The sequence below is a fragment of the Indolivaga capnocytophagoides DSM 22835 genome (genome assembly GCF_000426485.1).
In the GTDB taxonomy this organism is placed as follows: Bacteria; Bacteroidota; Bacteroidia; order Bacteroidales; family Dysgonomonadaceae; genus Dysgonomonas_A; species Dysgonomonas_A capnocytophagoides.
Genome location: NZ_KE384530.1, coordinates 227,565 through 278,806 on the forward strand (window position 1 = coordinate 227,565; position 51,242 = coordinate 278,806).

Below are 51,242 nucleotides of genomic sequence, written 5' to 3' on the forward strand. Positions count from 1 at the left end.
CTTCGATTCTCCGTCCTTTATATCTTCCGCTGATAATTCTCATTTTGTTGATAAGATTAATAGATCTAAGGGTGTTTTACGCCCATCTTCCCCTAAGAATTCGACTTCGCTGGGTAATCCCAATGATTCAATCCGACTGATATAGTCGCGAAGAAGAGGGTGTATTTGCTGCGATACCGGAGACTCGGATTCTACAAAGTACATAAAGTCCTTGTTCTGATCGAAGTCGCATTTATCCCATAAGTTTAATATATGGTACACTATATTCTGAACAGGCTCGTTGTGATATGATATCGCGTGTAAAAAATGTCCCAGACTATCAAAACATACGATATCAAGAAACCTGCCATGAAAATTCAGGTACATCTTAGCTCCTTTTTCGGCAACACGGTTTTTACGGTCTGTATATCCGAGTAAGAGATCCGTATGATGCCAAAACTGAGGGTTATATAAACTGCGTGACAAGAATTGATATATTTCATTGTCGACACTGTATAGCAAGAGGTTGTTTTGAGTTTTTTCCGCACCTATCAGTATCCGGTCTGCTTTTTTTGAATGCGAAATATTATAAAGTTCCGATTTCTTTTTTTTCTCAAATAAATATTGCGGAACTACTTCGTATTCGGTTGATACAAATACTACATTTGTTTGTTTGAAAGGCTGAGACAGGAAGTTAAAGTCAAATATCATCCTTTGGATGTTATTTAATATGTCGGAGTCTTTCGAAAAAGATACTTCTCGATAACAATATTCTCCGCCTATTTCGGGCTCATGTATCGAAAACGACCATCCGTCAGGTTTTATCCTGAGTGACAGCACATATTTCTCAGATTGAGCAAAGTCTATTGTATCTGGTAAAAACATATGTATATAGTTCAATTAAGGTCTCAGACCCTTTTATTATCCATTCAAGCATAAGATCAACAGTCTGTTATCATATTGATATACGACATTAAATACCTACTGTTACTTACATCTGCTAATTATAAAGATTCATCGAAATTATACAAATTTAGAAAAAGAAATTCTATATCATATTCTTATAGCTTAATTATTGTGATTTTAAGGGCGGAGACCTTTTTGTGTTTTTATCTAGAGACAGAGATCTTTTTTCCCTTTTTATCTATGGTAAAAGAGTTCTTTAAATAACAGTAAAAATTATAGAAAAGGAAAAAGGTATCATCTGAAAAAATGTAATTTTGGCGTAACCTTTGTCACCTTTTTAGGTAATTGAGAATGAATAATTAATAATGATTGCTCACAATTGCTCATTAATCTTGTAACTTTTGTTACCTTTTCGGGGAGAATGGTCACAAACCTCTGAAAGGTTTTTGCCGGTGGTAGCCAACCTTCTTTAGACCAGAGGTATAAAAGTAACAATAGAAAGTGTGCAATTTTGCTGTAACTTTTGTCACCTTTTTAGTTGAAAGTTGCAGACTGATAACTGATTTTGAGATGTCTTTAAATAAATTCTTTCTAAAACAAATAATTGAAAATTTTCAATTCGAACCAACTTCGCAACAGGCAGAAGCATTGGAATTGATTACGAATTTTTTATTTCAACCTCAATCCGACGGTTTGTTTTTATTAAAAGGTTATGCCGGAACCGGAAAATCGTCTCTAATCGGGGCTTTGGTAAAAACAATGACCGAACTGAAACAGAAAACCGTTTTGTTAGCCCCTACGGGACGAGCTGCTAAAGTGTTCGGAGCCTATGCTGATCATCCAGCTTATACTGTTCATAAAAAAATATACAGACAGAAGCGATTCTCCGATCAGGCGACGGACTTCGTTCCTATGGATAATCTGTATAAGGATACGCTGTTTATAGTGGATGAGGCTTCGATGCTGAGTAATGACGGTATCGATTCTTATATTTTCGGGTCGGGTCGAGTTTTGGACGATTTGATCCAATATGTATATGGTGGGGAAAATTGTCGTTTGTTATTGATCGGAGATGAGGCACAGCTTCCTCCCGTAATGCAGGAAGTAAGTCCGGCTTTGCAGATAGATACTCTTAAGGGATACGGATTGGATGTCTTCAGTACTACGATGACTCAGATTGTACGTCAGGGCGAAGGGTCAGGTATATTATATAATGCTACGGAAATTAGAAATGCGCTGTTGAATGAAACCACAGGATTATTTCCTAAGATTAAGCTGAATGATTTTCCGGATATAAAAAATGTCGGAGGAGACGAACTGATTGATACGATCAACGCCATGTACGATCGGGACGGAATAGACGACTGTATGGTGATCACCCGATCTAATAAGCGTTCGAATATTTATAATGATGGTATCCGTAACCGCATACTGTACAGGGAAGAAGAATTGTCGGCAGGAGATATGTTGATGATTACAAAAAATAATTACTTTTGGACAGAGAATATCGATCAGGTTGATTTTCTGGCAAACGGAGAACTGGTAGAGGTATTACGGGTACGTAAAACTCAGGAGTTATATGGTTTCAGATTTGCCGATGTACTGGTAAAGCATCCCGATTACGATATAGAGTTGGAGTTGAAGATTTTATTAGATACCTTGCATTCCGAAACCACAGGGCTGTCGAAAGAAAAGAACGGTGAACTGTTTTATAATATTCTTGAAGATTATTCCGATATAAGATCTAATGCCGCTAAAATGCAAAAGATGAAAACAGATCCTTTCTATAATGCGGTTCAGGTAAAATACGGTTATGCGATAACATGCCATAAGGCTCAGGGAGGGGAATGGAAAAATGTATTTCTGGATATAGGATATATATCAGAAGAGCATTTAGGTATAAACTTTTATCGGTGGTTGTATACTGCGATAACGCGGGCAACGAAACAGCTTTATTTCGTGAATCTGCCCGAAGAGTTCCTTTAATCGCGAAGAATGTTAATAAGTGCAAAATGAAAGCTTCAAATGCAACATTTTGTAAATATATTCATCTTATAATTGAATGTTAAATCTGAATGGAAGAGTTGCAACTAATAGAAGGATGCAAAAGACAAGACCGAAAATCGCAACAGCTTGTATACGAAAAGTATGCGAGGGTGATGTATGGTATATGTCTGCGTTATGCATCTGAAAAGGAAGCTGCTCAGGATTTATTGCAAGACGGATTTATCAAAGTATTTATGAATATCAACTCGTTCGAAAACAAAGGTTCATTCGAAGGCTGGATGAAAAGAATCTTTGTAAATCTTGCATTAGAGAATATCCGGAAAGATAAAACAAAGAAAATGTACAGTGATGATATCGAAAATGTGTCGGATCTTGATATTATAGATGAAGCAGAAGGAGATATCGATGGAATTACTGAAGATGAATTATTGAAGATGGTTCAGGAATTACCGCAAGGATACAGATCGGTATTTAATTTATATGCAATAGAAGATTACTCACATAAAGAAATAAGCGAAATGCTAGGCATTGCCGAAGGTACATCACGCTCACAATATATAAGAGCCAGGGCTCTGTTACAAGAAAAAATAAAAGAATATTTTAAGCAATAATGGTTCCAGATAAAGATCATATAAAAAAGGTTTTTGCTTCAAAGCTGAAAGGCATTGAGCAGGATCCTCCTGCATTTATGTGGGAGAGGATCGAGTCTGGTCTTATCGCTCAGGAGCGTAAGCCTAATACACGTAAACTGATATACAAAATTGCAGGATGGAGTACTGCGGCCGCAGCCGCTGTTGTCGCTTTTGGTTTATTCTTATTCTTGCCAAAAGGTGGTGAAGAGGCTCTGACAAACCATGTAGCAATAGTACAACCTATGCCGGAGCCCGCAGTTCCAGAGTCTCAGGTTGGGGATTCTGTTCTTCCGTCTATAGAAAAAGATAGCCATTCAACAGGAAATCAGTCGGGGAAAAGATCTTCTGAAATATTATTTGCTCATAGTGATAATACGGAAAAAGATAATAATACAGGAGTTATTGGTGCTGAAGATGTAAAAAAAGAAGAATTGGTTAAACCAGCTCTTTCTTCTCCAAATTCTTCTCAACCTGAAAAAAAAGAAATGCTCGCTGCATCGGCTCCCATAAAGAAGCAGGAGGAAAAGAAGTCTGAAGAAACTGATGCTGATCTACAAAGACAAATAGATGCTTTTGCAGCAGAAGGGCTCAAAACTGAAAAATTACTGGCTGATAATGCTGAGGCAGAATCGGTAAGTTCTTCTCACAAAGGTTTAGCTTTGGGGGTTAATGGAGGAGGAGCTTTCTCTAAAGCCGATGGATATAAACGTACGGTAGTGGCGATGGCTAATGCTGACCAACAATTTAGTCTCAGATCTGAAACCGTAAAGCTGGAACATAATCAGCCGATAACTTTTGGTTTATCTATAAACAAAAGGATAACAGACAGGCTGTCTATCGAAAGCGGGATAAACTATGCTTATCTGTCGTCTAAAATAAAATCGAAGTCTGCATCTTCTTATAGCCGTAATAATGCGCAATATTTTCACTATTTAGGTATACCGTTGACTCTTAACTATAATATTGCCGAATGGAACAGGTTACGCTTATATATATCAGCCGGTGGAGCAATACAGAAAGATATTTACGGGCGGTTAAACCGTAGTGGCGGTATATCTCAATCGTCGGTTTCTGATAAGAAAAATATCTCGCAAAAAAACGTGCAGATGTCATTGACTTCTTCTGTTGGCATCAGCTATCCTATCTATGGAAATATGTCGGTATATACAACTGTAGGCGGGGCATATTATATTGATGCCAAGAATGAATATGAAACTATTTATTCGGATAAAAAGTGGCTGTTAAACTTGAATTTGGGTGTGAAATTTGGATTTTAAGGTCATAGTCTCTTTTGTTTTAGAGTAAGCATAACAGCCCGAGTATCTTACTATCTAAAAATGATCATTAAATACTTGTTGTTACTTAATATAAAATATAAAACCATATAAAAATTATGAGAAAAACATGTCTGGGCTTATTTTCAGCCGCTATTTTAGGATTGTCTTTATCGTCGTGTCTGGGAGATGGAGGTGAGCAGTCGATAACATCACAAAATGAATTTGGTGTAATTAAAGTTGTTTCGGAGAGTGGTGTGTCAGTTACTGCTGCAACTATGGCGAGAGGAGTTAATATCACAGGAGGAGATATAACCGGTTATTCTGCAGGAGATGTGGTGCTTGTGTCATATAAAGCTAATTTGAATGATTTTATAAACTCTACAACTATTAAAGCTGAATATGCAACTATAGATGCTTCGAGTGGTGTTTTTAAAGTTGCAAATCAGGTATCTGTAACTGAAGGGTCGGTAGGTGATAATACTCCGAGTGCAAGTACAGCTTTTACCGGATTTACAAGCAAATATGGGAACAGTGCACAGACTTTCTCTAACAGATGGTTGGTTTCGGTTTCTGCTAATATCAGAAAAGATCAGGAGATCAGAGGCATCGAATTGTATTATGATGAAAATGATCAGACACTACCTGCAAATTTAGGTCTGACTTTACCTGAAGATGCAATTGTATTGGATGTGAAATTGTTAAAGACAACTCCAACATCTGAAAGTACAGATACAGCTGTGAAATCGAAAGATATAGCTGTGGATCTGACATCTCTTAGAAGATTAAATCCGAAGCAGATGTCAGAAACAGCAACGGGTAAAACATTATACATCTGGTTGAGGTATCCAAAGTATACGACTTCTGATCAAAAGTATGCAGTAGCAGTTATGCAAAATGCATTTGGGATAACTTATTATACAACAAATTAAAGTTGAAAGATTTTTATAATATCCAATATACGACAGAGAGGTGCAACGATGTATCTCTCTGTTGTTTTGTAGTCCTGTTCGACTAGAATAAAAAATATTTTTTTCTACCTTTGAGGTGAAAAATACCTTATAATATGAATTTCGACTTAACTCAGATACTGAGCGCATTTGTAGTATTATTCGCATTGATAGATGTTTTGGGATCTGTGCCCCTTTTTCTTAATTTTCAGAAGAATGGAGAAGATGTGAATCCTTTTCAGGCATCGATATATGCTTTCGCTATAATGACAGCATTTTTGTTTGTCGGTGATTGGGTGCTTCAGTTATTTAATGTGGATGTATCTTCTTTTGCGATAGCCGGTGCTTTGGTTATCTTTATTATCTCGGTTGAAATGATCTTCGGGATAGAAGTGTTTAGGAATGATGCTCCCGGAGGATCGACAACATTGGTTCCTATAGTCTTTCCTTTGCTTGCGGGACCCGGAACATTTACTGCATTGCTGTCTATGCGAGCCGAATTCTTTGTCACTAACATTATTCTGGCTCTCCTCCTGAATATGGTTATCGTCTTCTTTGTACTGAAGAATTTATCATTTGTAAAGCGTTTGATGGGTGTCGGAGGAGTATATGTGATGCGTAAATTTTTTGGCATTATTTTAATGGCCATATCAGTCCGTCTCTTTACATCTAATTTATCTATACTATTGGAATCGTTTAAATGAGATTTACTGAATAAATTCTGAACTTACTTTTATCGTGGAATATATCCAAGTATTTGTTTGAATTTGTAATAGGCTGTACTTTTTACAGAGTAAAATATGGTCACATACCTATTTGTAGCTTTGTCAAGTATAACAACTTGAGCCTATTATTACATGAAAATATATCATTAAATACCTCGGTTTATTTGAATAGAAGGACATGTATACTTAAAATTGGAATACAAAGGCAAAACTATTTTTATAACCAAAAAAAAGAAGTATTTTTGTTACACTAAAGTCAGAAAGAAAGTATCATATTATATCATTTAACTAAAAATAAACCAAGCATGAAAATCGAACGTATTTTCGGTCGTGAAATTTTGGATTCAAGAGGTAATCCTACTATCGAAGTTGATGTAACTTTAGAATGTGGCGCTTTTGGCCGTGCAGCTGTTCCTTCAGGAGCATCTACAGGTGAGCATGAAGCTCTTGAACTTCGCGATGGAGACAAAAAAAGATATTTAGGAAAAGGTGTAACTAAAGCAGTAGATAACGTAAACAATGTTATCGCTCCTGCCTTGATTGGTGACTGCGCTTTAGATCAAAGAGGTATCGACTTGAAAATGATCGCTCTTGATGGCACTCCTACAAAATCTAAATTAGGTGCTAATGCTGTTTTGGGTGTATCTTTGGCTGTAGCAAAAGCTGCTGCTAATGCACTTGATATTCCATTGTATCGTTATATCGGAGGAACTAACACATATACACTTCCCGTACCTATGATGAACATCATCAATGGTGGATCTCACTCTGATGCTCCTATTGCATTTCAGGAATTTATGATTCGTCCGGTAGGTGCTGCTTCATTCAAAGAAGGTTTGCGTTGCGGTGCTGAAGTATTCCATGCTTTGGCAAAAGAATTCAAAAGCAGAGGTTTAAGTACTGCAGTAGGTGATGAAGGTGGTTTTGCTCCAACATTGAACGGAACAGAAGATGCTTTGGATTCTATCCTTAAAGCTATCAAAGCTGCTGGTTACGAACCAGGAAAAGATGTAACAATCGGTCTTGACTGTGCTTCTTCTGAATTCTTCGATAAGACAGCTAAAGTATATGACTACTCTAAATTTGAAGGAGCAAACGGAGCTAAACGTACTTCTGCAGAACAAGTAGAATTCCTTGCAAGCCTTGTAGCTAAATATCCAATCGATTCTATTGAAGACGGTATGGATGAGAATGACTGGGATGGTTGGAAACAACTTACAGACAAACTTGGCGATAAAATTCAATTAGTAGGTGACGACTTGTTCGTAACTAACGTTGATTTCTTGAAAAAAGGTATCGAACTAGGTTGTGCTAACTCTATCCTTATCAAAGTAAACCAAATCGGTTCTTTAACTGAAACTTTGGATGCTATTGAAATGGCTCACCGTGCAGGTTATACTAGCGTAACTTCTCACCGTTCTGGTGAAACTGAAGATGCTACTATTGCTGACATCGCAGTTGCTACTAACTCAGGACAAATCAAAACAGGTTCGTTGAGCCGTTCAGACCGTATGGCTAAATATAACCAACTACTTCGTATCGAAGAAGAACTTGGTTCAAAAGCTGTTTATGGTTACAAACGCGTACAACGTGTGAAATAAGAAAATTAAGAAATTTCTTTATAACAACAAGAAGGGTGGAAGCTGGATCGTTTCCGCCCTTCTTTCTTATATTGAGGATAGGTGGCTTGTGAGATGAATAATTGGATATTCTGTATTTGAATGGATAAGCTAATCAAACATATCAGCCATTATCTCGGTTTGACTGAGGTAAGTATTGATCTCTATAAATATTTTGAGGTTAGAAAGATCAGGAAGAAGACTTCTTTGTTGGAACAGGGGGAGGTTTGCAAGTACTATTATTTTGTGAATAGAGGATGTCTTAGAATGTACTTTTATCGGGATAACGGGTCTGAACAGATTACTCAGTTTGCGTTAGAAAATTGGTGGATAACAGATTATTCAGGATTGATGAATCAGTCTCCATCTGATTATTGTATTCAGGCAATAGAAGACTCCGAAGTATTGGTAATCAGTAGTTTAAACTATGAAAAGCTTTTGATGGAATATCCAATATTGGAGCGTTACTTTAGGCAGATGTATCAAAGAGCTTTAGCAGCATCTCAATTTCGATTGAAATTGATTTTTGAGATGTCAAAAGAAGATATGTACTTGCATTTTAAAGGGGCTTTTCCGGATTTCATACAAAGAGTTCCTCAATATATGCTAGCCTCTTTTTTGGGGTTAACACCTGAATATTTAAGTGAACTTCGGAAGAAAAATTTATGATTTGAAAGCTTTCTTAAACCAGCTTAAGATTTCTAATCTTATAAATTGATAGTTTTGTGATCAGAACAAAACATATATAAGATGGAAAAATCAGTTAAGCTATCCGACAAATTTTACGAAGTCCTTCAACATGAAGGTGTAGTTGCTATTGTATCATGGACTGCAGATGATGCTCATGTTGCAAATACATGGAACTCATACCTTGTAGTAACAGATGATGAGAGAATACTAATTCCGGCATATGGGTTACGAAAAACACAGAAGAATATAGACGTGAACCATCAAATAAAGCTTACTTTAGGCTCGAAAGAGGTATTGGGATATAAAGACTATCAAGGAACAGGTTTTCTTGTAACAGGTACTGCTCGTTATCTGAGCTCGGGAGAAGAATTTGATATGATGAAAGAAAAATTCTCTTTTCTTACAAGGGTCTTAGAAGTAACCGTTATCAAAGCTAAGCAAACTTTATAGGGTCCAAGCATAGACTAAAAATAAAAGCTATCCATTTGGATAGCTTTTATTTTTTATAGAATAAGATCTTTGCGATCTTTATGCTTCAGGAAGATTTTTTGTTTCATCAGTAGGTTCGAATGTTCCTGCAGCTAAGCGTTTGTAGCTTTTCCAGCGCCACATAGCATTATTCTGAGCTGCTTCATACAATTCACTTGCTTCACCTGGATTAGATTTCTGCAAAGCTGTATAACGAACTTCATTACCTAAGAATGATTGGAACTTGGTCCAGTCAGGATCTTTACTATCCATTGTGAATGGGTTCTTACCTTCTTCTTCCAACATTGGATTATAACGCCATAGATGCCAGTATCCGCATTCTACTGCGAATTTTTCTTCATCTTGCGCATGTCCCATACCTTTACGTAAACCGTGGCTGATACATGGAGAATAAGCGATAATCAATGATGGACCTTTGTATTCTTCGGCTTCTTTGAATGCCTTCAAACATTGCATCTGATTAGCACCCATTGCTACTTGAGCTACATATACATAACCGTAAGTTGTAGCAATCATACCTAGGTCTTTCTTGCGTACTTTCTTACCTGCAGCAGCAAATTTAGCAACAGCCGCTACCGGAGTAGATTTAGAAGACTGACCTCCTGTATTAGAATAAACCTCAGTATCCAGAACCAGGATATTTACGTCTTCGCCCGAAGCTAATACGTGATCGACACCACCGAAACCTATATCATAAGCCCATCCGTCACCACCAAAGATCCAGATAGAACGTTTTACTATATATTGTTTCAGCTCAACCAATTCTTTACATATAGCACATCCTTCTTGTGTACCGGCTTCGATTACCGGAAGGATTTCTTTATAAAGATCTTTTGTTTTATCAGCTTCTGATTTGTTATCAATCCATGATTGGAATAGTTCTTTAGTTGAAGCAGAAGTACCTTCCAAAGCGATTGCTTGTTTCATTAATTTCTCGATTCTATCTCGCATTGTAATGTTTGCAAGAGCGAATCCAAGACCAAACTCAGCATTGTCTTCGAACAAAGAATTAGCCCAAGCCGGACCTTTGCCTTCTTCGTTAGTTGTATAAGGTGTTGCAGGTGCTGAACCTCCATAGATTGAAGAACATCCTGTAGCATTAGCAATCAACATTCGGTCACCGTAAAGTTGAGTAACAAGTTTTACGTAAGGAGTTTCTCCACAACCCGAACATGCACCTGAGAACTCGAATAATGGAGTTGCAAATTGTGAATTTTTCACATTTTGTTTAACATCCACTAAGTGAGCTTTGCTGGTTACATTTGCAACCATAAAGTCCCAATTGTTTTGTTCCGGATATTGACCTCCGATTTCAACCATTTCAAGAGCACTTTGTCCTTTTTTACCGGGACAGATATCAGCACAGTTACCGCAACCAAGACAGTCAAGAACGTCAACCTGTATACGGAATCCCATTCCATCGAATTGTTTTCCCTGAGCTTTCAACAATGATGCACTTTCAGGAGCTTTTGCTTGTTCGTTTGCATCCAGTACGAATGGACGGATTGTAGCGTGAGGACAAACATAAGCACATTGATTACATTGGATACAGTTTTCCATGTGCCATACAGGAACGAATGCAGCTACACCACGTTTTTCGTAGAATGTAGTACCATTGTCCCAAGTTCCGTCCTCGCGACCAACGAATGCCGATACCGGAATATCATATCCTTTTTGAGCATTAACAGGACGAACAACTTGTTTGATGAAATCAGGAGCATCATCATCTGTAGGTTTACCTACTGTGATGTTTGCCCATTCTGCAGGTACTTCTACTTTTTCAATTTCGATACCTCTGTCAACTGCCGCATAGTTCTTATTGATTACATCTTCACCTTTACGTCCATAAGACTTAACGATGAATTTCTTCATTTGTTCTACTGCTAATTCGTAAGGAATTACATTAGAAATCTTGAAGAATGCAGATTGAAGAATTGTATTTGTACGTCCTCCAAGACCAATTTCTGTAGCAATTTTAGTTGCATTGATGATATAGAAATTGATGTTGTTAACAGCAAGATATTTTTTTACATTATCAGGTAAATAGTTGCCTACATCTTCCTTACTCCATACAGAATTAAGAAGGAAAGTTCCGTTTTTCTTCAACCCTTTAGTTACATCATAAAGGTGTAGATAAGCAGGAACGTGACATGCTACGAAGTTTGGTGTATTCACCAAATAGGTAGAACGGATTGGGTGATCACCAAAACGAAGGTGAGATGATGTGAAACCTCCTGATTTTTTAGAGTCATAAGCAAAGTATGCCTGACAATATTTGTTGGTATTTTCACCGATGATTTTTACAGTATTTTTATTTGCTCCTACTGTACCGTCAGATCCTAATCCATAGAATTTTGCTTCGTAGTTTGAATCGTCTACAGAAACTTCATCTTTCAATGGAAGTGATTTGAAAGTAACGTCGTCTACGATACCGATTGTGAAATCATTCTTAGGAAGATTCATCGCAAGATTTTCGTATACAGACATAATTTGAGAAGGAGTGGTGTCTTTTGAAGACAAACCATAAATACCACCGACAATAGTCGGAGCATCTTCTTTTCCGTAGAAACAGTCTTTAACATCTAAATAAAGAGGTTGTCCTAGAGCACCAGGTTCTTTGGTACGGTCAAGAACTGCGATTCTTTTAGCTGTTTTAGGAACAGCAGCCATGAATGCTTCAGCTTTGAACGGACGGTATAAGTGAACTGCAACAAGACCAACTTTTTCACCTTTTTCGTTAAGGAAGTCAACAGTTTCTTTTATGGCTTCTGTAACAGAGCCCATCGCGATAATTACTCTTTCTGCATCTTCTGCTCCGTAGTAATCAAATAAACCATATTTACGTCCTGTGATTTTTGCTATTTCAGTCAGATATTTTTCAACAATCTCAGGTACAGCATCATAATATTTATTAGATGCTTCACGAGATTGGAAGTAAATATCATCATTCTGAGCAGTACCTCTTGTTACCGGTTTTTCTGGATTAAGAGCTCTATCTCTGAATTCTTTAAGAGCTTTTTGATCAATAAGAGGAATTAGGTCTTCCTGATCCATCAATTCGACTTTCTGTATTTCATGAGAAGTACGGAATCCGTCAAAAATATTCATAAAAGGAATACGAGCTTCGAGTGTTGCCAAATGAGGAACAGCTGAAAGATCCATTACTTCTTGTACAGAACCTGAGAAGAACATCGCAAAACCTGTCTGGCGTGCAGCCATAACGTCTTGATGGTCTCCGAATATTGATAGAGCCTGAGCCGCAAGTGCACGGGCTGATACATGAAATACAGAAGGCAACAGCTCTCCTGCAATCTTGTACATATTAGGAATCATCAACAAAAGACCTTGTGATGCGGTATAAGTAGTGGTTAGTGCTCCTGCCTGAAGCGATCCGTGTAAAGCTCCTGCAGCACCTGCTTCAGACTGCATTTCTTGTACTCTGAGCAATTCTCCGAAAATATTTTTTCGGCCGGCGGCAGCCCATTCATCAACGTACTCAGCCATAGTTGATGAGGGTGTGATAGGATAAATCGAAGCTACTTCACTGAACATATATGATATGTGTGCAGCAGCTTGGTTACCATCACAGGTTAAAAATTTTTTTTCTTTTGCCATACTCTGTAATAGTTGATTATTTAGTTGTTTACTTAAACTGTTTAAACCTGAGTCTTTGGCTCTAAGTGCAGGATTATGTTTATTAATCAATTATCCTCAGTGCAAAATACTCATTTCTTTATTGAACTATATTTTTTAGCCTTTCTTCAATTGGCACAATCATTTTTCGTGCCTATATACCTGACGAATTATAATGGTAAGGTCGGCGACCTTAATATAAGAACCCGAACAACCACAGAGGGATAGTATTATTTTCACCTATCTCCATCATTTCGGCTGTTGTGTACAAATCCGTTTTTTTATTGTTCTTGGGTTTCGAATCATCCACTTTGAAAACAAACTTTTTATCTTCATCTTCAACTATAAATACACCAGCTTTGCTTCCTTTCTTCAAACGAGAGTTGTTGTGATGCAGTTGGTTGTAGAAAAAAGTTTCACGTAATGCGTGATCATCTGCCACTCCCGGTTTCATTGCGAAGATCAGGTTTGTATTGTGCATATAAACCAAATCAGGCTTTTTGGGAAACTCTTCGCCTTCTCTATACAGTAAGTTGATTAATCGGGCACTTTTCAGATAATCCAGATAATTGGTTACTGTCGCTCTGGAAATTTCACAATCGACACTTAGCTGGCTGATATTGGGTTTCCCCGGAGCTGTTATAGACAGAAGATACAGTAGCTTTCTGAGTTTAGGCAGGTACGATTGTTCTATTTGTTTGATTGAGAGAACATCTATCTCAAGCATCATATTGATTGTCTTCAACAGGTTTTCCGAGAAATTTCTTTTCTCTAGAAAAAACGGATAATAACCATGATGTATATAGTCTCTGAAATATGCCAAAGGTTTTACTTTATTACATATTTCTGTTGCTATCGCCTTATGATTTGTGATAATATCTTCAAGCGAGATTGGTTCGAGGTTATTGTCTGTAATGATATTAAGGAATTCACGGAACGAGAATCCTCTTAAATTATAATGTTTTACTATTCCCGACAGGTCAGGGTTTTCGTCAAGTTTCATGACTGTAGAGCATGTGAAAATGATTTTCAATGCTGGAAACTTTTCATGACAGGTTCTCAGTTCGGCTGCCCAATTTGGGTATTTGAATACCTGATCGATAAGTAGAATTTTACCACCTTTAAAGAAAAATTCTTCGGCAAACTCATATAATCCTCTGCATGTAAACGAGAAATTGTTCATGTTGATATACAGGCAATCCCGTTTATCTAAGTCACAGTGTTTTTTCGCAAACTGCAATAAAAACGTAGTTTTTCCCACACCCCTGGTACCTTTGATTGCAATCAAACGGTGATTCCAGTCTATTTCGTCCATCAGACGTCTTTCTACCGGGCTTCCGAGGTGTTCAACTAAATATTTATGTGTTCTAAAAAAAGACTCCACAGATCCATTAATTTATTAATAGCAAGTACTTAATGACATATTCCAAGGCAATAACTACCTGTTCTTCTTATGCCCCAAAAGGCACAGAACCTTAATTCACACGAAGGTAATTGTTTTTTATCTTATTGCAAAGTCAACTTTGCATTTTTATTCTTTTTTCTTGTTTTTAAGTAACAGCAAGTATTTAGGAATATACTTTTAGTCTATAACAGAATTTGGTTGTTTTTACTTACTAAAGCAATAGATAAGTCTGAGACTTTAATTACGGAAAATACCGCTTTTGAATAATAAGATATTCTGGAGAGTTTTTTAATCTTGTTATCCAGTTGTTTAGAGAATCCAGAAGGATTGGCGACTGTTCTCTGACAGCCCAGCCTTCGAGGTGTGTAAATCCGATGTCTGTATTGATATCGATCTCAGGGATCTGAGAAGCCAGCTTCTCAGCCGTTTTGATATCGCATACAGTATAGTCTATATCTTTAGAAGCTACCATCATGGCTAATTGGTTGACTTCGTACAGGCTGTCTTCGGCGATGAATATGCTGTCCCCGATTTCGTGGGCTAAATTGTTTATCCGGACTTTATAAGGTGAATTGACTGGTATATGAAACGTTTTATTAGCCAGATCCAAATGATTCTTAATAGGCCCCATCCCGTCATTATATTCAGCCTTTCGTTGAATTAGTACCAGTTTGTTGTATAATATAGTTGATGTGAATTTGTATTGACTTCTCAGGTTTGTATTGATCGGAATGTTTCTTGCAACCAAATCGTATTTACCCGATTCGAGGCCTTCGAAGCATTTGTCAAGGCTGTTTTCCAAAGATATCTCAAACTTGAGGTTTGAATATTTTTCAATGGCAGCTAATATATCGTGATTGTATCCGGCTATGGTATCCGATGATGGGTAATATCCTACCGGATCCATATTTGTAACTATCCGAAGTACTCCGGATTTTGCTATATCGGGGTAGTCCGGGATTTTTTTGTCAGCCATAAGCTTATAAAGAGACGTGCCTATACCAATAATTAAGACGGCTATTATTGTCAGTCTGATATATTTGCTCTTCATATTATAATCCGATTAAGTTAATCTGTGAAATTCCATGATAAGCCCATTTTGAAAATCATAGGGTTGACCGGATAATGGGCTGCAGAGAAGTATCTCGAATTACTAAAGTCTTTACCTATATTATACATCATTACAAATATGCGGGTTTTCTTCAAATGAAAATTTGCATAGGCGTTGATAAGAGGGAAATTACCGACTTTGGTTTCTGTTTGGTTTTGAAACTGAAGCAAAACAGGATCGTATCCGGGGCCATAGTATTCTGTGAAATACCTGGCGTCGACACCTAGCTGTATGCCTAATACTTTAGCTAACTTTAAGTTTAAATACAGGTTACTGTATATGTTTATTTTCGGTAGGGGAAGTACATCTTCGTTTGAACTGGTCTGGAATACTACCTGATTATCCCAATGTAAGGCTTTGAATTTTAGATTCTGATCTAAACTCAATGATACTACCTGAATATTTTTATCAGCTTGTAGGATATCTGTAGTATTATTTCTTATTTTGGATGCAGGTGTTGTCGCAGATGTGTAAGAATAGTAAATATAGTTTTGCAGATTCTCGACACCTCCTTTTATTCGGGTTTGGGTTTGGGGAATAATGATTTCACCTCCTATATATATTCTTCTTATATCACTGAAATCGTTGTCATAGTTATATAATTTCGATCTGTAATGATTCTCAAAGAAGGTCGGTTTTAGATTCTTTATATACGCTTCGGCTTTTATTATGGCATCTTTACCTTTAATGTTGATTCGTGACGAAATATCTGCTGTTAGTCTGGATTCTCCTATGTTGTATCCTAGTACGCCGAAAGCTGCCGAAAGGTTGTAGCGCAAGAGGTTTCCTTTGTCTTTGGATAGTACTCCTCCTATTGTAGTGGAATTTTGCGAAAATTGCTGACTGCTATAAGCCGGATATTTGTCTCCTGGAGCTTGGTATTTCCGCATATCTTGTTCGATAAACGCTTTTAATCCGAATTTTACCCAAGGTCTGAACCCTTCATTTAATGCGATAGCCAATGTGTTCTTGAAAGACCAGTAAGACATTCTGTCGCTGATAGACCCATTGTCTAATTCTAATTCAGGATCTACGACATAGTTGTACAGAGAATCTATTCCGTTAGAATTGGATAGAAAGTGGCGTTGTTGATCGGTATAGTTGTTCGTCAATATGATGCTTGCTACCGGAACGAAGGTTTCATCATCATCGTCTTTTCTGTAGCCTACACTGTATTTGTTGGTTAAGAAAATATGTCTCCCCCGCATCTTGTTCCATGTTTCATCCAGAGCGGTTAAGAATTCCTGTGTTTTATTAGTGTTGACCTGTTTACCACCAACATTACCCGAAAGATATCCATCATCGGCGAGACCTCCGTTTTCTGAATTAGTGTAATTATTATTTGCGATAAAGGCATGCATTTGATAGTTATCAGTCCTATAGCTTGCCCAGATGTCGTAGTTGTTTTGTTTATTAGCAAGAGATGCATAGTATCCACGGGCATAGAGGTAATCGATGTTGAATCCGAAACTGAGTTTTTTATTCAAACTGATAGCCATCTCTCCCGAAAAGCATTCTTCTTTACTTATACTACTTCCTCCTGATTGGTAGAAGATATTTGAGTATGGACGTTTGGTGTCTATAAACCTCTGATTTCCGGGTCGCTTATACATATAGCTGAAAGCATCGAGGAAATTGAACTGAGATGTTTCATCCCTGTCGAAGAATATTCTCGATTGAGCAGGAGACCCTATATTACCCAAATATGTCATTGCTACATCAGATCCTTCAACCAGCGTTTCGTTATGAAAATTAGTGAACATTGTATCCATTGGTATAGGTATACGTTCGCCAAATCTTTCATCGATATTCCATGCGGGGATAGCAGGCGGGACTTTGCTCAAAGAGTCAGCCATGTTTGCTCTTGCTAAAGAGTCGCTTGGTATTACAGGTCGAGGGCGGGATTGCTGCTTGGGCTCGATCTGCTGCATAAGACTGTCATTGTCAAAGATAAAACGAGGGGTTTGTGCACTTGCATTAAGTACACTTATATATATAATAGCTAATATAAAAGCGAATCTTTTCATCGGCGCAAACTTACATAAAAAAACGAAAAGGTTTATGGCTTTTTTCGTGAATTGTAGTTAAAGGGTATTCAGTCCTTTTTGCTCGATTTGTCATGGATGGCCAATAGGGCAATGATTCCGCAATTGAGTAATTTATCCGGATCTAATCGATTCTTTTTGTTAATACAAGCCTTTGAGTAACTACATCAGGTATTTCGTCTTCGTAATGAGTCACGTATATCAATGATTTTTCTTCAGTGCAGAATTGTTCTATAATTGATTTTATGTGTTTCTTGTTGTTTGCATCAAGTCCATGAAGAGGTTCGTCAAGAATTAAAAGATCAGGGTTTTTGACAAATACTCTGGCTAACAATATAAGCCGCTGCTCGCCCGTTGATATATTTAGGAAAGATGTGTCTTTTATATGGTCTATGCCAAAGGATTTCATCCATTCGAGAGCAACCGCTTCTTGTTCTTCGTTACACTTCCGGTATAGGCCTATTGTGTCGAAGAATCCGGAGCCGACTACATCAAGGCATTTCACATTCTTGAGATAATACAAGTGCATTTCCGGAGATACATATCCGATTCTTTTTTTTATGTCCCAAATGCTTTCTCCGGATCCGCGTTTTCTGTCAAATAAGGTTATGTTATTTGCATAAGCTTGAGGGTTATCTCCTGATATCAAGCTTAATAAGGTCGATTTTCCTGCTCCGTTTTCTCCAAGTAAAGCCCATTTTTCGCCTCTTTTTACCACCCAGTTCAGATCTTTTAATATTGTGCGTGATCCATATCTGACAAGTATGTCTGTTAGATTTAGTGCTTTTTCGAAATCAGTGTTATCGATGTTATATTTAGCTTCGTTGATTAAGTCTGTTATTTCAGATCTGAATAATCCGGATTGAAATTCAAGATTGTTTCTGAAATCATCCGGATTCATTATCGGTAACAGAGTCATCTTTTTTATTGGAAGAATATGGGTTATACATTCAGGCAAGTCTTTCGGGTCGGACAAAACGAGCCCTATCTGAATGCTTTCCAGTTTTGATAACCTTTCCAGTACGTCATTAAGTATTCTTCTGGACTTTTTATCCAGTCCGATAAACGGATTATCCAGAATAAGTAGGCGTGGTCTGTTTAATAAAGATCGTATGATGAGGGTTTTACGTAGTTCGCCGCTTGAAAGCAAATTGATCGGTTTTTCTATCAGATCTTCTATGCCGAAAGAGCGAACAAGCGTTTCTACCCATTGAGGATCTCCTTTCGAGAAGAGCTCTTTAACGAATGGTACTTCATGTTCATCTCCTGCGTTCCATCGTTGTTGGTAATAGCTGTTTTGTATGTCGACAAGGCTATATATGTCACTGAAAGCAACACTCTTGACTAATTTGTTGGAGCTTTCATTTCTGAGAGTTTTGATTTCTCCCGATTTAAGTGCATGTTTAGAGGTGAGTATATCTATCAGTAATGTTTTACCAGCACCGTTTGCACCGATAATAGCCCAATTTTCACCGGCTTTGATCTTCCAATTGATAGGTGTCTTGAATGCAAGATTTTGCAAACGGGGGATTCCCCCGTTTATTTCTATTATTGTATCCTCGTTCATTAAAGCTTATTCTGTTTTATTCTACTTGTATTGCTTGCGGGTGTTTATGTCTTGTTGCAGGAAGACTGAAAGTTTGTATAACATTTTCCTCTATATGTGCTGCTAATGTTTCTACCGCAATGTGTAAGCAATCGGCAACGTTTTTATATATTTGAATTAAAGGAGTATCGGAAACATCTGTTTCACAGAAAAGCCTGTCTATCGGAATTTCCTGTAGAGCCTCGGCGTTAAATTTCTCTCCAATGGAAAAATAGAAGCCATGAGATACCAATTGTCTGGTAAGTTCGGGTTTTCCTCTGTAGCCATGTGCAATCCATGGCTGATGGGGTTTTATTGTCTTTTTTATGTGCAATAAGTCGTCCCACGCTTTAACACAATGTATAATAAGGGGTTTTTGAAGTTTCTCGGCAAGCTCTACTTGTTGGATGAAAACTTCTTTCTGAGTGTTTAAGTCCGGACCTTTGAGTTTATCCAGACCTGCTTCTCCGATAGCTACAATCCGAGGATCGTTGGCTATTTCTTGTAGAAATTTGATTTGTGGATCTGCGTCTTCTGAGTACCATGGATGTACTCCGCACGAAAACCATGGGTATTGTTCACTATCTTTAGCGTATTCAAATCCAAGTGGATATACATTTAATATATAATGTAATCTTTGCCTCGGGACGCCATCATCATCAGCCCCGCCCGTGACCGAATCGTGCGTATGTATGTCATATAAGTCCATAATTGTAAAAATCTAGAAGTTGCAAGTTAGCCAAAACTTTTAAAAAACGGATAAATAGGAACTATTTTTTTCTTGAGCCAGTCTGGATGCTTATTGAAAGTATTATTTTTTATATAAATTAGTATAATGAAAAACGCTGACAGATATTGTCAGCGTTTTTTCTTGAGGCGGCTATTAATGAAATAGCAATAAGATCAGAACCTTTATTTTCTGTTTTTTACATATTTTTCGAGCCATTGATCTTGTTCCCAAAGAGTATGTAGGATCGATTCTTTAGCGGCATATCCATGACTTTCAAGAGGTAATATGACTAACCGTGCCGGAGCTCCCAACCCTTTTAATGCCGCAAAATATCGTTCACTCTGTAGCGTAAATGTACCCGAATTATTATCGTTTCCTCCATGAATTAATAATATGGGGGTTTTCATCTTATCGGCATGCATAAAAGGAGACATTGCATTATATACATCTGTTGCCTCCCAATAGTTGCGTTCTTCAGACTGAAATCCAAATGGAGTCAATGTCCTATTATAAGCTCCGCTGCGAGCTATACCTGCAGCAAAAAGATCAGAATGAGTCAATAAGTTGGCTGTCATAAAAGCACCATATGAATGACCTCCGACAGCAACTTTTCGCCGATCTATATAACCTAAGCTGTCCACAGCATCGATGGCTGCTTTTGCATTAGCAACTAATTGTTTGATGTAAGTATCATTAGGCTCTTCATTCCCTTCTCCGATAATAGGAAAAGCAGCATCGTCCAAGATTGCATATCCTCTGGTGACCCAATAAATAGGCGATCCGTATGAAGGGTATATAAACTCATTCGGATTAGTAGTGTTTTGTCCGGCATTATCTTTGTCTTTATATTCAGTAGGATATGCCCACATTATCATAGGCAGCTTATCTTTTTTATTCAGATCATATCCGGCAGGCAGGTATAATGTTGCCGATAAATCTACGCCATCGGCTCGTTTGTATTTAATTACTTGTTTGTGTACTCCGCTTATTGCTTTGAAAGGGTTTTCGAAATGAGTAAGGGCTATAGGAGCTATTCGTTTTTTTGTATTCAATATATAATAGTTCGGGTATTCAGTCGGCGATTCGAGGCTTACCAGAATCTCCCCTGTTTTGCTATCGATAATAGAACTTATCTCTAGCTTTTTATCAGTATAACCTGACTGGAATATACGTTTGGTCTTTTTAGTATTAAGATCTATTTCATCGATAAAAGGAAATTGTCCTTTAGCTGTAAATCCTTTTCCGACCAAATATGCTTTTCCTGCATTTATAGAAAGAGTGTATTCTCCATAGAGGTTGCGTTGAGTATCAAAATCTCCCGGATCTCCATATGTATCTTCCGAACTGCGATCAAAAATGACAGAGGCTTCTTTAGTACCACTTGGGTCGAATACATATGTTTTAACGTTACGTGTATTCCACCATCTGTCATACAAGACAGCAGTATTATCATTTCCCCATATAATTCCGGCATAGCGGTTGATTGTTTTCACTACACTTTTAGGCTCTCCCGAAAAAGGAGCATCTAGAGTAAATACTTCATCTCTATAATCGGCTTTTACTGCCGGGTCTCCGTTGTCTAAAGCTTCTACCCAATATATAGTCGAAGGTTTGTCTTTTCGCCAGGTTATGTTTCTTCTGCCTTGTTGTACAGCCATAAACCCTTTTGGTAATTCTTCAACTAATGGTTTGTCATTGATTTCTTTAACTAGAGATCCATCCAGATTATAGATTGTGCTTTTCATCGGAAACCGCGAAAACGGCACAAGGTAAGAATACGGACGATGCAATGTTGTAAGCATGATATAACTTCCATCCGGAGAAATAGACTCATCAACATAAAGATCCTTGGCTTTCCATAGTGTTTTTTGTCCATTCAGATCTAATTTATACAACTCTGAATAAACTAATGTTTCGAAGTTGTCTTCGTCATTCTTGTTTTTCAACAAATCCTGATAAGTGCGATTTTGTGCTTTAGATCCGGCTTCACTTACAGATACAGTCGGACCGCTAGGGATAGTTTCTTTGGTATTGATCAATCCCTTCCTGTCTGTCGGTAATACTTTGATAAGAAATCCCAGACCATCCTTTAGCCAAGTAAAGGGGCTCCCCATATTGGCGTTGAGTATGCCTTCGGTTAGTTTAAACGCTTTCCCCGTCGAAAAATCAAAGCACCACAGTTCAATACCTTTATCTGATGTATTTGTAAATGCAACTTTTGACTCATCGGGTGAAAATGAGAAATATGCTAATTGGGCATCCGTCGGCAGGCCTTGAACTTGTTGAAGTGCCGCCATACGTCCATGTTTGTATTTTAGATTGGTATTATAAATTACCGTACTTGAAATATTCTTCTGAGGATCGAGTCTTAGTCCTGCCAGCTTCATCTCTTCGGCCGATAATTCGGATAGAGTCTTATATGTATTCCGATACCGAAAAAGAATATTCTGTTTTTTGCTATCCATTAGTAATGCCGGTACACGTTCATAATCTGCCAATTCCAGAATCTCTTTTGGCGGTTTTTGATACGTTAAATTCTCTTGGGCTGCAACTCCTCCAAGGTAGCCAAGTAGAATTGCTAAAAAATAAAGACGTTTCATAAGTATATTTTTTTAATTAGATAAGTAGTTTATGCTATGGGTTTGTATAGTAACCAAAGTTATTAAAAGATAACTATTAATGTATTTCTTTATTCTCTTTTTACCTTTCTTGATATTGTTTGAAAAAAGAATTACCATAGAAGGTTATTCTATGGTAATCTTGTTATCTATATTTGTCCTGACAATAATATCAATAGTTCTTCACCATTAATTCGTTATAATCGGTTTCAGCTTTAGGTATTTCATAATACCAACCATCAGCGGATTGATCTTTTTCCAAGAAACCGCAAAATGCAATATTGAAGTTCGACCCTGTACGTTTACATGGTAAATTCAAGCGTTTCAAATCGAACCAACGGAATCCTTCTCCCCAAAGTTCAATTCTACGGCTATTCATTACCTCTTCGGCAAAAGCATCTCCAGTTTTACCGCTGTCTTTGTATTCCGGATCTCTCTGATCCATTAATATCTTAAAGTACTCTTTAGCAGAAGTGGTATTTCCTGAGCGGGCATAAGCTTCGGCAGCAATCAAGTAAAGCTCTGATATACGCATGAATGCAAAGTCCCCAACTGCATTGGCTGTAGAACGAGCTCTGAATTTTCTGTTTTGATATGCACGTTTATTGTAAGCTGTTGTAGGTACAGCTGAAGTACCTGTTGGATCCCACCATTGGCGACGCAAGTCTGTAGGCGACATCAAATCGTATGTACTTTGGCTGATACATTTAATACCTGTACGTATAGCTCCTGCATTGAAGTTCCATGACATGTAAGCATAGAATGAATAAAAATATACTGTTTGATCATCTAAGGTCATTGCTGCATACAATGCTTCACTGGTAGTAGTCGTAATATCAGCAAAACCATTAGTTAACATTGCTTGAGTCATTACTGAATGACCATCAGCTTTAGCTAAAGTAATAGCTTCTGCTGCATACTCAGCTGCTTTAGGATAATTTTGTTGAGCTAATGCTACTCTTGCTCTCAAACCATATACTACAGTTGGGCTATAGTGATTTATATCATTAGGTTCATAATCTGCAAGTAATGTAGATGCTTCTTCTAGGTCGCTATTGATCTTTGTATATACTTCTTCTACAGTATTACGAGCCATATTTACAACTTCCGAAGATTCGCGATATGGTACTCCTAATTGAGTGTTTTGAGTAGTTGCATCATATCTTTTAGCATAATACTGAACCAACTGGAAATGAGCCCAACCTCTAATAGCAAGACATTCTCCTTTGATATGTTTAGCTAATGCTTCTGTTGAGTTAGGAAAATTCTGATCTAATTTTTCTAATATCTTATTTGCATTTAAGATAAATTGGTAATATGTTCTCCATACTCCCGAATTGTTTACGATATTATCATTGGTATTTATCGCCCATGTAAGATTTGTTTGGTGCCATGTCTGAGTATCCCATGTCATATCATCACCATGTGCCTCACGAGCCACAATGAATCCTGGTTCACCACCTAATCCTTGGTTTTCCAAATCTTGAGATATCATTTTACGGTGAATACCATTCAAGGCAATATAAAGCCCATCAAGGGTACTTCCTACAACCTCTTCAGAGATTGACGATGAAGGTGTCGTATCTAAATAACTTTCAGAGCAGCTCCCTAATAAGAATAATGAAGCAAATGCTAAAAAAGTAACTTTTGTGCTTTTTATATATCTATATTTCATAATTATATTCTTTTAAAAAGATAAGTTAAGACCCAATGTAATTGTTTTAGCAGGCATGTATACGTTATATGAGATACCTGAATAATTCATCTGAGGATTGAATCCTTGACGAGCTTTAATCATAAACAAGTTTTCTGCATTTACACTAAATCTTGCTTCACTTAGCTGAATTTTACTTAATAAACTTCTAGGGACTGAATATGATAGATTAACAGAACGTAAATTCAAATAGTCTGTACTTGTTAACCAACGGCTTGAATAACTTTGGCCAATGCTGGTATTGTATGTTGAGGTATTATCTAAACGAGGGACAGATGTAACATCACCTTCGGTCTTCCATGCTTTCAATACGTCTGTACTCATTGATGATCCATAGCTGGCTGTACTCATCAAGTTAGCATATACAAGGTCAAGAGCTTTGCCGCCTAATTGATATGAGAATACAGTGCCAAGAGTGAAATTTTTATAGTCTATTGTGAAGTTGAATCCACCATACCACTTAGGGATAGATGTACCACTATAATCAAATTTTGCATATGAATAAGAACTTGTAACCTGCACTCCATTAATCTCCTGCACAGTTTTTTCGATAGCTGCAGTTAAAGTTCCATCTTCTTTGTTGTAAGCATCAGTATCCAGTAGGTATAACCCATTTCCGTTTTGAGAATCAACACCATACCATTGTCTTAACCAAAATTCATAGACTGATCTTCCTTCAATAAGTTTTTTAGAGCCAGATATCAAACCATTTTTATTTACATCTGGCATTCTAATAATCTCATTTTTGATATATGTAGCATTAGCTCCAATATTTACCTTCCAATCTTTATTCTTAAATGCTAAATAATTCAAATCAATCTCAACACCTGAGTTACGTACTTTACCTATATTTTGAATGATGGAACTAATGCCATTAGATGTTGCCTGAGATACATCAAAAAGTAAATTTTTAGAGTCTTTTATAAAATATTCAATAGAACCGTTTAATTTACCAAACAAACCGAATTCGAGGGCTAAATCTTTTGAAATCTGAGTTTCCCATTTCAACTTATCATTAGCTAAGGTTGTAAAATAAACTCCAGCTTCTGTTCCATTGTTCTCTCCTAAATTATATAGAGTTTGGTATGGATAATAGTCATCTTCAGCATCATAATTAAGTATCTGGTCTACGCCAGTTTCCCCGTATGAAGCTCTCAACTTCAAATTATCAACCCAAGTCAATCCTTTCATAAAGTCTTCTTGAGAGATTCTCCATGACGCACCATATGACCAAAAGTTACCCCATCTGTTATCTCTAGAAAAACGAGATGTACCATCGCGTCTGTATGAGAACGATCCATAATATTTATTATCATAATCATAATTCAAACGACCAAAATACCCTTCTTTATTATAGGTGTCAGTATAAGACGTTAAATTGTTTACAGAAGTAAAGTTTTCAAAATCAAATACATCTTCAAATATTTGAGAAACTTTCATACCATACATATATTCATATACATATTTGTAAGACTCATGTCCTAATAAAGCTTCAAAATTATGATGCTGAATTGATTTTTTATAGTTCACCAATTGATTTAGAGTCTGAGTAGTAGTTCTACTTGAAGTCAGAGCTAAACGACCTGGTCCTGCCTGTCCATCACCAATAAATGGATTTTCATATACCTTTGCTCTATAATCGTTTGTTTCTAAAGCGTAGTTGCTAGTAATATCTAGACCTTTAATTGGCGATATTGTTACATATGTGCGTCCTACGAGACTGTTTCTATCATATTTTCTTGAGTTCATTTCTGTTTCAGCAATTGCATCACGCCCAGTGCTTGATAGTCTACCGCCTTCATAGTCATATACATATTCATCTTTGTTTGTAGTTACATTACCATTACTGTCAAGATATGCTCCGGTTTCTTTGTCGTGTTTATGTATCGGATAGATTGGAGCCATATTTCTGATAAAACGGGTTAAGTTACTCGAAGCACTTGAATTATCTGCTGTAGACGATGAATATGTCGCAGAAGAACGTGTGTAACCAACGTTAACACCTGCCTTAAACCAATCTACAGGATTTATATTATGATTTAAACGTGCTGAATATCTTAAATAGCCAGTGTTTAACATGTAACCCTTATCATCTAAATACGATATAGAAGAGTATGTATCACTCTTTTCTGTTTTAGAACCATACCCTATGGTATACTCCTGACGATAACCCGTACCGAAAGCAGCAGCATCCCAATCAAGGTCATCACCCCATTTCAAAGCAGATGCTCCGGAGTTTAATTTACCATCTGTACCTACAACCTCGCCATCAGCTATACCAACATAAGGATTATATTTTAGTGTACTTACTATATTTGCAGAAGCAAGTGAAGCAGCCTCTGTTTGAGGCTTACCTGCAGTAACATATGCATTTTTCAACATTTCCCATTGAAGTGGATAATATTGTGAGATACCTACTCTTGCATAATCTTTGTATGCTCTTGATGACCACCCTTGTTTGATATTTAAGGTAACACTTGAATTAGCAGTTCCCCTCTTTGTCGTAATCATTACTACACCATTACCCGCACTAGATCCATACAATGCAGTTGCAGCTGCATCCTTAAGAACAGTCATTGATTCTATATCATTAGGGTTGATACTAGCTAAACTTCCATTATAAACAGCTCCATCAACAATATATAACGGAGAATTGGACGCGTTAACTGAACCAAAGCCTCTAATGCGAATAGCGGCAGATTCTCCTGGTTGTCCTGTAGCAGCGGTTGCCTGTACCCCTGGAACATTACCTTCAATCGCCGATATAACACTTGTTATAGGACGAGAACCTATAGACTGAGATTGGATCAAGGATGCAGATCCTGTAAATGATGACCTTTTAGCTGTACCATAAGCAATAACCATCACTTCATCTAAAGCTTTAGTATCATCTTCCAAAGTAATTACCATTTGGCTTTTAGCCTTAATTTCGACTGTTTTGTAGCCCACTAAAGAAAACATCAATACATCTTTACCTTGGGGAATATTCAGCTTGAATGATCCGTCAATATCTGTATTTGTACCTACAGTTGTCCCCTTTACCACTACAATTGCACCGATAACAGGCTCTTTGTTTACATCCAATACCTTACCCGAAATCGCAGTCGTTTGTGCCGAAGCATATCCTATCATTAAGAAATAGGACAGAATAAATAGTACGATTTTTTCCTTCATAAAACAATCTTCCTTTAAATTAACTTCTTTTTTAACTCTTTTTTATTTCATTAACTATGCGCAAAAGTATGTAAAATTTATTAAAAAAAATGCTTTTGGTTCAATTTTTAAGAAAAATATGTCAATTAGGTCTTGTTTGGATATAATTAGTTTAATTATTGTCACTATTAGTTCCCGTTTTTTTGTATTTGTCCAAAAGTATTAACTGGATATTTAATCGAATTCTTTTATCTTGTTTAAATGTAAAATTTATTGGTTGATGTTTCTTATGTTTGTAGATGGGTTGTCCTGGAGATGTTAATGTTGCTAATGTTAAAAAAGTGGTATTGTTTTGTTTAGTACCTGTATCTTTGATGTCTTTGAATGAAAAAACGCTAACCAATTGATAAATCAATGATTAGCGTTTTGCTCTGTACTCGGAGCGGGACTTGAACCCGCACAACCTAATGGTCACAAGATTTTAAGTCTTGCGTGTCTACCATTCCACCATCCGAGCATCCTATGAGCGAAAGACGGGATTCGAACCCGCGACCCCGACCTTGGCAAGGTCGTGCTCTACCAACTGAGCTACTTTCGCGAATGCTGCAATCGCCGAAACTTATCTCTCTAAGCCGTTTTGCAATTGCGAGTGCAAATGTAAAATCTTTTTTTTGATTTTACAAACTATTCATCAATATTTAAGAGACAGAAAGTATTTAATCTCGTATTTTCAAGTAATAATTATCTATCGGTATTATACTTGGAAAGACAATTAATAGGTCTGAGGCTTCAATTTTGGATACGATAAGTATCTCCATTCTTATTTATATAATATTTTCTTAGCCGTTCAGTAGAAGGTCCTGATTTACACCTGCCTGTTCCATCTCCGATTTCAAATATAGACTTACATTTTGGGCATTGCATCTGTAATATATTTAAAGAGTCTACTCTGTTATTTGCTGCCGCTTCGTATGGGCAAGCCTTGTCGAATGCGGCCAGGTTTACTTCTAGCCCTGAAGAGTAGTTAATAACCAAAACACCGCCATATCCCTGATCATTGTACGATTTCCTGTAATACGGCTCATTGAATTGGTGCTGAGTTTTTGTATTAATTACTATATTAACAGGTCTATCAGGGATAGATGTTGACATATTCTCGGACTTCTCACATCCCCAGAGTGAAAATATAATGGTCAGTACAATTAGTCGTTTTATAGTGTTTGTCATTGATTTAATATTGTTTCTATCTGTTGGATTTCCTGATCTGAGAAATCTTTGTTATTTAATGTGCCAATATTATCATTAAGCTGTTTAACCGAACTAGTTCCTATAATAACCGAAGTCACATGTCTGTTGTATAATACCCAAGCAAGAGCCATTTCGGCCAGAGTCTGACCTCTTTGTCGAGCTAATTCATTTAATAGCCTAGCTTTGGTAATAACCGAATCATTTACCTGATCTTTTTTGAGAAATCCGTTTTCTTTGGCAGCTCTCGAATTTTCAGGGATTCCATGCAGATATTTGTTGGTAAGCAATCCTTGTGCCAATGGCGAGAATGCGATAAAGCCGCTTCCTTGCTCTTCGGTTAGTTGTAAGATCTCTTTCTCGACATTGCGTACAAGCATATTATATCTGTCCTGAAAAATAAGGCAAGGAACTTTATTCTCTTTTAGTATCGTATATGCTTCTCTGGCCTTTTCAGTTGGATATTTGGATAAACCTACATATAATGCTTTTCCTTGTCTCACGATATCTACTAATGCCATCATCGTTTCTTCAACCGGAGTTTCTCCATCATAGCGATGGCTGTAAAAGATATCGAAATAGTCGAGACCTGTGCGTTTCAGGCTCTGATCGATGCTGGCAAATAATGATTTGCGAGAACTTCCATCACCATAAGGGCCATTCCACATGAGGTGCCCTGCTTTTGATGAGACGATCATTTCATCCCGATGATGTAAAAGATCATTCTTTAAGATCTTTCCAAACGTTGTTTCAGCACTTCCGGGAGGAGGGCCGTAGTTATTTGCCAGATCAAAGTGTGTGATGCCTTTGTCGAAAGCAGTGCAAAGCATTTGCCTGCAATTGTCAAAATCATCAACTTCTCCGAAGTTATGCCAAAGTCCCAGAGATAGTACCGGGAGCCTCAAACCGCTTTTACCACAAAGTTTATATTCCATATTCAAATTTGTCTGTTTTTCGTTAATAGTAACAAGAAGTCCTTAATGATGTATTTCCAAATAAATAGAAATTAACTTGTCCTAAAGTTACACATTTCTGGATATTTTAGGTGTATCTCTATATTTATATACAATATTGATTGATCAGTGTGTTTGAGAAAAGGTAACAAAGGTTACTTGACTGGTGAAGAATTATCAATAAAGAGTAAGTGGGTGATCTTTATTATTTTATTACTAAAAGGTGACAAAAGTAACAACTAAAATATATTCTTCTGGATAGCAGCTTTTACCCCTCAGTTCTCTAAAGGGATTTAACTGTCTCCCGAAAAAGGTACTTCGTGAGTTTATGGTAATTAAAAAAAAGGTAACAAAGACACATCAAAATAAGACTTTTTTATTTGTCCCTTTTTTGAATTGATTATCCTTAACTGACTGTAGGGGCATGTAACCAACAGTTCTCTTTATTCCAGCTATTTAAAGAACTCTTTAACTATAGATAAATCTTTTTATATGATATGTCAATCATTCGAAAGATTTATCTAAAAATAGAATTGGAATTACATATTGTGTAGATCTGATCTGTCGTAAACTATTTTTCATGATTGGTGGATTATTCTTACCATCTGTCTTCAATTTCATGTTTTTCAGAAAGAGTCACTCTCTCCGATAGGATTGAGAAACTCCATTTGTATTTTCGTCCAAAAAAGATACATATTAGCATACCGCATATAATCAGAGAAATCAGCTCTTTCATCGGATCCATTGATAATTGAGTAAAAATAGCATCAGTTTGTAAAGCCGACGACTGATTCGTAACGAATAAACTCAAAAATATATTATTAGCGGCATGTACACCCATCGGTAGTTCTATTCCATCGTCGAGAGTCGCCATTATCCCGAAAAGCAATCCGAAGAATATATACTGGGGCATTACGGAAAAGAATCCGTACGCAGCAACTTCGGGATTCAAAGAGTGCATAAGACCGAAAAGAACAGAAGGGATAAAAATAGAAAAGATGCGGCTGCCAGTTGCTCCTGCAATACCTTGAGCCAGATATCCCCGAAAAGATATTTCCTCGAACGATGTTTGCAACGGTATTAGTACCAGGCTGATAAGAAGAAGGATGAAAAATGACACAGGATTGAAATTTATAGTAAAGTTACTTGGGCTCACCAGATAATCGATAAGTAACAACACTGCCATAACAATAGTCCAGACTCCGGCTCCCCAGAAAAAGTGTGACCATCGGATCTTGTTTGTCCCGTTTATCACTTCCTTAAGTGTACGTTTGTTGAAGATTTTAAAGAACGGGATCATGGCAAAAAGACCCACTACGAAGGAAAATAAAAGAAGACCGAGAGCAACATTCTTTGAAATTCCCAAAACTGTTATATTCGTCATGTTGGCTGATATCTCCTGTATGGAAAATCCATTTTGAAGACCTTGGTAAAATATAACGGAAATATATGGTATTGCTCCGATAAAATTAGCTGCAATAAGAGCTATTAATATCGTTAGGATATAGTACCATAACGAAGTTTTAGGCTTAAGAGAGGATTCAAGAAAGTTCATACCGTAAGTTCTTTTATGTTTCAAAGTGTTCAGATTATATGAGTCTGCTTTATTTCGGGAAAATCACAGATCTGTGAAATAAAATGCAAATAATTCTATCCAGATTTTATATTGGTAAATGAAAGTATTTAATGATACATTTTCAAGCTGTGACAGACCCGGATTGTTGCCCTGACCAAAGCAATAAATAGATCTGTGGCCTTATTGTTTTTATATAGGCGGATCTTCTCCGGTTAGGGATTGATTTAATGAATAAAAAACAGAGAATTACTCTAAGTAGATGGCATAAATCCGTACCTTTGCATTCGAATAACAAAAAGCAATTGTATGTCAATAAGTGTATTTATTCTAATCTTGTTCATGGGAGCAATATTAGCTGGTTTTTTAGGCTCGCTTACCGGATTGGGTGGGGGAGTAGTTGTTATTCCCTTGCTTACTTTAGGTTTTGGTGTTGATATGAGGTATGCCATAGGTGCAGCCTTGGTTACATCTATCGCCAGTTCTTCGGGTGCGGCAGCGGCTTATATAAAAGAGGGAATAACGAATGTCCGTATCGGTATGTTTCTTGAAATTGCAACTACTACCGGTGCAGTAATTGGTGCTATTATAGCTATTTGGCTCGATAAGCAATATATCGCGGTTATTTTTGGCTGTGTTCTTATATTTTCAGCAATCCGTACAATAACAAAAAAGGAAGAGCATATCGATCCGAATGCACCGGCGGATAAGCTAGCCGAAAAATTGAAATTGAATGGCTCATATCCGACAAAAGACGGAGTTGTACAGTATAAAGTTCAGAATGTAGCTACCGGTTATTCGTTGATGACTCTTGCGGGAGTACTATCCGGTTTGTTAGGTATCGGTTCGGGGGCTTTAAAGGTTTTGGCAATGGACACAGCTATGAAAATTCCATTTAAAGTATCTACTACAACCAGTAATTTTATGGTTGGTGTAACTGCCGCAGCCAGTGCTGTCATTTATCTTCAAAGAGGTTATATTGATCCGGGATTGTGTATGCCTATTGTGGTTGGTGTGCTCTTAGGTGCTTTTTTCGGTTCCAAGATATTGCCGAAGGCTAATGTGAAACGGTTACGGCAGTTGTTTAGTGTCGTTATCTTCTTGTTGGCATTGTCTATGATGTATAACGGTATTACCGGTAAACTTTAAGGTCTCAGACCTATTTAATGACTTTTTTAAGTATGATGGCGATATATGGTTGTTTTCTTGAAATGACTTCATTTATACTTGCTGTCGCTTAATTATAACGAAACGAAAACATGAAACATATATTTTCACGGGAATATTGGGATCAACGGGATGTTGAGCAATACATAGGCAAGCTTCTGCGTTATGGAGTAATCCTGTCGAGCATCATAACCGTGTTTGGCGGTATTGTTTATTTATTTCAGCACCATTCCAAAACAGCGGATTATACGCCTACGCCATCGGGACAGCCATTTCCGGGGGTTGAACATTATCTGAGAGAATTGAATACGATTATACCCAGTGTGCTGAATTTCGATGGAGCAGCCATCATTCAGTTAGGTGTGATTGTGTTGATTGCTACACCTGTTATACGGGTTGCGTTCTCTGCTATCTCATTTCTTATAGAGAGAGATTATCTGTATGTATTTATTACATTGCTGGTATTAGGTATTATATTGGCTAATATGTTATTGGGGCTGCACTAAGATTACGTATCCTGAAAAATATACAGGCTGCTCTGAGTTTATCGGAACAGCCTGTTTCTATTGTATATTGTATAATAAGGGGTTAGGTGTTATTCTATGTTTTTTCTGACCTTGGTCAAAAAGTTTTTCATTTCGTCTGAATTTTTCTTCTCGATAATGGCGAGGAGGTTTGCAAGCTCTTCCCTTATTTGTTTTACCTGATTTGGAGTGTACGGGTTGAACAGTATCTCGGTAAGCAGGTAATCATCTTCCGATAATAAGCCTTTGGCGATATCCATATGTCGTTTGAATGTTGTACCCGGAGCTTCCTGATGTTTCATAACCGAAGCAAAAACCAGGGTAGAAGCAAACGGGATTGACAAGGAATAAGCGATGGTTTCGTCATGCTCATCAAATGTGTATTCAAATACCTGCAGGTTTAAGCTGTGATATAGATCAAGGAAAAATTTCTTACCCTCTTCCGATGATTCCGATATAACAATGGCACTTTGTGTTCTGAGGTTACGGAGATCGGCGAAAGTTGGGCCAAACATGGGGTGGGACGAAGCAAAAGGCTGTTTCAGGGTTGAATAAAAATCCTGTAATCCTGTTTTTACCGATGCTATATCCGAAACAATACATTGGTCGCTGATATAGGGTAGTATTGTTTTGAATGCTTCTATTGTATATTTGACTGTAACTGCATTTATTACCAGCTCCGGATCGAAAGTTGTTATTTCTTTCGGGTCGCTGAGGCGTATTACATTATATGTAAATTTCAGTCTGTCGGGGTCAGTATCGAATAGAGCGACTTCGTGATTTGAACTTAATACATCCGAGAAGAAAGATCCCATCTTTCCGGCTCCAAGTATAAGAATTTTCATTTGCTATATTGTTTTTTTGTTTAATCGTTAATTGATTATGCCAAAATGCTTTAACGCATTAGGTATGCCCTCGTCATCAACAGATGTCGTTACATAGTCTGCTACAGCTTTTACTTTGTCCTCGGCATTTCCCATTGCAATGCTGGTCGCTGCATGCTTCAGCATTGAAATATCGTTTCCTCCGTCGCCGAAAGCCATTGTTTCACTCAGATCTATGCCATAAAATTTGAGGATCTCATCTATACCTCTTTGCTTGCTGTTTCCTCTCGCGATAGCATCGGTAAAGAGTGGATGCCAACGAGCCGAATCGCAATCAGGCAATACTTTAGGCATAATACGATCTTCTCTTTCCTGAGTAAGAAAGGATACTAATTGGAATATTTCGCTCTCAGCAGCTTCTTCATTGCTCTTTATGGGAACAGGAGGGAAGTTGAGCAGTTTTAGGATTGTTTCCACATCTTCATTTACAAAGTTTAAGAACATATCGTGTTCTCTTACAAAAATACAAGGGAATGGTTCGGTCTTTTGATATTCGATCAGAGCTTGTATGTCTTTTTGCGGAACAGCGTTTTTGTATATGATGTCTCCTTTTTCTGTAGTACAGTATCCTCCGTTTACGGTAATGAACCCATCGAATTCAAGACCGTCCAGAGTGTCGAGTACAAGTCGTGGGCGGCCTGTTGCAATAAATACCTTTATTCCTTTTTCTCGGACTTTATGTATGGCTTGTATAGTGGGTTCGGGGATACGGTGGGTTTTAAAACTGACAAGAGTTCCGTCAATATCGAAAAAAATAGCTTTGGGTTGTTTTATTGTCATTTTATTTTGTTTGAGAAGGTCTCAGACCTTTTTATCTATATCTCTGAATGGTTTTCTTTTACCGAAGATCAATATTCCGATAATTGTATGTTTTGCAAAAGTACATAATATTTTATCGAATGAAAACTTTCAATTCGGAGTGTTAAGCCGTGTATTGAAAATAATCTGATTCATTCTCAATTTATTCGTTTTTCGTAACACAAGAATTTCCCTTTACGGAAAATGACGGAGCCGACTTCTTTATATCCTAATTTTAGATATAGATTCATCGCTGTTGGGTTTTCTGTGAAGGCATCTAATCTTATCGAATCGTATTTTTGCGCTGTTGCATATTCTTCAGCAAAAAGCATCATTTTCCGAGCTATACCCTTACCCTGCATATCCGGAGAAACGGACAGCCGATGTACAATGAGGTTACGTCCTTCTATGCCCCATGCTAATGCTGCATACTCGGGGCTTTGTAGCTCATTAAGGGTTATATAAGCCGAGACTTTTTCATTGTGGATGTATCCAAAAGCATTATTGTTATTAATGTCATTTTCTATATCACTGCGAGCCGGATATATTTCGTCCCATTGGTCTATGCCTGATGAGTTCATTTTCAGGATAACGCTGCTGATGATATCGCAGCAGTCATTTATATCCGATTTTAGAAGAAGCCTGATCATAATTAGCGAAGCGGTGCCGCCAATATATCCTGCAACTGATTGATATCTCCGTCATTCGGAGCAGGTTTGATTCCTAAAAGATAGGCTAGCAAAGGATAGATGGCTGTATTATCAAATATAGCCCCCTGTACATTCTTTTTGAATGCAGGTCCTGTTGCGTAGAATATAGCCTGCATATCGGGTTCGGAAGGTTCGTATCCATGTGCACCTGGTACTCCTTTGTGCTTGAAACTGAATTGCCATCCTATTTCAGGAACGACAATCAGGTCTCCTGCGTTTTTATTCGTTCCGTAATTCAAATCTGCTGGAAGTTGCCCCTTTCTATATACTTTGATATGTTCAATATTTGCCAGTGCATTACATATGGAATCCTGTTTTGCTTTATCCGAAACATAAATGGATGTGGGATTTGTTCCTTCTATATGATCATACCATGTTGGTTTCAAATAATCCTGAGGCTTTATTAACCTGTCCTGAGAAACTTCTGTCATACCGTGGTCTGCCACTATAACCAGATTCACTTTATCGGCAAAAGGCAGATTGTCGATTTTCTTTACTAACACTCCCATTAAACTATCCATTGCATGAACGGCCATGCCTGTTTGCAGGCTAAGCGGACCGTAATAGTGTCCTGCCGCATCGGGTTCATCAAAATACAAGGTTATTAGGTGTGGGCGTTCTGCTTCGGGTTTATTCAGCCATTCTATTGTTGTATCTATTCTTTGGGCATATCCCAACCTAGGTACATCACTCCATACTTTATAGTAATCGGGGTGAGTGTCCATTATATTTATATCGGATCCGACCCAATAAACAGATCCTGCTTTTACTCCTTGTTTTTGAGCTGTGATCCAGATAGGTTCACCTCCATAGTATTCCGTATCATTGCGGGTGATAGAATCGCCCATGCTATATGCCCGATTATTTGTTGTATCCCAGAATGAATTATTGATGATACCATGATGATCGGGAACCAGTCCTGTAATAAGTGTATAGTGATTAGGAAAAGTTGATGCAGGATAAGATGGCCGCATTACTGCTTTTACTCCTCGTTGGGCAATACGCTCTAAATTGGGAGCCTGATATAAACGGGGGTAATCCCATCTGAATCCATCCATTGATACTATAATAGTGTAGTTGTCCCGACTCTGAGCATTTACACTTAAAGCCATACCAGCCATTAATAATAAGACGAAAAGCATTTTTATAGCTTTCATAACCTAATGATTTAGTGATTTTATAACCTCAAAAGTACTGCAAAGAAAGGAGATCAAAGGGAGTTACTTCGGTTTTTAACACCATCTTAACAGGCAAAACAAAAGACTGCCCGTTTCTGAGCAGTCTTTCGGTTGAAAGATATTTTCGATGTTTTTCTTATTTCAGTAGGCTTGAAACTACAGCGTTTCCTGCGAATTTAGAGAATTCGATGTCAGAAGCGGCACGTTGTTTCAATGAAGGATCAGCACGGAATGCGTCATTCAGTGCAGAAGCTACTCCGGTAGCATCGTTAGTACGGGCTGCTACAAGGGCTTTCAGATAAGAGGTAGTAGCATTTTTATTGCTTACACCATTTAAAGTTTGTTCTGCCTGAGAATAATTTTTAGTCAAAAGCTGAGCTAAAGCAGCATTGTTAGATTTTGTGCTTCCAAATGCCTGTACAGCTTTTGAGTAGTCACCTTTCTTCAAATAAAGAAGACCAAGAGCTTCGCTTGCTGTATTTGCTTTAGATGCAGATCCGATTAGCTGTTCTGCTTTAGAGATGTCATTGTCAGCTAAAGCCAATAATCCAAGATTTACACTTGGTTCGGCAGCTCTGCTATCCAATTGTTGAGCTTTAGCAAAAGCTTGTTTTGCAGCATCTATTTGTCCATTTGAATAATAATATGCACCTAAATTGTTCCATCCTCTGTAATCATTCGGATATTTTTGAGTTACAGTAGTATATATTTTTTCGGCAGGAGCACCTTGTAGATTTGCAGCATAAAGCAATTCGTTGATGTTCAGGCTTGATGGGTTAGAATTAACAGCTTGTAAAAGTTCAGCGTCTGTTTTGCCAATAGTTTCTACATTGGCTACTAATCTTGATCTACGAAGTTGAGGTAGGATTGTTTCGGCTAATTCTTTGTAAACAACAGATACATTCTTGATTTCTCTTTCTCTGTCGGCAGGATCTGTGTACATAGATAGAACACGAAGTACCAAATCTTTGTCTTGAAGGCTTGATGCTTCTACAAGTTTCTTAAATCCTTCCCAGTCTTGAGCTGTGTAATTAGCATATACGTTTGTACCCACATTTTCTTTTTTGAATTCGTTATTCAAATAAGAAGTTGTGTTTTTTTCGCGTTCTCCTGCTAATTTCTCGTTTAGTTTATAACCACCATCAGGAGAAGCGTATGCCTGTACTTCAACATTAACGTTTTGTTTGCTGTTTTTATCGGCACTTTTTACAAGATCTTTCCAAGCAGCAAGATTAGAAGAATTAAGTTCGCTCGATCTCAATTTTGCTTGTTGTATCAAGAATAAGATGTTTGCGTCATAAGATTCTTTGATCAGCTTTTGGAAATCGTCCGGAGCCTCAGATGGAGTATTGGAATAAGCATCTGCTAATGTAGCAGTAGTGATTAAGCCTTCAGCTACTTTTACATCCGGTAATTCGACTGATTTATTTTTGATCTTAGATGTAAATCTCAGGTATAGTTCAGGATTTACCATTCCGTCTTCATAGTCAAATTCAGATTTGATGGTGAATGCTCCTCCTTGTTGTTGTGATATAACAATACCATTTCCCGAAACATTTTCGCCCTGATATGTAACTGATGTTCCATATTTTTCAGAATTTCCTGATTTCAGGATTGGAGTAACGGTAACTTCTGCATTCTTATTAAACCATTTCTCAGGGAATTTACCGTTTATAGTTACCGGTATTTTAGACCCTTGCACTTCCATTGGTGATGGAGATACAGAGAATAATGAAGATGATAACGGGGTTAACTTACTACTACATGACACTAGAATGATTGCAAACAAAGCAACCAGCATAGAATTGATTAGAATTTTTGTCTTGGCTTTCATGACTATTATTTATTTATTGACTACTTTTAAGACTCCAGATTTATTTGTATTTGTCCATTCAGGTAAACGGCTTAAGTCCGCTGTTTTCCGAAAATGGACATTAAAGACTTGTTATTGTTTATAACAAGAATACAATGCGACTAGTTCTGTAAAGCTATATATAAAACTACAATTAATAAATATGAATTCCGTAAATTTTAGTAATCTTAAGCATTTTCTGAATCAAAAGGTCGATTTGTATAATTGTCAGGGTTTCATAGCCGATGATCCGATATCAGTACCTCACCGGTTTACACGAAAAGAAGATATTGAGATTATAGGTTTTTTTGCGTCAATCTTCGCATGGGGACAAAGGCGTACTATTATTAATAAATGCATGGAGCTATCTGATAGAATGGATAATAGTCCATACGAATTTATGGTGGGGCATACTGATTCCGATCTTAAAAAGTTACTAGGATTTAAGCATCGTACATTCAATGATACGGATCTTCTTTACTGTGTAGAATTTTTTAAACAGCATTATCAGAATAATATTTCATTAGAGTCGGCCTTCTTTCCGGACGGAGGTATGACTGTTGAAGAAGGTTTGAATTATTTTAATCGTTATTTCTTTTCGTTGCCGGATGCTCCTCGAAGAACCCAGAAGCATATACCCAGTCCTCATAGAAAGTCGGCTTGTAAAAGGTTGAATATGTATTTGAGGTGGATGGTAAGAGACGACAATAGTGGTGTAGACTTTGGTCTGTGGAAAACAATCAGCCCAAAAGATCTTATTTGTCCTTTGGATTTGCATGTAGAGCGGACAGCTAAAAAACTAGGATTGCTGTCCAGAGATAAGCCAGACTGGCAAGCAGCATTGGAACTGACCGAAAACCTGCGGCAATTAGATCCTTTGGATCCTGTGAAATATGATTTCGCTTTGTTTGGGGTGTCAATCGAGGAGAAATGTGTTGTTGATATGCGATAGTATTCCTCTAAAAGACAATAGGGCTTTATTTGAATATTTTAACTAATGCCCTTACCAGAAACGAAAATAGTTTGCTTTTTTTGAAAACAGGAAGAAGGTATTCGTAATCTGCCAAATAGTGAAACCGTTCATAATCTTTCTGAATAGAGTGGGGGATACATTCATTTAAAACAGTCAGTCTTTCCTCTTCATGTTCTTTCTGCAACTGAGGATTAGTACTGATACCATCCCATTGAAAGAGTACAATGTCTGTATCTGTAAAAAGAGGTTGTTCGTTATGTAATCCTATTGTCTGTAGAAAGAATTTCCAATCCGCTGTTATCTTTAAATTCTCGTCATACATTCCGTATTTGGCAAACATGCTTTTGTGTATAAAAGTAGCCTGATGCTTAATTGTTCCCCAATAAAAATCGAAAAGAGTGAGAGGGCGGTTCAGTGCCGGTACCCGTTTGGTGTAATTCCCGAAATCGTTTAACTGATGCCCGTTTATGAAAGGAGCCGTATAAGTTTCTCTCCCGAATATCTTGTTTAATACATCGTTGTCAGCAAACGCATCAGCTGAATTCAGAAAATACAGGTAGTCGCCTGAAGCTTGCTGTATTCCCTTATTCATTGCGTTGAATATGCCTGCATCGGGTTCACTCACCCAATAACTGATGTTAGACTGGTATTGCGTGATAATATCGACACTCTGATCGGAAGACGCTCCGTCTATAACGATAAACTCATAGTTGGTATAAGTTTGACCGATTACACTGAGTATCGTCTTTTTTAATCCTACGGCATTATTGCGGTTGACTGTGATGATGGATATTCTGTTCATAAAGCTGATAAACTGAGAAAGTGGCATTATCGTTTGCCACTTTCTGATATTATTATACTAGGTCAATCCAAAGTAATAAAAAAGTCTGGGACCTTAAATGTATTTGTCTCCGTACTTTAATTTAGAATCAGCCACGAATTGTTTGATCCGTTGTTCTTCTTCTTTTTTACAAATAAGAAGAAGATCATCCGATTCTGCTACGATGTAATTGTTCAGACCTTGTATTACTGCTAATTTTCCTTCGGGAAGAGCAATAATGTTTTCAGAGCTGTCGAAAAACATAGTCTCGCACTTCAATGCAACGTTTGCATCTTCGTCCTTGTCCGAAATATCATGAAGTGATCCCCATGTTCCGAGATCCGACCAGCCGAAATCGGCAGCAAGTACACATACATTGCTTGCTTTTTCCATAATACCGTAGTCTATGGATATATTGGGGCAATATGCGTATTGTTCATTAATGAATTTCTGTTCTTCGGATGTTCCGTAAATATCAGTGCCGAGGTCGAAAATGTTAGATACTTCCGGCAAGTGATCGTGAAACGCTGATATTATTGTGTCTACATTCCAGATGAATAATCCCGAATTCCATAAAAATTCGCCGCTTTCGTAAAAGATTTTGGCTAATTCGTAATTCGGCTTTTCGGTGAAAACTTTTACTTTGTTTATGTCTTCAACTTCTTTTTCTCCTATTTGGATATAACCATAGCCTGTTTCTGGACGGTTTGGCTTTATTCCTAATGTAAGTAATATGGGTTGCTTGTTGACAAAATCCAATGCGTGGTTAATTACCGAGATAAATTCATCTTCTTTCAGAATCAGGTGATCTGAAGGTGCAACAACTATATTTGCGTTGGGATTCTTTTTCTTTATATGATAACTGGCATATGCGATACAAGGTGCTGTATTTCGCCTTAAGGGTTCCAATAGTATCTGTTCGGGGTTTAATTCAGGAACTTCTTCTCTTGTTAGTCCTGCATACCCTTCGTTTGTAATAATATAAATGTTCTCGATAGGTAAGACCTTTTTGAATCGATCTACGGTCATTTGTAGGAGAGAACGTCCTGTACCAAAAAAATCGAGGAATTGTTTTGGGCGGCTTTCTCTGCTGAAAGGCCAAAAACGACTACCAATCCCTCCGCTCATTATTACGCAATAGTTATTATTCATGTTATAGCATTTATACAATTTAGGTCTCAGACCTTTTTTTTGACTATCCTTCATTCCTTCGAATTTGAAGAATCGGAAGAGCCAATAGTTCTTTGATTTATTAAGGACAATAAGCGATTACTCAATTATTTTACTAAAATACGTTATTAAAAAAAATTCCCGTTGCTTATAAGACGGAAACAAATGTAATATATTTTATATCGAGAAAAAAATTAAGGAAGTTTTTTCAAAAAACAAAAAAAGGTATTGTTATTTAAAAAATATCAATACCTTTGCACTCGCTAAATAAAAGCAATGCCCAGATGGCGGAATTGGTAGACGCGCTGGTCTCAAACACCAGTGGATTCACTTCCATGCCGGTTCGATCCCGGCTCTGGGTACGATTTAGATAGAAGCCTAATTGATAATCAATCAGTTAGGCTTTTTCTTTTGATTATTTGTTCCCAAATTGTTCCCAAATATCCTTTTGGTATTTTTATTTCGAAATAATACCTGAATAATAATCATAAAAATGGGTTATCAAATTTCTTTCTGCTCCGCAAATATTCTTGATCTAGTATCCAATGATATAGAGCATAATTCTCATCTGTTTCTTTCATATGGTGTATTTCAACTCCAAGCGAATTAGCAATATCATACAAATTATTAACCAATTCTTTGCTCGCTCGTGATCCTACGAAAATAGATTTAATATACGGAAATGGTATCTTGTTGTCATAATATTTACATATTTTGTCGTCAACGATTAACCTCCATTCCTTTTCATAATTCCACACGGTAGATTTATTAATAAATGACTTGATGATTAGCTCTTTGAATTTAGGATTAGACAAAGTGGTATTATCTGATTCATAGGCCAGTTTATTCAACAATGTTTTGGGTATCAATGTTCTTTTATTGGAGTACGAGATAGGGAATAATCCTGCTTTTAGAGTTGCAATTATTCTTTCATCAATATATTTTCCAGGATTGACCGATGGGGCATACCATTCAACTTCATAATTAATATCGTTTTTCAAGGATGATATGTCATACTCTACACAAAACCCTCTATGGCTGTCCGAATAATGAGACCACAAAAGCATCTTTTTTATACTCTCATCGAACCAACGTAATTCTGAAAAACATGCTACTCTTACCGAATGATGTCTTGCATTTTCAATAATGGCGTTAATTCTTTTAATCTTAGGAAATATAAGCTCATTATATTTTCCTTGTAACAAATTCGATTTAGAATTTACTATTGACCGGCATACTATTGAAAAGTCTCTTTTATTACTATAAATATTATAGGGCGGCTCAGTAGTGAATGTATTGCATATTTGTAATAAATCGTCTTTGGTGAAATAATCCGCGTTTATACTGTCATTAATCCTATTATTCTTACGAATATAATCGATCAATAAATATTTTATATACTCATCACTATTATAACCTATGCTACAATCAAAAGGATCGTTAAAGGAGCTTGGAGATGACATCCATACACATTTATTCTTTACATCCTGAACATTTTCATGCGTAGGCGAATAAAATTTTAATAATGTTTCCGGCAAATACTTTCCTTTTGTATTTACTATTTTGGTATCCTTTTCGATTGATTTGGCAAAAAAAGTCTCGGATGATTTTTCAAAATCAATAATATCCCGTATAAATCTATTCTGCCACTTCATACTATTTTTGTACCATTAACCTTAATGAAACAGTGCTTTTCCTATCATCGAGTGCATATGACATATTATTTACGGTTATTTATGTAGGTTAAGTATTTAGTGAGTTGTTTTGACTCTACTTGTTTCATATATTGTTCCATATATAAAAAATCAGGGTCTTCTTTTTCGTTAATTGGAAGCATTATTTTCTGACGCTTCAATCTACCTGTTCCCATTTTGTAACCGTATCCATATTTATCTTTTTGCGCTGTTATTTGACATGCAATAAATTGACCAATATGTTTTGAACTATGCTTAAGTCTTAGTTTTCTGCAGTCATTTGAAAATAGAGCAGGGTAAGTATGAAAAAACGAGTAGCCTACTGACCCATTCCTATTCACAGATAAACAATTTGACTCACAAGTTTCATTGTTATTAGAAACAAAATAACCTATTCCATTATTGGATGCCGTAGCTGTAATATATGGATTACATCCCTTTACTCTCTCAGCTTCGTAAATGTCTTTGCCTGACAAAATTTCGGCGATATCTTCTACAAAAAATTCTTTCCATTCTTTTGCAGACAAAGGTTTAATTTGTTTGCTTACCGCAATATCAAGCGTCTGTGCATATTTCTTATAGTGCTCCAAAAGTGCAGACTCTTTCTCTCGCATATAGGCTTCCATAAATTCGTAATCAGGCTCTTCAATGATATTAATCGGGAGTAATACCTTACTTCGTTTCAACCTAGTTAATGTTGCTCCATTACCGCCCCAATTAAATTTCTCCATCAAACGCTTTAATAAAGGAATAAGAAATGCCGCTACATATTTGTTCAAATTCGAGCTATGTAAAATTTGTATGTTCTGCCCTGTATAAAAAGCCGTTGCCTGAAAAAAAACCGTTTGGGTATCTAATCCAATTGTTATTACATTTCCGGGATCCAGTTCGTACTTTGCGTCTTGAGTAACTACAAAAATATCTATCCCATTATTTTTATCTGTTCTTGTAATGTACGGAATGCTTCCATCTCTATTATTTAACCTGCTCTTGTCTATACTGCTGCTTGTAGATTTAATATCGAATAACGACGATAATACAAACTCTCTCCATTCTTTATTTTTTAATTCCTGTCTCATATTTTTTCCTCCAATCCAAATAGATAACCTTTGCCATGTGTTATCATATTAAACTCAAATGTCAGGTAGTCTGCCATTGTTTTTGCAAAATCCTCGTCAGATGGCAATTCGTCATTGAAATAATAGAATGAATGTAACCATTCATCATCAAGTTCAATCTTAGTTTTTACCATAAACTTACTCTCGGTGGGAGCATCATCAAGCCAACAAGACAGTAAGTGTGCTTTACGTTCCTTGGCTCTCTCGGTTTCTACCAATCCAATGTGCTTGTTTACTACAAATCCATCATCATCAAAATTGACAAACTTGCAGTATTTGCCTTTTGGGTGTGTTTTATGTGCCGTGAAAATAGCAAGACAAGGATTGGTACCCACACCGTAAAAAGTGTTTTTATTTAGAGTAATTACACCCTCTAAGGTGTGCTTTTTCAGAATCTCATTCTTAATTTTCTTGTCTTCTTTGGTCTTACCCACCATTGTCGATTGAGGAACAATCACTACACATCTGGCATCATCTGCCAGGCTATCCAATAGGTGTTTAATAAAACATATCTCAGACAAATGTGCCGTATCTTTCCCTTTTGCTTGAGAGTACGGCGGATTCATAAAACCGACGGTTGATTTTTGTTTCCGCAAATCAGCCACGGTACATTTTAAGAAGTCCTCACATATTAAATTACTTTTACCATCACCCCGAAGGATCATATTTGTGGTGGCAATAGAGAACATATCATCCCTAACTTCAATACCGTAAATTTGATTCTGCTTTATATTCTCTCTTTGTTCTTTAGAGGTAGCCTTATTTAGCATATGATGCATCCCTGCAATAAGAAAACCACCAGTTCCACAACAGGGGTCAAAAAGAATGTCCGTGGGTTGAATATTTACAAGGTCACAGAATAACTCAGTAATATGTTTTGGAGTCAGTACAACACCTAATGATTGTCCATCACCGCCACTATAACGAATAAATTCTCCATAGAAACGTCCCAATACATCTTCAGCTGTATTGCTTTTGACCGAAGTCAAAACATTCTTATAAATATATTCTGTAAAATACCTTAAAGGGGTTTTGGCTAACTTATAGTCTTTATCTGTTATTCTATCATCTTTGCGGTTTAGGATGGGTCTATCTTTAATAAGCGTGAATTGGTTTAATATCTGACTTTTCTTTGTCTGGGGTTGCACCTTGACCCTATCCATATGGGTAGACAATGCATCGTATATTATTTGTCCGTCAGTTCTTAGCTCGTCTCCTTTCAGCGAATCAATCGAGAATGACTCTTCACTTAGAGCTAATAATATTGCCGACACAACAAGTGGTTTTTCATTATCACCAAGTTGCCCGTAGTTGCGTAGAGCTTCGTGAAGTTCAGAAGATTTTTTCAAAATATCCTCTAATTCCAATGTTTCCTGTGGAGTTTCACCAAGAACTTGTTCTTTGTAGTATTTCCCGATGTTCTCTGCTGAAAAATTCTCAAAGTTCTCAACCTCTGTAAGTATTTTATACCCTCTTTTGTCAACATATATCGGTCTTATTTTATGATGTTTCTCATCACCAGAGCAACCAAACGCAAAGATTTTATCAAAAGAGGTTTTATTAATAATATGTTGAGCGTAATGGAGTGCCCCGTTTTCGGCATAATCCCTAACCGATTTAACATCCATTAGCAGAGCAGTTTTATCATCATTTGAGTATGCTGCCTGCTTGTCTAAGGCAGCCTTATCTTCAATGACAATGATAAATTCGTTGGATCGCCCAATAAACTCAGGAAAACCAGCCTTCTCGGTCTTCTTTTTCGAAGATGTTCTAAGGGCTTCCTGAATCTCCTTTATACTGCTCCCATTGGGAGTGTATTCTATTTTTGCACTATCCAGTAGTTTTCCTATAAGGAAATCTGTTTTTCGTTCATTCGCCATGCTATGTTATTTTATCCGTTTTACTTTAAAATATTTTTTATCATCGATACTCTCTGAAGAGAAATCAAATTCCCACTGATAACTATCCTTGATTCGTTTCTTTGCATTATGAAACCCCGTATAATCCGTATCTACCAACAGAAAATAGCGAACCTCCCCTGTTGAGAAACTTCTCAAGGTGTCGATATAGCTTTTAACTGTCTTTATTTTAGATGGTTTTATACTCATTTTTATTTATCAATGATAATACAAAGATATATTATTGACAATTAATATCCAAATTATATTTTCATCCCCTGATCTTGTTTTGGTTGAATAGTTACTCCGATAGATTTTAGGAACTCTTGTTGTTTTTGCCTGAACCAATTCGTTTCGCTTACGCCGTCAATTGTTCGGTTGTTAGGTTTAGTTTGCCTTGCTCAGCTGGGCTTTTTTTACCTCGGCAACTGAGTGGCCAGTTTCAAAATGGCGTTGGTATTCCGATCAATAGATTTTACCCTTGAATCCGACAGGCTTTTCTCCAATATCATTTTGATTAGCTCATCTGAAAATCCCAGATATTTACAAAGGTTTTCAATTTTGAGCAACTCCCGAATATGAGGGAATAGGTCGTAAATCTTTTTGAGTTCTTGACGGAGCTTGTCGGTAATTTTTGCGTATTCCGCTTCGGCAGTGTTCATCTGTGCTTTAAGTTGCCTTATTTCATTATAACTTTGTTTTCACATGCAAAAAACGTAAGCTTTAACATGATACTTTAAAATATTAGTTTTTTTTGAGAATAGAATACTCTATTTGATATATTGGAATTAGAACAGACTAAGAGTGAAATGTTATGTAATTTCAACTAGTGCTATTAAAAATAAACTGCGAAATATTCGAGTGTGAAAGAATATTTGTACATTTGAAGAAATAATTTCAGTCATGTACGATAAATTTACATCTTTAGAGAAATATAACTTCTGGAACGGAAATGTTCCTGAATTGGGATTTACACGTAAGGATTATACCAATAAGATTTTTGACTATACCGGAAATAAATTAATCAAGGTATTGGTTGGGCAACGCCGTGCAGGAAAAAGCTATATCCTTCGCCAAATAGCACATAGGCTTATTCGTGAAGGTGTTAATCCGAAAAATATATTCTATATCAATAAAGAGTTCACGGATTTTGATTTTATTGGAAATTATAAAGATCTCGGGACTTTACTTAATCTATATAAAGATAAGTTACAACCTTCGGGGAAGGTATATCTTTTCATTGACGAGATTCAAAATGTAGAGGGATGGGAACATTTTGTCAATTCTCATTCTCAGGATTATGTAGATAGCTATGAAATATTTATAAGTGGGTCTAACTCTAAGATGTTATCGGGAGAACTGGCAACATTATTATCAGGGCGATATGTGAATTTTGAAATATTACCGTTCAGCTTCAATGAGTACGTAGGGATAACGAATACAACTGTTTCAAAGCAAAGTTATATTAATTATATGGAAAGTGGAGCTTTGCCGGAATTATTCGTATTGCCTAATGCTGAGACAAAACGCAATTATATATCGGCAATTAAAGACACTGTACTTTTGCGAGACATTATACAACGGCATAATATCAAAGATCCCAAATTGTTGGAAGATATTTTTGTCTATTTGGTAAATAATGCCGCTAATCTGGTATCAATAACCAATATCGTTAATTTCTTTAAGAGTAATAAACGAAAGACAACTTACGATACACTTTCTAATTATATAGGCTTCATAGAAGATACCTTTTTGGTTCATAAGGTCGAGCGATATGATATTAGAGGAAAGGATACTATTTCGGGAAACTGCAAATATTACATTAATGACTTGTCTTTCAAGAATTATCTGTATCCCGGATTTGGCTATGGTATAGGCTATAAATTAGAGAACCTTGTTTATCTGGAGCTTCGCAGAGCAGGGTATGAGGTATATGTTGGTGCAATGAGAGATAAAGAGGTTGATTTCGTTGCTAAAAAAGGAGATCGTGTCATTTATCTTCAAAGTACCTATCTAATGGCTGACGAACAAACCGCCAAACGTGAATATGCACCATTGGAAGCTATACAGGATAATTACGAAAAGTTTGTCGTTTCTCTCGATGATATTTCTCTGCCTTCTAATGAGGGCATAAAGCATATTCAGGCGTGGAATCTGAGTGCGATTTTATAGGATTAATGTCCTCGGATACTAGTCGAGGTAAATTTTGTACGAATGTATATTTATCCAGATTTCCGGCAGTAGAGTTAGTGAAAATATCAGGGCATAAAAGCCCTGTTGCCTTTATCATTACCTAACATTAAGTAATAAAGGAATTGATCATCAATTATTTGTTTCTAATACTTGGTTAAACTTTCAGAGAAGAAAGTTTTAGAGGGATTTAGAAGGAAGTGGTTGAAATAATAACCATTTATTTGTTAATGGCCAACTTCTTTTTTTATCATACAAATACAGTAGGGGTTAAATGTATAAAAGAATTCAGTTTAACAAAAACTATATGTCAATTGTTTTTTGTGCAAACAACAAAGTAAGTAGCCCACAACAACAGTGGTAAGGTTCGACAGGAAAGCAAACCCAATCTCCAACTCCGTATAGTTCGTAATGTTAGATTACATTGATAAACAACTACAAACCATTAAAGGCAAAATTGAATGAGGTAAAAATAAATACACAACAAAGCTTTGAAAAATGATTTTAGTTCTGTATTTTTATATCGTTCTTAATTAACAAATAGTAATAACTTTTTTTTAAAAAGATTAACTTATGACTTACACAAAACCGAAAGTTCTAGCAAAAAGTACTGCACAAATGGCAGAATGTCGTCCCAATAGTAAGCCAAGTGGAAGGCCTTGTAATAAACCAGGGCCAGGTGGACGTTAATGAACAATTTAATCAGGAAACGCTCTTTTATATTGAACTCGTTTCCTGATTATACTAAAAAAAGCATTCTTATGTTTTTCAAGCAAAAATCTACTATCATATTCAGAAACTATGGGTCTTTTGGGTATATCACAGACAATCGGAATTTCGGGTATAAACTAACTAATAGTAATGAAAATTACATTGGAGACAAAATTCTATCAGAAAGTGGAAACGTGTTTTTTTCTGCTTTAGATAGAAAGCCGCAAACTATTGATGAACTTTCTAAAAAAATTAATGAGCAATTTACAGGTGTTGATATTCAAACAATAAAGAACGATGCTTACGAATTTTATTGTATGCTCGAACAAGATGGATTTATTGTATCGGGTGAAACATTTCAGGAGTGCGAAGAAAAAGATACGAGATTTGCGTATAGAATATCAGAACCTGAAATAATAAAAAAGGATTTTTCTCCGAGTATTATACCTTCTGAAAAAGATACGCAAGATTTCTTCGAAGAATACTTTAAAGGCAAGCCACAGCTTACAAATTTACATATAGAGATTACAAGTAAGTGCAACGAAAGATGTGTACACTGCTATATTCCCCATGAAAATAAAATAACTAATATTTCTCCAGATTTGTTTTATGATATTTTAGAACAATGTAGAGATCTGAAATTGTTGCATTTGACCTTAAGTGGTGGAGAACCAATGTTGCACAAGGAATTCTGTGACTTTTTAAAAAAATGCAGAGAGTATAATTTTTCTGTAAATGTACTTAGTAATTTAACATTACTAAATGATGGCATTATTGAAGAAATGAAGGCGAATCCCCTTCTAGGTGTTCAAGTCTCATTATACTCAATGAATCCCGCTATCCATGATGAGATAACTCAAATGAAGGGAAGTTTTGAGAAAACAAAAAATGCAATTTTAAAACTGATTGAAAACGATATCCCTTTGCAAATAAGCTGTCCAATTATGAAACAAAATAAGGATTGTTGTAATGATGTTATAGAATGGGCTAAAATACACAAGATTCATGTCGGAACGGATTATAATCTTATAGCAGAATACAATCATACAACACAAAATTTGAATTGTCGCTTGTCAATTGATGAAATCAGAGGGATCATACACAATAAAGTCACACGTGATGCAAAATATTTAGAACAGTTGCGAATGACTGCTAAGGAGAAAAAAGATGCTACATCGAATGATTTTGTTTGTAGCGTTTGTCGTTTCTCTATTTGCATAACAGAGAATGGAGATGTATACCCATGCGCGGGCTGGCAGGACTATATTGTTGGGAATGTAAAAGAAACTCTTCTTAAGGATATTTGGGCGAATTCTGAAAAAGTGCAATATTTAAGAGGTTTGCGTAACAAAGATTTCCCTAAATGTATTCAATGCTCAGATAAAGAGTATTGTACCATGTGCATGGTCAGAAACGCCAATGAAAGTCCTCAAGGAGACCCTTTAGCTCTTAGTGAGCATTTTTGTAATATCGCAAAACTGAACAAACAAATAATACTTGATTTGAAGAAAAAAACTATGAATATTTAATTGGAGAATAAATCTTCTTTAAGGATATTGACATTAATAAGACAGTGTAGAGGCATCTAAGAATTTTATATTCAACCTAACAAATTTATGGCTAAGAAAATAATGAACCTTAATGAAAGATCAGAAGAACTTTTTAATCAGGACAAGTTTGACGAAATTATTGAATTGCTTACTGACAAAATTCTAGAAGAGCAGAATGATGCGGAATTATATGCATGGAGAGGAAATGCATGGCATAATAAGATGGAATATGGCAAATCTATTGTAGATTACAATAAAGCTATAAAAAACAATCCAGATGATGCAGAATTATATGTATGGAGAGGAAATGCGTGGTATAATAAAACAGAGTATGACAAAGCGATAGATGATTATACTAAAGCTATGGATTTAAATCCTGATTCTGAGGATGCATACTTTAGTAGAGGACTTGTCTGGCAAAGTAGGAAAGAAAATGACAAAGCTATTATAGATTTCAATAAAGCAATTGAAATCTATAATAAAGTTATAAAGAATAGTCCGGATGATTCGAAATTATATTTTGGAAGAGGAAATACATGGTATTATCAAGAAAATTATGAAAAGGCCAAAGCGGATTATACTAAAGCCATAGATCTAAAATCTGATTTTGTATTTGCATACTATAATAGAGGACTAGCTTCATTTGCTAAAAAAGAATATGATAAAGCGATAGAAGATTATACTAAAGTTATTGGATTCAGACCTAATTCTGATGTTTACTATGTTGACAGAGGAAATGCATTGAAAGCAAATGGAAAATATGAAGAAGCAATTGAGAATTACACAAAAGCTATAGAAATCAACCCTGAGTCAGAAAATGCATATTATATCAGAGGGCTAGTAAAAAAAGGAAAAAATATTGATTTAGAAGGGAGTGGAAAATCCAGTGAGCGTTGCCCCCTCGTGCCAAATCTAAATTGCCCCCTGAAAAAACTTTATAATTACCCCTAAAATATCCTGGTCGATGGG

The 51,242-nt window shown here is 36.6% G+C and carries 40 protein-coding genes and 3 tRNA genes (1 of these 43 only partly in view); 15 read left to right on the plus strand and 28 right to left on the minus strand.

The window, feature by feature from the left end; genetic code table 11:
- On the minus strand, nucleotides 1-43 hold the start of the coding sequence (locus K322_RS0117975; protein ID WP_026628123.1) for an RsmD family RNA methyltransferase. It extends 503 nt beyond the left edge of the window; 43 of the gene's 546 nt are visible here — the first part of the coding sequence; it begins with the start codon at nucleotides 41-43; its stop codon lies beyond the left edge, outside the window.
- Nucleotides 40-864 (minus strand): DUF3822 family protein, encoded by an 825-nt coding sequence (locus K322_RS0117980; protein ID WP_026628124.1) that lies wholly within the window; start codon nucleotides 862-864, stop codon nucleotides 40-42. The genes K322_RS0117975 and K322_RS0117980 overlap by 4 nt, the downstream gene beginning before the upstream one ends.
- Nucleotides 865-1,455: 591 nt before the next feature.
- Here K322_RS0117980 and K322_RS0117985 point away from each other — a divergent pair.
- From K322_RS0117985 to K322_RS0118020, 8 genes are all read left to right on the plus strand, one after another.
- Complete coding sequence (locus tag K322_RS0117985) at nucleotides 1,456-2,871, plus strand: ATP-dependent DNA helicase (protein ID WP_035332561.1); 1,416 nt, start codon at nucleotides 1,456-1,458, stop codon at nucleotides 2,869-2,871.
- Nucleotides 2,872-2,960: 89 nt separating this feature from the next.
- Nucleotides 2,961-3,503 carry an RNA polymerase sigma factor gene (locus K322_RS0117990; RefSeq protein WP_026628126.1) on the plus strand — a complete coding sequence of 181 codons (543 nt, stop codon included), beginning with the start codon at nucleotides 2,961-2,963 and terminating at the stop codon, nucleotides 3,501-3,503.
- Nucleotides 3,503-4,801 (plus strand): outer membrane beta-barrel protein, encoded by a 1,299-nt coding sequence (locus K322_RS0117995; protein WP_026628127.1) that lies wholly within the window; start codon nucleotides 3,503-3,505, stop codon nucleotides 4,799-4,801. The genes K322_RS0117990 and K322_RS0117995 overlap by 1 nt, the downstream gene beginning before the upstream one ends.
- A 116-nt stretch (nucleotides 4,802-4,917) precedes the next feature.
- Complete coding sequence (locus K322_RS0118000) at nucleotides 4,918-5,730, plus strand: hypothetical protein (protein WP_026628128.1); 813 nt, start codon at nucleotides 4,918-4,920, stop codon at nucleotides 5,728-5,730.
- 134 nt (nucleotides 5,731-5,864) lie between these two features.
- The gene (locus tag K322_RS0118005; protein WP_026628129.1) at nucleotides 5,865-6,452 is read left to right on the plus strand and encodes a MarC family protein; all 588 of its coding nucleotides are present in this window, start codon (nucleotides 5,865-5,867) and stop codon (nucleotides 6,450-6,452) included.
- 326 nt (nucleotides 6,453-6,778) lie between these two features.
- A complete protein-coding gene (gene eno / locus K322_RS0118010) occupies nucleotides 6,779-8,074 on the plus strand; it encodes a phosphopyruvate hydratase (RefSeq protein WP_026628130.1) in 1,296 nt (431 codons plus the stop codon).
- A 120-nt stretch (nucleotides 8,075-8,194) separates the two neighbouring features.
- Nucleotides 8,195-8,761 (plus strand): Crp/Fnr family transcriptional regulator, encoded by a 567-nt coding sequence (locus K322_RS0118015; protein WP_026628131.1) that lies wholly within the window; start codon nucleotides 8,195-8,197, stop codon nucleotides 8,759-8,761.
- 81 nt (nucleotides 8,762-8,842) lie between these two features.
- Nucleotides 8,843-9,232 carry a pyridoxamine 5'-phosphate oxidase family protein gene (locus K322_RS0118020; protein ID WP_026628132.1) on the plus strand — a complete coding sequence of 130 codons (390 nt, stop codon included), beginning with the start codon at nucleotides 8,843-8,845 and terminating at the stop codon, nucleotides 9,230-9,232.
- A 78-nt stretch (nucleotides 9,233-9,310) separates the two neighbouring features.
- On the opposite strand, the gene nifJ is transcribed toward K322_RS0118020, so the two are convergent.
- From nifJ to K322_RS20035, 14 genes are all read right to left on the minus strand, one after another.
- Nucleotides 9,311-12,886, minus strand: a complete 3,576-nt coding sequence (gene nifJ / locus K322_RS0118025; RefSeq protein WP_026628133.1) for a pyruvate:ferredoxin (flavodoxin) oxidoreductase — start codon at nucleotides 12,884-12,886, stop codon at nucleotides 9,311-9,313.
- A 211-nt stretch (nucleotides 12,887-13,097) separates the two neighbouring features.
- Nucleotides 13,098-14,288: an ATP-binding protein gene (locus K322_RS0118030; protein WP_026628134.1), complete on the minus strand. Its 1,191-nt coding sequence runs from the start codon at nucleotides 14,286-14,288 to the stop codon at nucleotides 13,098-13,100.
- Between the two features lie 262 nt (nucleotides 14,289-14,550).
- Nucleotides 14,551-15,360: a transporter substrate-binding domain-containing protein gene (locus K322_RS0118035; protein ID WP_026628135.1), complete on the minus strand. Its 810-nt coding sequence runs from the start codon at nucleotides 15,358-15,360 to the stop codon at nucleotides 14,551-14,553.
- A gap of 17 nt (nucleotides 15,361-15,377) precedes the next feature.
- A complete protein-coding gene (locus tag K322_RS0118040; RefSeq protein ID WP_035332566.1) occupies nucleotides 15,378-17,447 on the minus strand; it encodes a putative porin in 2,070 nt (689 codons plus the stop codon).
- Nucleotides 17,448-17,589: 142 nt separating this feature from the next.
- Nucleotides 17,590-19,032 carry an ATP-binding cassette domain-containing protein gene (locus tag K322_RS0118045; protein ID WP_026628137.1) on the minus strand — a complete coding sequence of 481 codons (1,443 nt, stop codon included), beginning with the start codon at nucleotides 19,030-19,032 and terminating at the stop codon, nucleotides 17,590-17,592.
- Nucleotides 19,033-19,048: 16 nt separating this feature from the next.
- On the minus strand, nucleotides 19,049-19,759 hold the full coding sequence (locus tag K322_RS20025; RefSeq protein WP_051290963.1) for a TatD family hydrolase: 711 nt from the start codon (nucleotides 19,757-19,759) through the stop codon (nucleotides 19,049-19,051).
- A 203-nt stretch (nucleotides 19,760-19,962) separates the two neighbouring features.
- Nucleotides 19,963-22,380, minus strand: a complete 2,418-nt coding sequence (locus K322_RS0118055) for a S9 family peptidase (RefSeq protein ID WP_026628138.1) — start codon at nucleotides 22,378-22,380, stop codon at nucleotides 19,963-19,965.
- Between the two features lie 190 nt (nucleotides 22,381-22,570).
- Nucleotides 22,571-24,073: a RagB/SusD family nutrient uptake outer membrane protein gene (locus tag K322_RS0118060; protein ID WP_035332568.1), complete on the minus strand. Its 1,503-nt coding sequence runs from the start codon at nucleotides 24,071-24,073 to the stop codon at nucleotides 22,571-22,573.
- A 12-nt stretch (nucleotides 24,074-24,085) separates the two neighbouring features.
- On the minus strand, nucleotides 24,086-27,286 hold the full coding sequence (locus tag K322_RS0118065; RefSeq protein ID WP_026628140.1) for a SusC/RagA family TonB-linked outer membrane protein: 3,201 nt from the start codon (nucleotides 27,284-27,286) through the stop codon (nucleotides 24,086-24,088).
- A 413-nt stretch (nucleotides 27,287-27,699) separates the two neighbouring features.
- Nucleotides 27,700-27,782: transfer RNA gene (locus K322_RS0118070), tRNA-Leu, on the minus strand.
- Nucleotides 27,783-27,790: 8 nt separating this feature from the next.
- Nucleotides 27,791-27,863, minus strand: a tRNA-Gly gene (locus K322_RS0118075).
- Nucleotides 27,864-28,054: 191 nt separating this feature from the next.
- On the minus strand, nucleotides 28,055-28,492 hold the full coding sequence (locus K322_RS20505; protein ID WP_051290964.1) for a hypothetical protein: 438 nt from the start codon (nucleotides 28,490-28,492) through the stop codon (nucleotides 28,055-28,057).
- Nucleotides 28,489-29,445: an aldo/keto reductase gene (locus tag K322_RS0118085; RefSeq protein WP_035332570.1), complete on the minus strand. Its 957-nt coding sequence runs from the start codon at nucleotides 29,443-29,445 to the stop codon at nucleotides 28,489-28,491. Before K322_RS0118085 ends, K322_RS20505 begins: the two co-directional genes overlap by 4 nt.
- 616 nt (nucleotides 29,446-30,061) lie before the next feature.
- Nucleotides 30,062-31,018 (minus strand): CPBP family intramembrane glutamic endopeptidase, encoded by a 957-nt coding sequence (locus K322_RS20035; protein WP_051290965.1) that lies wholly within the window; start codon nucleotides 31,016-31,018, stop codon nucleotides 30,062-30,064.
- A gap of 327 nt (nucleotides 31,019-31,345) precedes the next feature.
- Between K322_RS20035 and K322_RS0118095 the strand changes: the two genes are divergently transcribed.
- A complete protein-coding gene (locus tag K322_RS0118095) occupies nucleotides 31,346-32,185 on the plus strand; it encodes a sulfite exporter TauE/SafE family protein (RefSeq protein WP_026628142.1) in 840 nt (279 codons plus the stop codon).
- 110 nt (nucleotides 32,186-32,295) lie between these two features.
- On the plus strand, nucleotides 32,296-32,709 hold the full coding sequence (locus K322_RS0118100; RefSeq protein ID WP_026628143.1) for a DUF1634 domain-containing protein: 414 nt from the start codon (nucleotides 32,296-32,298) through the stop codon (nucleotides 32,707-32,709).
- A gap of 89 nt (nucleotides 32,710-32,798) precedes the next feature.
- Here the strand turns inward: K322_RS0118100 and K322_RS0118105 are convergent, their stop codons facing one another.
- The 5 genes from K322_RS0118105 to K322_RS0118125 all read right to left on the minus strand — a co-directional run bounded on the left by K322_RS0118105 (nucleotide 32,799) and on the right by K322_RS0118125 (nucleotide 38,131).
- A complete protein-coding gene (locus tag K322_RS0118105) occupies nucleotides 32,799-33,572 on the minus strand; it encodes a prephenate dehydrogenase/arogenate dehydrogenase family protein (protein ID WP_026628144.1) in 774 nt (257 codons plus the stop codon).
- Between the two features lie 27 nt (nucleotides 33,573-33,599).
- Nucleotides 33,600-34,391 carry a Cof-type HAD-IIB family hydrolase gene (locus tag K322_RS0118110; RefSeq protein ID WP_026628145.1) on the minus strand — a complete coding sequence of 264 codons (792 nt, stop codon included), beginning with the start codon at nucleotides 34,389-34,391 and terminating at the stop codon, nucleotides 33,600-33,602.
- Nucleotides 34,392-34,567: 176 nt separating this feature from the next.
- Entirely contained in the window at nucleotides 34,568-35,059 is a 492-nt protein-coding gene (locus K322_RS0118115; RefSeq protein ID WP_026628146.1) for a GNAT family N-acetyltransferase, read from the minus strand.
- Nucleotides 35,060-35,061: 2 nt separating this feature from the next.
- Nucleotides 35,062-36,276 carry an alkaline phosphatase family protein gene (locus tag K322_RS0118120; protein ID WP_084158619.1) on the minus strand — a complete coding sequence of 405 codons (1,215 nt, stop codon included), beginning with the start codon at nucleotides 36,274-36,276 and terminating at the stop codon, nucleotides 35,062-35,064.
- 157 nt (nucleotides 36,277-36,433) lie between these two features.
- The gene (locus tag K322_RS0118125; protein WP_026628148.1) at nucleotides 36,434-38,131 is read right to left on the minus strand and encodes a tetratricopeptide repeat protein; all 1,698 of its coding nucleotides are present in this window, start codon (nucleotides 38,129-38,131) and stop codon (nucleotides 36,434-36,436) included.
- Between the two features lie 181 nt (nucleotides 38,132-38,312).
- Here K322_RS0118125 and K322_RS0118130 point away from each other — a divergent pair, with 181 nt between their 5' ends.
- Nucleotides 38,313-39,101 carry a TIGR02757 family protein gene (locus K322_RS0118130; protein ID WP_026628149.1) on the plus strand — a complete coding sequence of 263 codons (789 nt, stop codon included), beginning with the start codon at nucleotides 38,313-38,315 and terminating at the stop codon, nucleotides 39,099-39,101.
- Between the two features lie 25 nt (nucleotides 39,102-39,126).
- Here the strand turns inward: K322_RS0118130 and K322_RS0118135 are convergent, their stop codons facing one another.
- Both K322_RS0118135 and K322_RS0118140 read right to left on the minus strand, forming a co-directional pair.
- Entirely contained in the window at nucleotides 39,127-39,924 is a 798-nt protein-coding gene (locus K322_RS0118135; protein WP_026628150.1) for a glycosyltransferase family 2 protein, read from the minus strand.
- A gap of 93 nt (nucleotides 39,925-40,017) precedes the next feature.
- Nucleotides 40,018-41,094: a mannose-1-phosphate guanylyltransferase gene (locus tag K322_RS0118140; protein WP_026628151.1), complete on the minus strand. Its 1,077-nt coding sequence runs from the start codon at nucleotides 41,092-41,094 to the stop codon at nucleotides 40,018-40,020.
- A gap of 296 nt (nucleotides 41,095-41,390) precedes the next feature.
- On the opposite strand from K322_RS0118140, the gene K322_RS0118145 reads away from it, so the two are divergent.
- A tRNA-Leu gene (locus K322_RS0118145) sits at nucleotides 41,391-41,474 on the plus strand.
- A gap of 123 nt (nucleotides 41,475-41,597) precedes the next feature.
- On the opposite strand, the gene K322_RS0118150 is transcribed toward K322_RS0118145, so the two are convergent.
- The 5 genes from K322_RS0118150 to K322_RS0118170 all read right to left on the minus strand — a co-directional run bounded on the left by K322_RS0118150 (nucleotide 41,598) and on the right by K322_RS0118170 (nucleotide 46,484).
- On the minus strand, nucleotides 41,598-42,767 hold the full coding sequence (locus tag K322_RS0118150; RefSeq protein ID WP_026628152.1) for a DUF2971 domain-containing protein: 1,170 nt from the start codon (nucleotides 42,765-42,767) through the stop codon (nucleotides 41,598-41,600).
- Nucleotides 42,768-42,832: 65 nt separating this feature from the next.
- Nucleotides 42,833-43,885: a restriction endonuclease subunit S gene (locus tag K322_RS0118155; protein WP_035332572.1), complete on the minus strand. Its 1,053-nt coding sequence runs from the start codon at nucleotides 43,883-43,885 to the stop codon at nucleotides 42,833-42,835.
- Nucleotides 43,882-45,804, minus strand: a complete 1,923-nt coding sequence (locus K322_RS0118160; RefSeq protein ID WP_026628154.1) for an HsdM family class I SAM-dependent methyltransferase — start codon at nucleotides 45,802-45,804, stop codon at nucleotides 43,882-43,884. Before K322_RS0118160 ends, K322_RS0118155 begins: the two co-directional genes overlap by 4 nt.
- A 6-nt stretch (nucleotides 45,805-45,810) precedes the next feature.
- Nucleotides 45,811-46,032 (minus strand): hypothetical protein, encoded by a 222-nt coding sequence (locus K322_RS0118165; protein WP_026628155.1) that lies wholly within the window; start codon nucleotides 46,030-46,032, stop codon nucleotides 45,811-45,813.
- Nucleotides 46,033-46,238: 206 nt separating this feature from the next.
- Nucleotides 46,239-46,484, minus strand: a complete 246-nt coding sequence (locus K322_RS0118170; RefSeq protein WP_026628156.1) for a DnaD domain protein — start codon at nucleotides 46,482-46,484, stop codon at nucleotides 46,239-46,241.
- Nucleotides 46,485-46,725: 241 nt separating this feature from the next.
- On the opposite strand from K322_RS0118170, the gene K322_RS0118175 reads away from it, so the two are divergent.
- The 3 genes from K322_RS0118175 to K322_RS0118185 all read left to right on the plus strand — a co-directional run bounded on the left by K322_RS0118175 (nucleotide 46,726) and on the right by K322_RS0118185 (nucleotide 51,224).
- Nucleotides 46,726-47,994, plus strand: coding sequence for an ATP-binding protein (locus K322_RS0118175; RefSeq protein ID WP_026628157.1), 1,269 nt, complete (start codon nucleotides 46,726-46,728; stop codon nucleotides 47,992-47,994).
- Between the two features lie 779 nt (nucleotides 47,995-48,773).
- Entirely contained in the window at nucleotides 48,774-50,252 is a 1,479-nt protein-coding gene (locus K322_RS0118180) for a radical SAM/SPASM domain-containing protein (protein ID WP_026628158.1), read from the plus strand.
- An 87-nt stretch (nucleotides 50,253-50,339) separates the two neighbouring features.
- Nucleotides 50,340-51,224 carry a tetratricopeptide repeat protein gene (locus tag K322_RS0118185; RefSeq protein WP_026628159.1) on the plus strand — a complete coding sequence of 295 codons (885 nt, stop codon included), beginning with the start codon at nucleotides 50,340-50,342 and terminating at the stop codon, nucleotides 51,222-51,224.
- Nucleotides 51,225-51,242: the final 18 nt, after the last annotated feature.

Excerpts from the sequence above, each read along its gene's own strand:
- K322_RS0118110 (WP_026628145.1), bottom strand. The coding sequence starts at position 34,391 with ATGACAATAAAACAACCCAAAGCTATTTTTTTCGATATTGACGGAACT.
- K322_RS0118115 (WP_026628146.1), bottom strand. The coding sequence starts at position 35,059 with ATGATCAGGCTTCTTCTAAAATCGGATATAAATGACTGCTGCGATATC.
- K322_RS0118065 (WP_026628140.1), bottom strand. The coding sequence starts at position 27,286 with ATGAAGGAAAAAATCGTACTATTTATTCTGTCCTATTTCTTAATGATA.
- K322_RS0118155 (WP_035332572.1), bottom strand. The coding sequence starts at position 43,885 with ATGAGACAGGAATTAAAAAATAAAGAATGGAGAGAGTTTGTATTATCG.
- K322_RS20505 (WP_051290964.1), bottom strand. The coding sequence starts at position 28,492 with ATGACAAACACTATAAAACGACTAATTGTACTGACCATTATATTTTCA.
- K322_RS0118140 (WP_026628151.1), bottom strand. The coding sequence starts at position 41,094 with ATGAATAATAACTATTGCGTAATAATGAGCGGAGGGATTGGTAGTCGT.
- K322_RS0118165 (WP_026628155.1), bottom strand. The coding sequence starts at position 46,032 with ATGAGTATAAAACCATCTAAAATAAAGACAGTTAAAAGCTATATCGAC.
- K322_RS0117990 (WP_026628126.1), top strand. The coding sequence starts at position 2,961 with ATGGAAGAGTTGCAACTAATAGAAGGATGCAAAAGACAAGACCGAAAA.
- K322_RS0118185 (WP_026628159.1), top strand. The coding sequence starts at position 50,340 with ATGGCTAAGAAAATAATGAACCTTAATGAAAGATCAGAAGAACTTTTT.
- K322_RS0117980 (WP_026628124.1), bottom strand. The coding sequence starts at position 864 with ATGTTTTTACCAGATACAATAGACTTTGCTCAATCTGAGAAATATGTG.
- eno (WP_026628130.1), top strand. The coding sequence starts at position 6,779 with ATGAAAATCGAACGTATTTTCGGTCGTGAAATTTTGGATTCAAGAGGT.
- K322_RS0117985 (WP_035332561.1), top strand. The coding sequence starts at position 1,456 with ATGTCTTTAAATAAATTCTTTCTAAAACAAATAATTGAAAATTTTCAA.
- K322_RS0118085 (WP_035332570.1), bottom strand. The coding sequence starts at position 29,445 with ATGGAATATAAACTTTGTGGTAAAAGCGGTTTGAGGCTCCCGGTACTA.
- K322_RS0118020 (WP_026628132.1), top strand. The coding sequence starts at position 8,843 with ATGGAAAAATCAGTTAAGCTATCCGACAAATTTTACGAAGTCCTTCAA.
- K322_RS0118150 (WP_026628152.1), bottom strand. The coding sequence starts at position 42,767 with ATGAAGTGGCAGAATAGATTTATACGGGATATTATTGATTTTGAAAAA.
- K322_RS0118095 (WP_026628142.1), top strand. The coding sequence starts at position 31,346 with ATGTCAATAAGTGTATTTATTCTAATCTTGTTCATGGGAGCAATATTA.
- K322_RS20035 (WP_051290965.1), bottom strand. The coding sequence starts at position 31,018 with ATGAACTTTCTTGAATCCTCTCTTAAGCCTAAAACTTCGTTATGGTAC.
- K322_RS0118005 (WP_026628129.1), top strand. The coding sequence starts at position 5,865 with ATGAATTTCGACTTAACTCAGATACTGAGCGCATTTGTAGTATTATTC.
- K322_RS0118100 (WP_026628143.1), top strand. The coding sequence starts at position 32,296 with ATGAAACATATATTTTCACGGGAATATTGGGATCAACGGGATGTTGAG.
- K322_RS0118160 (WP_026628154.1), bottom strand. The coding sequence starts at position 45,804 with ATGGCGAATGAACGAAAAACAGATTTCCTTATAGGAAAACTACTGGAT.
- K322_RS0118000 (WP_026628128.1), top strand. The coding sequence starts at position 4,918 with ATGAGAAAAACATGTCTGGGCTTATTTTCAGCCGCTATTTTAGGATTG.
- K322_RS0117995 (WP_026628127.1), top strand. The coding sequence starts at position 3,503 with ATGGTTCCAGATAAAGATCATATAAAAAAGGTTTTTGCTTCAAAGCTG.
- K322_RS0118120 (WP_084158619.1), bottom strand. The coding sequence starts at position 36,276 with ATGAAAGCTATAAAAATGCTTTTCGTCTTATTATTAATGGCTGGTATG.
- K322_RS0118105 (WP_026628144.1), bottom strand. The coding sequence starts at position 33,572 with ATGAAAATTCTTATACTTGGAGCCGGAAAGATGGGATCTTTCTTCTCG.
- K322_RS0118035 (WP_026628135.1), bottom strand. The coding sequence starts at position 15,360 with ATGAAGAGCAAATATATCAGACTGACAATAATAGCCGTCTTAATTATT.
- K322_RS0118180 (WP_026628158.1), top strand. The coding sequence starts at position 48,774 with ATGTTTTTCAAGCAAAAATCTACTATCATATTCAGAAACTATGGGTCT.
- K322_RS0118130 (WP_026628149.1), top strand. The coding sequence starts at position 38,313 with ATGAATTCCGTAAATTTTAGTAATCTTAAGCATTTTCTGAATCAAAAG.
- K322_RS0118015 (WP_026628131.1), top strand. The coding sequence starts at position 8,195 with ATGGATAAGCTAATCAAACATATCAGCCATTATCTCGGTTTGACTGAG.
- K322_RS0118045 (WP_026628137.1), bottom strand. The coding sequence starts at position 19,032 with ATGAACGAGGATACAATAATAGAAATAAACGGGGGAATCCCCCGTTTG.
- K322_RS0118125 (WP_026628148.1), bottom strand. The coding sequence starts at position 38,131 with ATGAAAGCCAAGACAAAAATTCTAATCAATTCTATGCTGGTTGCTTTG.
- nifJ (WP_026628133.1), bottom strand. The coding sequence starts at position 12,886 with ATGGCAAAAGAAAAAAAATTTTTAACCTGTGATGGTAACCAAGCTGCT.
- K322_RS20025 (WP_051290963.1), bottom strand. The coding sequence starts at position 19,759 with ATGGACTTATATGACATACATACGCACGATTCGGTCACGGGCGGGGCT.
- K322_RS0118055 (WP_026628138.1), bottom strand. The coding sequence starts at position 22,380 with ATGAAACGTCTTTATTTTTTAGCAATTCTACTTGGCTACCTTGGAGGA.
- K322_RS0118040 (WP_035332566.1), bottom strand. The coding sequence starts at position 17,447 with ATGAAAAGATTCGCTTTTATATTAGCTATTATATATATAAGTGTACTT.
- K322_RS0118170 (WP_026628156.1), bottom strand. The coding sequence starts at position 46,484 with ATGAACACTGCCGAAGCGGAATACGCAAAAATTACCGACAAGCTCCGT.
- K322_RS0118060 (WP_035332568.1), bottom strand. The coding sequence starts at position 24,073 with ATGAAATATAGATATATAAAAAGCACAAAAGTTACTTTTTTAGCATTT.
- K322_RS0118175 (WP_026628157.1), top strand. The coding sequence starts at position 46,726 with ATGTACGATAAATTTACATCTTTAGAGAAATATAACTTCTGGAACGGA.
- K322_RS0118135 (WP_026628150.1), bottom strand. The coding sequence starts at position 39,924 with ATGAACAGAATATCCATCATCACAGTCAACCGCAATAATGCCGTAGGA.